Here is a 57671-nt window from a genome sequence, read left to right on the forward strand (position 1 = left end):
GAATGGTTTGTTTTTACAAGCGCTAACTGAAACGATTCCTGCTTTTAAACAGGAAATTATCCCTGAATTCAAAGGGATAATCCGTACATTACTAAAGAAATATAAAACTAAAAAATCAATCGGTGTGATTGAAGGCGGTATTGGAAAGTACTGTGCGTCTTCTCACGCTCTGGGACAGTTGGCTAAAGCACTAAAATAAAGAGAGTTTAAGGCTGTTTACTGAGGGAGAAAGGCTCAAAGAGCCCATATCCCTCAGTAAACAGCGAAAAACAATAACAGGAAAAAGTGATTCTAGAGATTTCCTACAACAACTTGACACACACTTGCTCTATTTTGGTCTTTTTTTTTATACGAATGAAGTATATCATATTACTTTGGAAAAGGGGCAACTATTTTATTGAATTAGTCTATGTTTAGTTAATTATATTTGAAAATGTAGGTGTTTTTAAACGGAAATTAGCTCCGTATATTTATTTTCAACAGAATGGTATTATGAAATCTATAATAGAATCAACTAAACGATGACAGTTGACTTATTTTAGAAGGAGGAGATAACTATGTTTATTAAGAAAAATAGGAACAAAGATGAGAAATTTCGTAAAATTGAGTTAAGTGATGAAGAAATAGATGAGTTATATAGTGGGAAAGGGTTCTCATGTACAGGTGGGTTTGCTCTTTTATTTCTAATTATTATAGTAATTATCTTTTTATTTTTTGGTTTAAATTATTATTCAATGAGATTCGATATGGATCTATTAGATTTTTTTAGATAATCCAAAAGTAACATAAACTAAATCTTTTACTAATAGGAGATGTGTAGTACTCTGGTTTATAACATAATAGAAATTATAAAAGTGAATGAAAGCTGTTGGAAAGCATGGAGATGAGCATTAGGAACAGTATAAATTGAAAAATCGATAAAGACTTATGATGTTGTTAACTGTCTTTTAATCAATAGTAATGTAGCCTTTCTATCAATTCAAGCTGTACAAGAATCCTTTGGTGTTTTACAGTTTTTTTCTATTTTTATTAATAATTGAGTAATATAGACATTTTTAGTCATCAAAAGAGTAGTCTGCAGATGTTTGTCGAGGATGACTTTTTTATTTGTATATAGATGGTACATAGCTAGTAAGTATAGATACCAAAATTTTAACGAGAGTCTCTATAGGTAAGTTCTATAGTAGACTCTTTTTATTTGTCTATCTATGCAACTCAAATACATATTAATGCAGGTCAGCCAAATTCGATTGAAATGAACTCACCAGCTAGGTAAACTTGATTTATAGCAAAGGAAGGAGGATTTCATGAAGCTTAAACTAGTTGAAGACAAACAATTGGAGGAATCATTAATTGATATTACCTATAATCGTTTCGAACGTAGAATCCAAAGAATTGTAGATATGGTGGAAACCAATAAGGTGCAGTTAGAAGGAAAGATGGATAGTAGTGAATATAAGGTTGAAAGTTTTGATATTTATTACATAGAAAGTGTAGACAACACTTCTTTTCTTTATGCCGAATCAGAAGTATTTGAAAGTAAAGAGAAGTTGTATGCTTTGGAAAACAGATTAAACAATACATCTTTTGTAAGAATTAGTAAAAGTACGCTTCTAAATATGGATTACTTAAAAAGTGTGCAACCAATCAAACATTATCGCTTAGAAGCAAATCTTAAAAATAAGGAAAAATTGATTATTAACCGACACTATGTGAAAGAAGTAAAACAATATTTGAATATATAAAAAGGAGAATGTAGTTATGATTAAACAATTTTTTTCTAATAATATAAATACCATGACGTTTGTTTTCTCGATAGTCATTTTAATTAATGCGCTTTTTGCAGTTTTTAATGCTTCTGAGCTAGGCGGAGCGCAATACACGATTATCTTAATCGCTTTTTTGATTCTGGCTCTTGGTCTGATAACGCATCTCCTTACGTATCTAAACTTCCCATCGGAAATGCTTTTCCATGTGGTGAATTTTATAAGCCAATTTACTTTTATTATATTTATGGGAAGTTTGTTTGGGATGATGGATTTAAGTTTAAAAGGAATGCTGATTAACTTATTTATAGCTTTAGGAATTTATACCTTAAGTGCGAAAAAAAGAAAATATGAATTTGAACAATTGGCAATTGCGATAAATGAAAGGTTATCTGAATAGAAGGTATGACTAACTTGAAATAATAGTTAATAGGTTGAGATAATAGATATATTAGTGAGCAGAATGAATAGGCAGAGAAAAGTCAACTTTATTGCAAAAAATCAATCTAACTTATTTAGCGAAAATGGACTATACTATTTAAAATAGAAGGTGAACATTACGAAAGAGAAGCTATTAAATCTATTGGGTATATTTTTAGTGATAGGGATAATGATACTGTTTTTATTCGTAATACCAGCTTGCCTATATGGATGGAGTATTAGCTTTTTAGGTATAGAGGTTAGGAATATTTGGCAACTGATAATTTTTGTCACTACAATTTTGATCGGCGAGTTCATACTAGACTATTCTATCAACCAAATTCCGCAGATATTGTATGAGTTGGATAAGATAAACAAAATACACCAAGATATTTTAACAGTTGCTGTGAATTATACTACGATTTTCCTGGTAGTTAGTCTATTAGATAGGCTAATGGATGGCGTTTTTGTTCCTTTATCAACGAGAATATTTTTCCCGGTTATTCCTCTTGTCTTTAAAATGCTTTTTCCAGATGAGAAAGGTGGGGATACTTCTTTAGAAGATTTAGACAAAGAACTGATAAGAAAAATAAATAGATTACTTTCAAATTCTTCTGTATTTGAAACCGTAAGAGTAGTTAAACAGGAGTATCCTGAGATGTCACTTTCTAAGATAAAAAGTATCGTTGAGAAAATACATCATGAAGATGAATGCTAAATTTTGATGAAAATATGAAACACAAGATGACTTAATTTGTTATAATCAAACTAGAGTATTATTAATAAATTAGGAGTGGTTGATTATTGATAGAAAGACAATAAAGATAAAGGCTAACGAAGTAGTAAAAAATAATTCTATTACATATGGCTTAATTGTATTTCAGTGGATTATGACCTATGTGTTTTCCCTTATCGTTATAGCACTATTTCCCCAAACAGATTTTATGCAAAGTATAGTTATAATCATTAATGGTTTGATTAGTTCAATGATTGCTTTTTTCATTGCAATAGGCGGGTTAAAAGTGATTAGAGATGAAGACTGGATATCTAAAGAAGAGAAATGGTCACCTTATCACGTCCTAAGATATTTCCCCGCAGCACTGCTTAGTCAGTTATACATTTTTCTATGGACATTATTATTAATTGTTCCAGGCATTATTAAGGCGCTCTCTTACTCTATGCTCCCTTATATACTAAAAGATGATCATTCAGTAAACGCTAAAGAAGCGATTACCCGAAGCCGTGAAATGATGAATGGAAATAAATTGGAGTTATTTATTCTATATATCACCTACTATATCGTTCCTTTTTTACTAGGAGTAGCCGGAGCAATATCTTTAGGGGCATTTCTTTTTCGATTCATATCCCTACTAGGCGGATATGGAGCAGAAACTTCTGCTGGTTCTTCCTTTTTTGGATTCTTTCTTTTGGGAATTGTTCTTTTGATTGCTTCTTTTGTATTCTATCTCCGAAATATAACACGATGTAATATCGCTGTAGCTATTTTTTATGAAACCTTAAAGGAAAAAAGAGACGGAGAATTGAATTTTCCGCATTTTTAAATTTTTAGAAAAATATCCAGCTTTATAAGGCACCTCCTCAAAACACCAGCTAGTCTGCTGAATGAAATGAGGGGGTGTTTTTTCTTATTGATCATTTATATGATATGGATTGTCCATTGAGTAGGCAATTTGTATAATGAGTGAGAGTGACGCATAAACTATATATATAAAACTTACAGACTAAGAGGTGACTTATGCAAATATTAATCGTTGAAGATGATACTACGATCGCTACAGGTTTGGAATATTCTCTTCAGGGAGAAGGATTTAGCACCGTACTCTGTCAAAATGTTGCTTCTGGAAGAAGAGCAATTGAAACAACTGACTTTGATTTGTGTTTGTTGGATATTACCTTACCGGATGGTACAGGATATGAACTATGCAGACAGATTAGAGAAAAAGGCAACTGTCCTGTTATTTTTTTGACTGCACTGGAAGAAGAGGTGAATGTGGTGATGGGACTGGATATGGGAGCAGATGATTATATCACGAAACCTTTCAGACTAAGGGAACTGATCTCCAGAATCCATTCGGTCTTAAGACGTTATCAGAAACCGCAGGAAGATTTAAAGAGGTATAAGATTGGTCAAATCAGAGTGAACAAGCAAGAAGCAAAAGTTTACAAAAACGATCAAGAAGTTGCACTGACGGCACTAGAATACAGACTATTATTAACGTTTATCCAAAATGAAGGCCAAGTTTTGTCTCGTGCACAGTTGCTGGAAGGCATCTGGGACGTTGCCGGAGATTTTGTAAACGATAATACGCTAACGGTCTATATTAAAAGACTTCGGGATAAATTGGAAGAAGAACCTCAAAAACCACAGATCATCAAAACGATCAGAGGACTCGGCTATAAGTTAGGAGACTGATATGTTCAGAAATAAAGGAGTTAAGCGGATGCTACTTATTATGGTGGGCGCTGGTTTGATTGGCATCTTAGTGATTACTTGGATCAACCTGCTTGCAGGTGTTATAGCGCTATTTAGTATGAGCAGTTTGATCGGAATCAGTCTCTATTTTGATCGTCAGCGTTACAAGGAAATCGAATCCTTGTCAGGCTACTTGAGAACGATCAGTAATGGTCAATATTCTCTCGATATAAGAGATAATCAGGAAGGTGAACTGAGTATCTTGAAAAATGAGATCTACAAAGTAACTTTGATGCTGTCCAAACAAAGCGACTATTTAAGTAAAGACAAAAAGCGTTTGGCAGATGCCTTGTCAGATATTTCGCATCAACTGAAAACACCCTTGACCTCGATGCTCGTTATGATCGATCTCTTGAGTCAGCAGAATCTCACTGAAGAAAAACGGATAGAGTTTACTAGTAATATCGAAAAACAGCTAGAAAGAATGGACTGGCTATTAATGTCTTTGCTAAAGTTATCCAAGATTGATGCAGGGACTGCCATTTTTAAAAAAGAAACTGTAGTCGTAGAGGACTTGGTCATCCAGTCGCTCGAACCGCTGCGTATTCCCATCGAATTGAACAATCAGAACCTCCTAATCACAGGTGAAAATACTGTAACTTTCAAGGGAGACCAGCAGTGGACCAGTGAAGCGCTAATCAATATCATAAAGAACTGTATCGAACATACTCCAGCAGAAGGTCGCATCAGTATCTACTACCAAGAGAATCCCCTTTACACAGAAATTATAATTGAAGATACGGGGGAAGGCATTTCAAGAGAAGAACTTCCAAATGTGTTCAAGCGGTTCTATAGAGGTAAGAATGCATCAGAAAATAGTATAGGAATCGGACTAGCAATGGCGCATACAATAATCGAAAACCAGCAAGGATCACTGGATGTGAAGAGTGAGCTTGGCGAAGGAACGCAATTCATTATAAGATTTTATAAAAGCTAAAGTGACTAAACTGTCATAATCGAGTCACTGACGAGTCATGTTAGGTGGGTAAACTAAGGTCATAGAACAAGAGGAGGGCAAAGATATGGAAATCGTAAAGGTTGAACATCTGTCAAAGGAATATGGAAGTGGTGAAACAACTGTAAAAGCACTGGATGACGTATCGTTCGCGATAGATAAAGGAGAATTTGTGGCGATTGTTGGAGCGTCAGGTTCGGGTAAGTCTACTTTGATGCATATGCTTGGTGGAGTAGACCAGCCGACTAGTGGGAAAGTCTGGGTAGAAGATACGGATATCTATGAATTGGATGAAACGCAGTTGGCCATCTTCAGAAGAAGACAGATTGGACTGATTTATCAGTTTTATAATCTGATTCCTGTTTTAAACGTAGAAGAAAATATCTCCCTCCCTTTGTTGCTGGATGGTCATAAGATTGATCAGGAACAGTTTGAGCGAATTATAAAGGCGCTTAAGTTGGAAAAAAGGCGCACCCATCTACCTAATCAATTATCTGGTGGTCAGCAACAGCGCGTCTCTATTGGCCGTGCGCTTGTCAGTAATCCAGCCATTATGTTGGCGGATGAGCCTACGGGAAATCTGGATAGCAAAAATAGTGAAGAAATTATTTCTTTACTCAAACATTTCAATAAGACATTCAGTCAAACACTAGTAATGATCACACATGACGAAGAGATTGCTTTAATGGCGGACCGGATTATAGCGATAGAAGATGGACGTATTATCAGAGATGAGAGGATACGCTCATGACAATCGTTCAAAAATTAGCATTCAAGCAGCTATGGTTGAACAAGAAACGCTCCTTGATCACGGTAATCGGAGTTGTCATCTCTGTTGCCATGATCACAGGTGTAATTACATTGGGTTTGTCTTTTGTAAATCTTTTACAACGTCAAGTCATCGCTAATGAAGGAGAATGGCATTTTTCTTATTCAAACGTCAATGCTGCACAACTGGAGGCAATCGAACAAGATCAGAACCAAAAAGAAATTTTGATTAGTCAGGACGAAGGATACGCGGTGTTTGAAGGAAGTACAAATCCTGACCGTCCTTATTTTCTGGTGAGAAATTATAATAAAGCAGCTTTTGAGACTTTTCCGATTCATTTAAAAGAAGGAAGATTACCTGAACAGTCGAATGAATTACTGATGTCTGATTCTATCAGCAATCAAGATGCTTTCTCGTATAAAATCGGAGATACAATTGAACTCGAATTGGGTCAGAGAGTACCATCAGATGATTCTTCTAGAACACTGACGCAAGAGGATGCATATGTAAACTATGAAGGTGTTACGGAAGAGTTGAAGATTGAGAAATCAGTCGCTTATACAATTGTAGGAACAATGGAGACCCCCTTTTTTGAGAATAGCTGGAATCCAGGTTATGTATTCTTATCCTACAAAGATGAAAGTATGATAACGGGTAATCAAGAAACAGATGCTTACATTGTCATGGATCATCTGGATCAGTCATCTCCAGACTATATTGAAGGTTTTGCAGAAACCCATGGTATCGGGGCAGTTGGTTCGCATGGTAATTTATTGAGATATTATGGTATTCTCTCTCAGGACCGAACACGAAACATGCTGATCACTTTATCAGCCATCGTCATTGTTATTATTGTGATTGGATCCGTCTCGTTGATTTATAACGCCTTTGCCATCTCTGTTTCAGAGCGGTCCAGACAGCTAGGAATGTTATCTAGTATCGGCGCAACGAAACGTCAAAAACGAAACGTAGTCTTTATCGAAGGCGTTTTGATAGGTGCTGTTAGTATCCCCGTTGGAATAGCAGTCGGTTATGCAGGAATTGCATTGACATTTTTGATATTCAATTCATTGATTAAACAGGCGATTGACACCACCGAAAGTTTACATGTGGTCTTTTCTCCATGGACGATCTTGATTGCTTTATTGATTTCTATCGGTACACTGTTTCTTTCGACTTATATACCGGCAAAAAAAGCATCTGAAACGACGGCCATTGAAGCGATTCGTCAGACGCGGATGATTAAACTATCAAATAAAGCGGTTCGTACACCAAAACTAATACGCAAAATAGCTGGCATAGAAGGGGAGCTTGCTTCAAAGAATATTAGAAGAAATCGATCTGGTTACCGGGCAATTATTTTTTCTTTAAGTATCAGTGTCATATTATTTTTAACCATCTCTTATTTTGCAACGAGCCTGACAAAGTCCAACGAATTATTGGAACAAGGTGTTAACTACGACATTGTGGCTACTTTAGAGCAGAGAGGAAAGGATCCAATAAGTCCAGAACTGTATTCTAAACTGACAGGATTGGATGAGATTGATCAAGTAGCAGCAGTCAGCTGGATTTCGGGTACTTCATGGATTGAGGAGGACAAAATCGCTGAAGAACTCGTTGGCTATGGACAGCTGGAAGATGGAAAATATCCATACGGCCTAACGATTTATGGACTGGATAACAAAACGATGAAAAGCTACGCAGCGGCTAACGATGTGGCATACGAGTCGATGACGAATACAGAAGACACGTTGATGATTGTTCAGCAAACCATACAATATTTAACAGAAGATGGAGAAGAAAATATAGTTGAAACAAAAGCACTGAACGCAGAAGTAAACGATGAAATAGTACCTGAATTTTACGACCTTGATACGGATAGCAACTTCAACCTACCTGCTTTAAAAATTGCTGCTTTGGCGGATACCTCACCAATAGGTATTTCAAACACTGTCTCGTTGGGAATGTTGAACGTATTCGTTTCAGAAGACGTCTTCAACGCTTTAATAGACAATGAACAAGTGGAAGGTGATTTAGTCGAACGAGCTGTTTATTATCAAAGTGATCAGGCGCAATTACTCGAAAATAAATTAGAAGATATCCAAAAAGATTCAGGAGACACGAGTTTTTCTATATACAATAGACAAAGAGCAAAACAAAGAGGAGAACAAATTATTCTCTTAGGTTATGTTTTCTCAAATGCCTTTGTGATTCTGATTACGCTGATCTGTATCGCTACGATCTTTAACACGATCTCTACGAGTATCTCGCTCAGAAAAAGAGAATTTGCAATGTTAAGATCAATGGGGATGACGCCGAAAAGTTTTACAAAGATGATTCAACTGGAAAGTATATTCTATGGATTAAAAGCACTTGCGTATGGATTGCCGCTCAGCTTCTTGATGATTTATATTATTTACCGGGTATGGAGAACTAGATTCCAATTTGCATTTGAAATTCCATGGGTCGCTATGGTCATAGCAATAATCAGTGTATTTGTAATCGTTGGACTCTCCATGATCTATTCAAGCCATAAAATTAAAAAAGACACTATCATAGATGGGTTGAAAGAAGAGAATATTTAATCGAGTAATAGAAAATAGATAATCAAAGGACGACCATTTCATCTTTACGAAACCTGAAGACTTTACGTGACATGTGTCATGTGAAATCTTCAGGTTCTTTGTACTTGTAAAATTAAATAATAACTGTCTTATTGAATTCAACACTCGCTTATTCTCCGATGGTTAATTCCGGTGATATAAATAGTTCATTTTGTCTATTCAGGAATTCCCCGTTTACCTATATTGATACATAAACCTTTCCATATAATAAATAAAAGTTTGACTATAGAATCCCGGAAAGTACAAATCACTAGCATGTTCCCCGTAAGGCATACGGATGATCGCAATTTCTGAGTTGTCATTCTCTGTATAAGCGTCTTTAAAGTTCTCCGCTACTAGTGGATCAACGATTGTGTCATGTTGACCTTGATAGACTAAAGCAGGTGGACTATCTTTCTCTACAAGTAAGGCAGGATCAACTAATTCTTCTTCTCCGGTAATGTCCTGATATCCAGCTAGACCGTTTGCGGGATAAATCGGAATGATCCCATTCACAGTCAGCCTCTCGTCTAATAGTTTAGTATACTCGCCACTAGACAACCCTAGGGCCACTGCATTCGCCAGATGTCCTCCCGCCGAACCGCCTGAAATGAATACTGAGTCTATATTCGCAGCATATTCTTCATGATGATCTGCCAGATACGTTGTGAAAATCCCTAAATGACGTACCATATCATCGATTGAAAAATTACCAGAAACTTCATCAGGAACAGTAGAGAATTTAACAAATTGATCTTGGTCGTTCAAACCGTATTGTAGATCAAAAACGATGTATCCCTGCGCAGCAAAATACTTATTTATCTGTGCAAAGTTTTCAGCGCCTTTATCACCTGTATTCCATCCGCCCCCATGAATTCTAATTAAGGTAGATCCTTTTCCTGGTAGCTGTTTTGCGTCTGTCGGAGGCGTATAGGCATCGAATCTTAGTTCCAATCCTGCATCGACCCCCTCTGTTCCTTCGTAAAATAAGACATCTTCAGTGACGTTATAATCTGTTGAGGGAATACCAAAGAAATAAGCCGGAATTGAAACTGGACTACTCATAAATTGAGGATTGTTTTCTCCAATCGTATGCCATTCTTGACCGAATGCTTTAGTATAGTCAGTTTCTGATTCATTGAATAGTGATGGAAGCGTCACTAAAGGTAAACTGAAAACAGCAAATAGAGATAAGCCGCAAAATAAAACCAGAAGTCCGTATATGGATCGCAATTTGAGCCTAGAAATTTTCAATAAAATGCCTGCAACACTTAGAAAAATAAATCCATAAAATAAGCTATACTGAGAAATAAGAACTTGTAATAAGCCTATATCTATACCTGTAACCATGGAGAAGGCTAAAAAAGCGCCGCCTAGTAAAAATAATCCTAGTATAATTGTCAGAACAAGTTTAGCAACTTCTTTTGCTTTATTTTGAGATTGATAGCGTGAAAAAGAGAGTCTATCAGCGGATCTAGTGGTATGTTGAAACGGCGCACGAGTGATTACAGCGCCTAAAATCATCATCAGAAAAAGAATAACAATTGAGAACAAACTTCTGGATGATTCATTTGTAGGAGATAGAGAAGCAATGGTGTTCGATAACATCACAGCTACCATTCCCAAGCTGGACAATATAAGATAAGTCATATCTAACTTTTTAAAACGGCTTCCGATTATGCTGGCAAGAATATTACCAGTCAACGTAATAATCAACAAGAATCCATAACTATTCAAAAAGATAGGATTAAAGGGAAAGAGCAGATAAGCAATACTAAGTAAAAATAAAATGATATTCAAAACAAATAGGGACTTAAAAAAAAGTTTCATAATTTCACTCCACGGTCTGATGATTAAGCTGAAATCATCTAAAAGATTTATTACTTAGTCTATTGTATTCAATAAAATAATAAGTTGCAATGTTGACGTAATTCGCTTTTTTCTTTTTGAATTATAAAAGAGGGTAAAAAATCTTGAAATAAGTCATATCTTGTAACAACCCATTACTAAGAGTGGAAAAGTTTAACCTAGTGATTATTCAACATGGTCGATTTGATTAATCATTTTTCTCTGTTAATATAAGCTTTAATACTATCTTAAAAAGATATCTAGTCATTTTTAGAACGAAAGATTTTTTAATTAGTCTTGGAAGTATTGGTGGACAACTAATCCATTAAACCATTTAAATAAAGAGAATGTCATAATTTTTGCAAAACTGGGAGGAAGCTTAAATGTCATTGATTGTCAGAACGGGACCGCAGGAATATGAATGTCAAATTGGTGTATTATCGACGTTAAATGAAAGGCTGATATCGCATGGATATAAAAAGGTGTTATTGATCCATGGAGAAGCTTCGTGGCGAGTCGCACAACCTTATCTTTCAAATTTTTTGGAAAATGGAACCCCTTCTTCAACTTTAAGTTTATTTAACGGGGAATGTACATATGCTGAAGTCGATCGGATTGCTTTGTTGGCTCAAGAGATAGGTGCGGATGTCATTATGGGGGTTGGCGGTGGGAAACTTTGTGACACAGTCAAATATGCAGCAGTAAAAGTAACAGGCATTCAATCTGTTTTGATACCAACATTAGCCAGTAACTGCGCCCCATGGACACCACTTAGTGTAATGTACAACGAAGAAGACGTTTGTCTGGGGTTCGATATCCATAATGAACAAGTGAGTATACTTTTGATTGATCCAGAGCTAATTATGGGTTCCCCTGTTAAGTATTTTACTGCAGGAATTGCAGATACGTTAGCAAAATGGTACGAGTCAGATATGATTTTATCTCAGCCAGAACACCAAGCTAATGCATTTTTGTTGATGGCTCGAGCAGCGGCGCTGAATTGTAGGGATAGTATTGTTCAATCTGGGGTTCAGGCAGTTTCAGATTTGAGGTCACAATTACTGACACCAGCATTTATACAAATAGTTGAGACCATTATTGCGATAAGCGGACTAGTTGGTGGGTTAGGAGATCAATTTGCTCGAACGACAATTGGCCATGCGGTCCATGATAAAATCACGATTTTTCCAGAATCGCACGATTATCTGCATGGGGAAAAGGTTGCTTATGGGGTTATGGTTCAGCTCGCTTTTGAAGGTAAATGGAGTGAAATTGATCAGCTGATGATGTTTTACGATGAACTGGTTTTACCAAAATCACTGGTAGATTTAAAACTGGGTCATTTAACTGAACAGCAAGTTGCAGATTTTGCAAATGAAATTGTTCACGATAATGCGCTCGTTAGTTCTGGCTATGTTGTAACACAAGAAGGTCTCTGTCAGGCTATGAATACGTTGGAGACATATATAAAAGTGAAATCGGCAGGATAAGTCAGTGGTTAGTTTAAAGAAGGATAAAAATATACTGGAAGCAGTATTGCTGTCAGTGCTGTCTATCAGCTGAGCAAGGGCAAGATTACACAAAAGTAAAGAGGCCCAAACTATGAGAATTGTAAGCATAGTTTGGGGCTCTTTTAATTCCTTAGGCTAACTAGAGAAAGATAGAAACAAGTAATTATTAACGTAGCGCGGAACCTGTTTTTTGATGGATTTACTTAAAAGAATGTTAAGAACGTCAAGGGGAAAAAGAGTATCAGCATAAATTTAAGATATAAATGACTTTATATCCTCTATGACCTGAGCACAATTCAGCGAACTCTGCAAAGGCATCTTATGACTTTCAATGCGATTGTTTTCTAAACAGAACATTGCCTCTTTTATTTCACTTGAAAAGTCATCTCCTTCAAAGGGGGATTCATAACGATGAGGGGACTGACCATCCAGCTGAACAGTATAGCTTGTAGGTCTATGAAAATTCTCAACAGTGATTGTTCCTAATTCGCCAATAATCGTTGCTAGAGCAGGCTTATTTCTATCAAAAGCAGTCTCTATCTGAACAGTTAGATTGTTTGTTTTTAGAGTAGCATTAACATAAGTTTCGATAGCATAAGACCCTTTCTCATAATCAACCTGTTCTACCGTTAAAGGTTCATGAATAAGCCCATCTAAGAATCCAATATTATATATCCCTAAGTCTAGCAAACAGCCGCCTTGTTCTGGCAAATAATGGTAAGTAGTATGCTCTATAGGAATCTCTTTACACAGCGAGGATGATAAAGATGTTAATTCACCAATTGTTCCTTGTTGAATGACTTCTTTAATATGATCATATACTGGAACATATCTATTCTTCATTGCCTCCATGAAAAGAACCCCTTGTTGCTGAGCGATCGTTTTGATTTCTTGCATTTGTTGGGCATTCATTGTCGCGGGTTTCTCGCAAAGAACGCTTTTGTGATTTAATAAGGCTGCTTTAACCCACTCATAGTGATATTTATGGGGTAATGACAAATAAATAATTTGAACATTTTCGTCTTTGATGAGCTGATTGTAGTTATCATATATTTTTTCACAGCTAAATTTCTCCTGAAAAGCCTCTGCTTTTTCTAAAGTTCGGTTTGCAATAGCGTATAGACTTCCAGATTCAGTTTTACTCAAACTTTCAGCGAACCTATGGGCGATATTTCCGGCGCCCATTATACCCCATTTGATCATATAAATTCCTCCTACTCTCTTTTAACGCTTTCAATACCTAAAAGTATACCACGGATAGTTTTTGCGCAATTTAAATTTTTTATTTTACAATTTTACGATGGTATATAAAGGATTTAAGAAGATATGCTGCATTAGATCTCGCCGCAATTATGGTAAAAAAGAATTCAAGTAGGGAATTAGAGTAATAGCTAAAAAAAAATTGATTTTAAATCACCTATATAAATGATTATCAAGACAAAATGTAAGCGCTGTTGATTTTGGTTAGATGCCTATGTTACACTTAGGTTACATAGAAATGGAATGCTACCCGTACGGGGCATAACCTAGATTTATCTCGAGGCTTACTCGGGATGAGTTTAGGTTTTTTATTTAAAGGAGGAGAAAATAGATGTACAAAAGAACAATGAAGATGGGCTTAAGCTTCGCATTGGCAGGATTTGTGCTGAGTGCGGGGAACACTTCTGGAGAAAATCATTGGAAGACACCAAAAGATTCAGAACCTTGGTTAGACAATGGACAGAGTGGACAGAAGAAAATAAAGAAACGTTATTTTTGAATGCCGACCAGTCGAGTGCAAAAGCAAAACTAGGACAAATCGATTATACTTATACAGATATCTTGAGTGCTATTGAAGCAGATACCACGATCAGTGAGGAAGAAAAAGAAGCACTAATTTCTGAAGTATTGAACAACCGCTGGTTCAGTGATAAGTTAGATGAAAAACAGGATAACCTTTCTGATTTCGATAAATAAATATTAGCGAGAATAGGGAGACGACTTTGATGATTATCAGAGTCGTCTTTTATAAGGATAGATCAAATAATTAGAAACAAAGATTGATTATTTAATTTTATTGGTTAAATACAATACGATAGAAAGAGAAAGGCAATAAGCCATAAAACCGATAATCATATTAGGCCACAAATCACTAAGATCATGACCAAAGAACATTAGAAGAATAGCTGCGATTCCCCATCCTAATATACTGGCAAATATAATACTATAAAGGTTGAATTTCTATTTATTCAACAATTCCCCTCCTATATAAATAATGCTGTTTACAAATCTTATTATAAATATTAGTATTTCGATTTTAAAGGAATGTTTATAAGGTCGAATAGAGGGAACGGATTAGTTTCTCTTTTTGAACAAAGTAAGCCGACAAGAGTGAACTGGATTAATTTTTACCTATAAATATTATTGTTATACTGAAAAACGTCAGAAATCAGTGATTATGCTGACTTCTGACGTTTTTACCATTTAATGATCTTCTTTTTCTTTCTTGCTAACAGTACTGGATGAATCTTTTGATCTTGATCTTTCTTCTTCAACCAGTTTTTCGGCAACGGCTTCTACCAGGGCCTCATCCTGCACTCTAGTTTGAATCACTTCACTGATGATGTGGTGATCAGTGACTTTTTGTAGCTTTTGTTTAACTGCACGTTCAATTAGAAATTCCTGTCTCAAACCTAAATACAGAGAATAAATCATTGCCAAAAGAATGAGTGTGAAAGGCAACCCGGTAATAACTGAAGCTGTCTGTAAAGCAGACAGACCTCCGCCAACTAGTAAAGTTGCTGCTACGACACCTTCCATGACCGCCCAAAAAATTCGCTGTGGCACCGGGGAATCAAGTTTTCCTCCAGAAGTTAAATGATCAACGACTAAAGAACCTGAATCTGAAGAAGTAACGAAAAATACGGTAACCAGTATAATCCCTACAAAAGATAAAATTCCCGTTAAGGGCAGATTTTCCAGAAGAGAGAATAAGGCGAGTGATTCATCTATATTGACGACGCTCATCAGATCACCAATACCATTCATCTCTTGAAAGATAGCTGTTCCACCGAATACGCTCATCCAGAGAAATGAGACAGTAGTTGGAATAATAATAACTCCTACGATGAACTCTTTTATCGTACGTCCCTTTGAAACACGTGCGATAAACATACCAACAAATGGTGACCAGGAAATCCACCAAGCCCAGTAGAAGACTGTCCAGGTACCTTGCCAATTACTATTTTGGAAGGTCTCAGTCCAAAGACTCATTTCAACGAAATTAGCCATGTAATATCCTAGATTTTGAGTGAAACCACTTAAAATATAAACCGTTGGCCCAGCTACCAGTACGAAAACTAGGAAAACACCAGCCAATATCATATTGATTTCACTTAATCGTTTGACTCCACCATCTAGACCCAAAACTACTGAAATAGTAGCAAAGCCAGTTATAACGGCGATCAAGATAACTTGTGTGGTTGGATTAATACCGATACCAAATAAATAATTTAAACCAGCATTGACTTGTGCGACTCCTAATCCGAGTGAAGTTGCCAGTCCCATAAGTGTAGCTAGGACAGATAGGATATCTATAAGATTTCCCCAAAAACCGTAGATTTTATTTCCAATCAGCGGATAAAATAGAGATCGTATGGTTAAAGGTAATCCTTTATTATAAGAAAAGAATGCCAGCCCAAGTCCTACGATGGCATAGATTGCCCATGGATGAATGCCCCAGTGGAAGAAAGTTGAAGCCATAGCAGCTTGAGCAGCACTAGCTGAATTAGGTTCCACCGCATTAAACATAGGAGAGGGAGTGCCTAAATGAGTAATAGGTTCCGCTACACTCCAGAATAATAGACCAATACCCATTCCGGCACTCAATAACATGGCATACCAGGAAAAACGAGAGAATTCTGGTTTAGCTTTTTTACCACCTATGACGATGGAGCCATACCGACTGAAAGCAAAGTAAAGCGCGGCAATAATAAAAACATTTGCAGAAAGAATCATAAACCAACCAGTCGTGTTAGAAATAATATCAAGGGTATTATTAAAAAATCCTTGTGCTTGTTGAGGGAACAAAAGTGTTATCGAAATAAAAATAGCTAGTATAATTGAAGAAGGAATGGTCACTTCAGGATGGATGTCAAATCCATAGCCTTTCCAGTTTCGTTCTCCGACTTCTTCGCGGCCTTCTTCATCAAAAAGTGATACAGTCGGTCTAATTTGAAGTCCTTTAAAACGTTCTCTCTGTTTGATTGCTTCTTTCCGAGCTTCTACTTCTTCTTTTCGGAGTTTTTTAGCTAATAGTCTTTCCGACTCAAGTTTTCTATCGAACTCCGTTTCTTCACGAGGCGATCTCTTCTTTCTGTCAGGCTTTTTCTTTTTGTCCAATTCATATCATTCCTTTCTTGATTTGCAGTGGGAGAGGAGGAATCTTTATTAAATAGTTATGCTTAAGGGGGACTTCTCTTACTCCTCACATATAAGTAAAGCCATTAGGTGCCCATCTTTTCTATATTACCATGTTGACAACTTACTTTCATTTAACATAGAAGAATAGTTTTATTTTCTAAATAAATCATTTCCTCGCAGATAAGATAGATGATAGTTGAGTCGCTAAAAATTTAGCTATTAGGTTTCTAGATATTTTATTATATTGTATGAAAGACTTGTGTGAACGGGAATAATATTACAAAAATAAGAAAAATAATATGAATTCATCTTGTTTCTTACAAGGGGTATAATAAAAAGTCTTCACGATTCTCTGTAAAAAATCGTGAAGACTTTTTATCTGTAGTAAATTAAACGACAGTTGCTCCAAGTGAATTCTTAAAATGTTCCAGAGCCCATTCGTGTCCGACTTGATTAAAACTTGCGACAGCCTTTTGATGAACGATGATTGTGAACCCTTTGTTGTAAGCATCCACTGCTGTGTGCAATACACATATATCTGTACAGACACCTACTAGATGAATCTCAGTAATTGCTCGCTCCCTCAATTTCATTTCTAAATCTGTTCCATTGAATGCACTGTATCGTCTTTTGTCAGCATAGTAAACCGTATCTGCATTTTTAATTTCTTGATAATAAGATTCTAGTTCGCCATACAGTAAACGACCATCTGTTCCTTCTATATTATGAGGAGGGAACAGTTCGGTTTCTGGATGGTAAGGATCGTTTTTAGTGTGCTTATCAATTGTAAAAGCCACAAATTCGCCAGCTTCATAGAATTCTTTTGTTAAGGATAAAATCTTATCGTGAATATCCTGCCCAGGTTTCCCACATGTCAGTGTACCGTCTTCAGCAACAAAATCATTTGTATAATCAATGTTAATCAATGCTTTCATATTCTATCAGTATCCTTTCTGGTAACCACTCATATAATAGTTTATTTATAGTTAGAGTATCAAAAGTTGAAGATAAAGCAAGTCTTTCCTACATTATAGTGAGTCATCGGGCTATCTCTCATCAATAATAAAGAACTTTCTGATCATACATACTAGAGATTTTTTGGTTATTCTGTTCAATATATAAGTAGTGTCAGCATTTTATAGAATTCAATATTTTAAAGCACTTTTTAAAGTCTTTTAAAAATGATATAATAGAATTAAAATTAAAAAAAAGGAGATATGATGGCTATTGAAATGATTAGGAATATACCAAAGGGCTCTATTTCAGATGTGAAAAAAAGTCCTATGGATATTTTTAAGAAATCCGAAGAATTAAAACAAGGTGTATATATTTTGAATCGGGATAATGTTGCGGGCGTTATGATTTCGAAACAACAGTATGAAGGGCTATTAGATTTGATTGAAGAGTTAGAAGAAAAGGTATTGGAAACTAAAGTTGCTGAGCGGTTAGCTCGATACGATACACAAGAAAGTCCTGAAACCTATACAGTCGAAGAAGTATTTGGGAAAACATTAATGGAAATGCAGTTTGATCCTGATGAAGAAGATGAGTGGAAATAAATGGTATATAAAGTTGAGTTTATTGAAGAGGCTATTCAGGATTTTAAAAAGTTAGACAGATCGCAACAGATTTTAATAAGAAAATCGATTTTGAAAATTGAAAAATATGGTATGCAGGTTGGTGAAGCTCTAAGAGGAGAGCTTGCAGGTTGTAGAAAGCTAAAACATAAAAAAGCAGGTTTAAGAGTTGTTTTCAGAGAGACGAAAAAGGTTTGGAGATTATTCAAATTCTAGCAATCGGTAAGAGAAGTGATAAAGAAGTGTATAAATCCGCGACTAAAAGATTATAGTTAGAATGCTTCAGTATTTTAAAGGACCAAAATTTTTAGAATCTTTGTTTAATTTGTTCTATAAGATGTTAAATATATAAGTTTTTAAAAGAATAAGGAGCAGTTATCTGTCAGATAGCTGCTCCTTATTCTTTTAATTGATAAAGTCTTTTCTATAATCAATATCCTCTAGCTTATGGATAGCATTCTCAATCTCAGGCAAAATCTTTTCATACCAGCCGAGTCGATTGGCGCGCATCAGAACCCCTACTGCATGCGGATACGGGTCGACTTGCTCCCAGTGTGCCTGCTGCTTTAATAACAGCTGCTGCAGCTCCTCGAAATAGTGCTTTATTTCAGTATTTGCTACTTCCATTACTTAACCTCTCCTTTTATTTTCTGCAATAAAAAAAACGTCACTTAGTAATTAAGAAGTGTGCGCCTGAATGATGGTCTTATTTTCCAAGTTTACACTTGTTGGATTTAGCACCGTGCCAAAAGGTTGGTTGCTGAAGCCTCATCGGGCCAATTCCCTCCGCTTGCTCTTAATAAGCTTTTCTATTTTTTTAGTATTATATTAACATATCTTAGCTTTATTATCTATCATTCTGTAACCTTCTAAGAAAAAGGGATTTGTTAATGATTTACTAAAAAGTGGCTTCTAATGGGGGCAGGTTTTGCTAAGATAGAAGTAATTAATAGGAATACAAATGAATGATACAGCAATTGAAGTTTGAGAAAAAGTTCAATACATAGGCAACCTGAATCAAAAAAGGAGACAGTATGAATGGAAAAATTTAGAGATTGGATCGATATCGGATTGCGTGCCACCATCGGATATTTGATACCTATATTTTTTATCTTATATGTTATTTTGGAAGTTACGTTCAATATAGAGTTGTATAATCTGTTTGAAAAATCTTTTATTCTATTCTTAATTGCTCTGTCGAGTTATTTAGTTCCTGTGATAAAAAGATACCAGTATCATAAAGTAGGAATTTATCTGCCGGCTTTTAAAGGTGTCAAAAAAACTTTAGATGAAAACCGATGGGAAGTTCTAGTTTTACATAATAATGAAATAATTGTTAGACCAAGGTTTGATTTTCCAAATCGTATCGTACTTAACAGTAAAATATCGGCAGAGTATAAACAAGATAGGCTTGAATTCGCAGGTCCATTTTACTATGTTGATCAATTGATCACTGATCTTGGTGGGCGTACAGGTGAGGAGGACAAGAAAAAAGAAAAAGGCTGGTATAAAAGCACCTATGGAGCTGTAGCTTTTACAATTCTCTTCCCATCCATACTTAATGGCGGCATGTTGTGGGAGATAAAGCGTTTATACCACAACATTTTTGTGGAGGCAGAGACCATAGTTGAAATGCCGGATGATCAGACGATAGGAAACTCAGTTGAAAATATTAATAATGACAGCTTCGCAGCATCGGACGATAGATATATTTTTTATGTTGAAGATGGTTATCAAATCAAGAAGGCAAAAAAAGAACTTAGAGATAGTCAGACTCTTGTAACAGCCGAAAAAAATAGGGAGATAGAAGAACTGAATCTGGTTGGAGACTGGCTTTATTACACAGAGCAGGATTTTATAGAAGATAAGGCTGCACTTAAAAGACTGAATATAGAGAATGAACAAAGTGAGACACTTTATATGATGGGTGGTGCAACCCAACTTCATATCTATGATAACTGGATCTATTTTATTAATGCTGAGGATGAATTTAGCTTATACAAAATGGATCTTAATGGAAATGATGTTCAAAGTGTACATGCGGAATTCACTACAGATCTGGCTGTATATAATAACCAGTTGATCATTAGTAGTTCTGAAGAGGAGGGAGATTTGAAAACCATTATCCGAGATACTCCTGGAAATTATCATAGCACGATTATGAATGAAGAAATGCACGATCTAGTGAAGTGGGAGAATTATTATTACTATATTGGGGAAAACGAAGGACTGTACCGTGTGAAAACGACTTTAGAATCTGAACCAGAAGTACTTGTCGAACACAACATCTCCAACTTTACCATAACGGAACAAGGGATTTTCTATTCCTTATATAGAAGAAGTTCTATGTATCTAGAAGAAGACAATGGTGTTTATCAGATGGATCTTGAAGGGAAAGAAAGAAAGCTTGTATACAAAGTTAATGATACAGTAGAAATCGCAAAAGTGAATGGAGACTTGTTATTCAGAGCCACCGGAGAATACGGATATGAGGATATAAAATGGTATGAATTAGGAACAGACCAATAATTATAATAGGATGTTTATTTTTGATCTATTGAAATAAGCTAGATGGCAGGGGATTTATTTTTTGTTGAGCTAAACCTCTTTTGAAGTATGTAAAAAAGGTATGAACGAATCTCTTCATTCATACCCTAAATTATAAAGTCTGTTTGATTTCTCTTTAGTAATTTTTTTTTCGAAATGCTCATTCTGCATAAAAAGAATTGTTTCAAATGGGAAACAATGGATAAGAAGCTGTTAAATAAGGTTTGCTTCTTTTAGAATCTCTTCTATATACGTATGCTGAGTTTTTTTAATAGCAGCATCTACCAATTTTCTTTTTACAAAAGGAAGATCAGCTTCTGTGAGCTTCTGTTTATCTGACAAGTAGTAGATCGCATCAGCAAGTGTGCGAATATCATAAGCAGAAGCAAAAACTTCAGGAACACCACGTTCGACATTTAGTAACTGGTAAACAGCTTCCATAGCTGTTCTGACAGAATATTCAGTAGTAAATACAGTATCGCGTTCTGTTTCTGAAAAATTCCCGATAAAAGCCAAGTTTTTTGATCCGTTTGGAACCACTAAAGGTCGGTCTCCTGGTTCTCTCAGCATAAAATACGAAGTAATAAAAGGCATATAAACAGGAATCACTTTACAAGATTTTTCAGATAGCGTTTGAATGTCTTCTTCTACTATACCCAAATGATACATTAATTCTTGCACAATCTCCTGACCGGAACATTGCTCGATTGGTTTTTTTATATAATTTCCTGGTTTATTTGATAAAAGGCCGTACACCCACATAATTGTTTGCTGTTCATTTTGTCCCTTGAAATGTGGTTGACGATGCACTGCAAAGCTCATTAACCAATTAGAATCTTTAATGGTAATAATCCCGCCGGTAACAATATTACCTGTTCTCAATTTCCGTCGTGTTAAACGAGAAATATAGGGCTCAATATCAAAATTTTCCCAAGTAACGGTTGCTGAAACAAACCAGCTTTCATCTGGAAGATTTTCATAAAAGACTTCTGGGTGTCCGAATTCTGGGGATTGTTTGGCTAAGTTATTCCAAAGTTTCCAGCTTCCGCCTAATTCATGTGTTATAGGTGCCGGTGTATAATGGTCTCCTTGGGTAGAACTTTCCGTTATAGATCCATTTGTAACAAAAACTAAATCATTTTCAGTCAAAGGGATTTCTTGTGTTTCTTCATCTTTGGTCAGCAAAATATTGCGTGCAACTTTGGTTTCAGTATCAATGTCGACTTGGATATTATTGATTTGTGTTTCATATTGGAAATCGACACCTTTATCTTTTAAGAATGTTAGTAAAGGTTTAACTAAAGATTCATATTGATTAAAACGAGTAAATTTTAAAGCAGTAAAATCAGGTAACCCTTTAATATGGTGAATAAAGCGCATTACGTAGCGTCTCATTTCAATTGCGGAATGCCATTTTTCAAATGCAAACATTGAACACCAATATAACCAGAAATTTGATTCGAAAAATTCATCATTAAAGACATCTTCAATTTTTTTACCAATTAATTGATCTTCAGAAGTCATGAATAATTCAACTAATTCTTTTTGTGCTTTTTCCGATAATGTAAACTGTCCATCATCAGGGACACGCTCTCCCCGGTTATGGAGAATACGACAATTAGAAGAGTTTGGATCATCGTGATCTAACCAGTAAAACTCATCTAAGACAGAAGCATCTTCTACTTCAAGAGAAGGAATAGAGCGAAATAGATCCCATAAACACTCAAAATGACTTTCCATTTCACGACCACCACGGGTAACAAACCCATCATGAGGGATAAATGTTCCATCCAAAGAACCGCCTGAAAGAGACAACTCCTCGAAAATGTGAATATTTTCACCTCGCATATGTCCATCTCGTATCAAAAAAACTGCAGCTGATAATCCGGCTAATCCAGCACCCACAATATAAGCGCTCTTTTCATCAACGCCTTCAGGCTTCCGACTTCTTGCGAATGCTTCATAGTTTCCACTTGTGTATCTCATTATATGATCCTCCTATATGATTTGATGTACTAATTCTATTCCTATTGTGAACTTTGTTCAAACGAAATGAATAATTAGATTTATGTAGATTTTGCGTGGGAAATTCTTTTAAAAATTAGATTAATTAGGTATATTAATTGAGTGAGGATAGATGTTTGTAGTGTAAATTATTAGATAGAAATAGATTCTGTTTAAATAATTTTATTCTGGAATGGAAGTTGAATGAAGAGTTGTCTTTGGACTGAAAGTACGGAAAGATCGATATACTTAAAACGCATAATAGTTTACAAACTAGTGCTAGTTGAATAATAACTAAGTATTTCTGAATATCAAATAAATAAGAAAAATTTTGATACTCTCTTATTAAAATGTAAAATAAGGAAACAATATAGAACTTATTTTTGTAAGTGTTAAAATTTATAATGAAATAATAGTAAAATACCTATTTAGATTAAAGGAAACTTGAAAGGAGTTTAAGGAATAATGGATGACAATATTGAAATCAGATTGATGAATCAAAGAGAAGCCGTTGAGATTGCGGACGAGTGGAAGTATGAACCACCTTATGATTTCTATGATATGACAGCGGATGTGGAAGACTATGAAGAGATTCTGGATATGAAATCTCGAGGGAATCATTATTACTCGGTCTTGGAAAATCAAAAATTGATTGGTTTCTTTTGTGTTTTCCCAGTAGAATCAAAAACTATCGAAATAGAATTAGGTCTTGGATTAAAACCGGAACTAACGGGGAAAGGATTAGGGAGAAAGTTTATGACACTGATTTTAGTGTACATAGAACAAGCATTAGGTTGTCATAAGGTATGGTTATCGGTAGCCGACTTTAATCAGAGAGCTGTAAAGTTATATCAACAGGTTGGATTTGAATATGTAAACGAAAAAACACAAGATTCAAACGGTGGAAAATATAACTTCATAGTGATGAATAATTTTAGTAAGAAGAAAACAAAAATGTGAACAAATGTGATAAAAATACTCTTAGAATGAAAACTATATTGATTCCTAAAATGAGATTAAGATAAGGCTTCCCTGATAAAATCATTGGGAAGTCTTTTAATATGGAAATTAATGATAAAAATTTCCTGTTTTAAAGAATAACACTATTAATTTATAGAGTACATATCCGATAATAGTAAGGCTGTCCTAACGGAAGATAGTCATTTTTTATGATAAATAGTATGCAGGAGGAAAAAAATGAAAATTACTACAAAGTTAATTATTTCTTATTTAACGGTAGCACTAATTGTTGTTGTGTTAGGCGTTGTATCATATGTTGGTTTAAACACTCTTAATGGTGAACTTAAAGATCTGTATAACGATCGCCTTAACCCAACTATTACATTAACAGAAATGGCTCAGCAAATGGAAAATACGCGTGTTCAAATGATATCAGGGGTAGCTTATGAAGAACCTGCGAATGGCCAGGTAGCACAAATGAACTTAGATAGTATAGATGAACTACTTCTAAAATACGAAGATAGAAATATGAATGATACTGAAGAAGAAGTCTTTCTGCAATTGAAAGAAAACTGGGCAACTTATTCAGAAACTGTAAGAGAAAATATTGAATTACTCTCTGATCAACAATATGAAGAAACTTTGGAGAATGTACGCGGAGCTAGTGCGTCATTTAACGAAGTAAGCGGAAATTTATCCCAACTAGTTGAGGCAGTAGATAATGCAGCTGTAACTGACTACAAAAACAGCCAAAGTGTGTTTGAAACAACGAACTGGGCAATCCTTGTGGTAGCCTTAATTGCTACATTAATAGCTATTGCGATAGGATTCTTAATGGGTAGAGTAATTGGATCTCCACTCAAAAAGATTTCGATTAAATTGGATAAAATTGCCCATGGAGATCTAACTGAAGAAGTTGAAGAAACGAAACGAAAAGATGAGATTGGTGTATTAGTCAATACCACCAAAAAGATGCAGCACGAATTAAAAACTTTAATCGAGGCTGTATCAAATGCAACGATGCATGTATTAAGTTCAAGTGAGGAGCTCACTCAATCTACAAACGAAGTTGTAACTGGAGCGGAACAAATTGCTGTAACGATGCAAGAGCTGGCAACTGGATCAGAAAACCAGGCGGGTTATTCAAGTGACTTAGCGGATACTATGAATCATTTCACTAGTACTATTGAAGACTCTTCAAAACAAAGTGATCATGTTTTGAAAACATCAAATCAGGTTCATGATCTTACGGAAGACGGAAAAGAAAAAATGGATAGTTCAGTACGTCAGATGCAGACTATTGATCAGATCGTTAAAAAAACAGTTATTGGTGTTAAAGAATTAGATGATAAATCTACCAAAATTTCAAAATTAGTTAGTGTAATTGAAAATATTGCTGAACAAACAAATCTTTTAGCTCTTAATGCTGCTATTGAAGCTGCCAGAGTTGGAGAACAAGGAAAAGGATTTGCGGTAGTAGCGGATGAAATTAGACAATTAGCAGAGCAAGTGTCAGTATCAGTAGTCGATATCACAGGTATCGTAAATGATATTCAAACGGAAACTTCCAAAGTAGTTTTGGATCTGGAAGATGGATATGATGAAGTAGAAAAAGGAACAACTAAAGTTCAAGAAACTGGTGAAACTTTCACTAAAATTTCTTCTGCCATTAATTCAATGGGACAAGCAATAAAAGAAATCTCTGAGAAACTAACAGATAATAAAGCTATGACTTTTAAAATGAATTCAAGCTTAGAGGATATCGCCAGTCTTTCTCAAGAGTCAGCAGCTGGTATAGAACAAACGTCAGCATCTGCACAACAAACAACAAGCACAATGCAGGAAGTATCAGCTAGTTCTGAAGCCCTAGCTAAACTTGCGGAAGACTTGAATCATATCGTAGAACGATTTACAGTCTAATTCTAAAAGTGAACGATCTTATTATGTAAAACATTCATCAAAAAAATTGTTGCTTAAAAAATTAAGCAGCAATTTTTTTATTTAAGAAAATGGATTAGGTCGGGTTAAGAGTTAAATAGTGAAGCAAGCGATTAATAAATAGTACTACTATACAAATTATAAATATCTAATAATAGAATTTTGTAATGTAAGGGTTATATCAGTTTGTTTCGTGAAATTACTAAACAACACTACTCTTTAATGTGGTATTATTATTAATTATAATATCAAAAATAAGTTGAAGGGGTTTAACAAATGGAAGGTTTTATGGAAGGGACCATGAAAGTCAATGAGTTTGTCAACGACTTGGTGTGGGGATGGCCATTATTATTATTGATTTTCGGAACAGGTATTTTTTTAACGATATACACACGTTTTTTTACTTTTAGGAAATTTGGTTACATAATTAAAGAAACATTTTTTAAGATGTTTAAAAAAGATCAAGTAGGAGAAGGAGAAGTCACAGCATTTCAAGCAGTCTCTACAGCCTTAGCGGCAACAGTTGGGACTGGAAATATAGCTGGAGTAGGAACGGCCATAGCGATTGGTGGCCCCGGTGCAGTTTTCTGGATGTGGGTTGCTGCAATGTTTGGTATGGCGACAAAATATGGTGAAGTTGTTCTATCTATTAAATACAGAGAGAAGACAGAAGATGGACGTTTTGTTGGGGGGCCGATGTACTATTTAAGCAAAGGCGCCAACATGAAATGGCTGGCAGTTATTTTTGCAGTTTTTGGAACACTGGCGACTTTTGGAATTGGGAATATGGTTCAATCCAATTCAGTAGCGGATTCTTTGAATGCTACTTTTGGAATTGAGCCGTTCATAACAGGCGTTGTACTGGCGCTCTTGGTCGCTTTAGTGATTCTTGGTGGAATCAAATCAATCGGAAAAGTTACAGAAATTATTGTTCCATTTATGGCTGCTGTCTATATTATCGGTGGCGTAAGTATTATCTTGTTGAATATTGGTTTGATACCAGAAGCTTTTAGGATTATTTTTCATGATGCCTTTACAGGATCAGCAGCGGCTGGTGGATTTGCTGGGTCATCTATTATGTTGTCTATAAGATATGGTGTAGCTAGAGGTATATTTACGAATGAAGCAGGTCTAGGTAGTGCACCGATTGCACATGCGGCTGCGACAACAGATCATCCAGTAAGACAAGGCTTATGGGGAGTCTTTGAAGTGTTTGCTGATACAATCGTTTTGTGTACGATAACGGCTTTAGTGATCGTTATGACAGGAGCATGGGATACTGCCCTTGATGGTGCACCGCTGACAACAGCAGCGTTTGAAGAAGGATTACCGTACGGAGGATATGTCGTAACATTTGGATTGATTTTCTTCGCATTTTCAACATTATTAGGTTGGTCTTACTATGGAGAACGCTGTATGGAATATTTATTCGGACCAAAATCCATCATTGTATACAGACTTGTTTACTTGCCGTTGATTGTGGTCGGATCAGTTGGAGGCTTGCGAGTAGTCTGGGCACTAGCCGATACGCTTAATGGATTGATGGCTTTGCCTAACCTTATAGGATTACTGATTCTGAGTCCTGTCATTGTTAAATCTACAAAAGATTTCTTTGGCAAAAATGGTATTTATGAGAGAGAACAGAAGCAAAAATAAGAGTAAAATGTAAATAGACTTTTTAAAAAGATGATCCCTCATGAATCAATATGGAGGATCATCTTTTTTATTTTCGTTTATGTTTATTATGTTCCTTCATTTCAGAAATGAAGTGTTCATGATTTTTCTCCAATAGAAAAGTATCATTAGTTCAGTTTCTAATGCCTCAGCCAATCGACAAGCAAGAGACCTGGATTATAAAACTCCTTTTTCAATTGAAATAATTGTACATTTTGATACATAGACTTGATCTGCCAATTGAGAATTAAGTTAAATTCTATTTCTTTCGATATTCTTTCAATTTGTTTCCCATTTGACCCTCCCAAAAAAGTGGAATATACTTCACTTTTAGAGAAGGAGTAATAAAAAATTCAATTAATTGTGAAAAGATTTATAAAAACTTATAATGGGGTAAAAAGTAATGAAAACTTTTATTTGGGATTTAGATGGTACACTTATTAACTCATATCCTATACTTTTGAAATCTCTAGAAGAAACTTTCGAACACTTTGAAGTTCCTTATGAAATTAATGAAGTAAGAAAAGTAGTTTTGAATCAATCAGTAGTCAACTTATTAAAGCAAACCTCAGCCGATTATAACGTAAAATATGAAGAGGTGAAAATATTATTTTCTGATAAATTACGTTCTAAAAATAAAGAAATTAAATTAATGGATGGCGCCTTAGAGGTCCTTAATTGGACTATGGAAAAGGGAATTGAGAACTATATATATACTCATAAAAGTAAAAACGCTATTGAAATTCTTTCTAGGTTAAGAATAGAGAAATATTTTTCTGAAGTAGTTACAAGTTCAAATGGGTTTCAAAGAAAACCTCATTCCGAAGGGATAGAGTACTTGATGAATAAGTATCAGTTGGAAAAAGATCATACCTACTATATTGGGGATAGGAATCTTGATGTTGAGGTAGCGATTAACGCTAATATAAAAAGTATTAATTTAACTCAACCATCCTCTGAAATTAATGTTAACATCTCCAAATTAACTGATATATATGCACTGTTTTAATAGGGATTCAGAATAAACAAATCAGATTTGAATCGTAATGATTTGCTATAAAAAATAGGGTTCAAAAAATTGTAATATAAAAACCAAGTTATTTGATCAAGATAGACTTTAGAAAAGGAGTGCAAACTATTAAACTCAAAATACTTACTGGACTAAGTGTGCTTTCTGGATTGATTTATTTAGGTCTATATCAATCTGTATCTAGTACAACAAATCGCCTATTATTCTTTATCACACTAGGGATTATATTCATATCTCTTTTGCAAGATAGAGTAGAACTGAATACCCATAAATACCTACTCTATCTTTTGTATTTAAACAGTATGATAGTCATTTTGATACCCATTCAATTTTATGGTCAAGAACTGAGCAAGATGTATAAATTATTTCTAAGTATCTTAGTAATTGGAGGAATTGTAGTCGATATAATTTGGAGAAATAAGAAGAAAGAGTAAATAACTATAGATAGGCACAGACAGATTTCTACTGCTTGCGCCTATTTCTTATTATTCGTTTTAAATAATTAAAAAGCTTTATGAGAATGAAGTCTCATTAACTTTAAAGCATAGTGATAACTCTTCTATCAAAGTAATCTAATTTAGATATACCTTTGTACTCTTTTAGTACGTCTTCATCGATGCCTAATAAGGATTCTAAGAAAGTAGAGTCAATTGAATAAGTATCTAAAAATTGATCTAAACTTAATAAATTATTCTCAAGTATAAGAGAAAGTAAGGCACGAACTTTTCCAGGTCTTACAATAGGTATATCTTCATCTAAAGGTTCTATTACTTTATACTTCATACGATTTAATGCTGAATAAAAATAGCGATTTTCTTCAAAAGAAAGTAAATTCAATTTATAAGCACGGTATTCTAAAGCCTGAATTGAAACATGATACTTCATTTTAAGTTCAATATAAGAATCAGGGTTAGACTTTTTAGAGAGTTCCTGAAAGTTTTTTATGAACTCATCTTTCGGTAGTAAAAAGTAAGAAGCAAAATCATTTGCTTCATGTTCAACGCGTCTCAGTTCTTTTTTATCAAGACTATCCATATCGATATGCTTATGCATGAGCAGATGTCCCAACTCATGAGCAAGGTCAAAATTACGACGCACAGAAGATTTTTTTTCAGTACCAAGTATAATAAAAGGAATATCTTTATTGGTCCAGGTACTATAAGCATCTATGCTTAATCCCATACTTTTCTCTAATATATATATTCCAGACAACTCTAATCTATATAACAACTCTTTATTTTCTGATACTCCAAGTTTCTTTCTTGCAATAGAAGCTGCTCTTTCAATGTCCTTTTTACTAATAGCAAAAGAACGATCATACAAACACTTTTCAATGTCTTTTCTTAAAGAATGTATATTTTGAGAGGGTAAAGTTAATGGTGTTTCGAATTTAGAGATAAAATGGCTTATAAAATTGATATAAGTGATTTCCATCTTAGCTTTTTTTCTAGAATCACGATCTTCCGCTCTATAGGCAATTCGCTCGATGTCAGTGACATTCTCTACAAAAGAATCGGTGTAAAAGAACTGGGACTTAACTGAGAAGTACTTTTTAAGTTCATTTACAATTTCAAATTTAGGTGCTGTATATTGGTTTTCAAACTGCCATACAGCTTGCTCGGTCACATTAATTTTTCCAGCAAGCTCTTTTCTGGAGAGACCATTCAATTCACGTAAGGCTTTTAATTTCTCTCCGTAAAACATGTTCAACACTTCCTTAATTGTATAGTTACTTATCCTTCAGATTCACTTTCTTGTTCAGTTGGAACAGCATAACCAAATGCATTTAGATCACCTGAAAATATAGTGTTATCACTACTGATTTCTTGCATGATTGGAGCTGCGTCTTCAGGGGTAATATCTACTGCACTACTTTGGATATACGGAGTTAAATCTTCCACTACATTTAAAGCCATTGTTTCACTGTTAGGCATTGTCAATTTAATTGAATCAATCATTTTAGTAATATCATTGATTTCATAAGTGACAATATAAAAACGAGAATAAGTTTCTTTTACAGATAACTGTTTTTGATTCATAACAGCATGGATTTCAGCTGGACTTGATAATTCTAACTCAATTTGTTCATTTTGTTGAGAAAAGATTTTTCCAGCAGATTTTAATTCAGCAATATTAATATCTGAAAGGGAATGTAAGTAGTTTCTTTCAGGATTATTTTTGCGTTTGCCGTTAAAGTGTTTTTGAGTTCGCTTTGAATTCTTAATAATAATCAAATGCTTTTCAGCTTGTTCACTTAGAGTAAATTGTAAATATTCCCAAGCATAACCAGCTTTATCCATCTGATACTGAAGTCCTAAAGATTCAACAGCTCTTGCTACCTGATCATCGATATGATTTCCTTTTGTCCAAGCGTATGCTCCACTAACCCGCATTTCTTCTTGCTTTCTTTTTCTTTCCTCTAAGTATTCTAAGTATCCATATTGTGTACCATCTACGATTGCTTGATTAATTACCTCATTCAACTTGAATTGATTCATAATAACCTCCTATATACATTTTTAATCATTATACCATTATTTAAAAAGTAAAAACATTAAATAACTGTTTTTTTTAAAGTGATAATTTAATATTATTCCGATTTAGTAAACAAATCTGTAATAAATAGCTGTTTAACTTCGAATGATAAGACGTAGAAACTAATAAAAACCTGAAGAGATCTTTATAATTCTTTGACCATCAGTACAAGCAGTCTTAAATACGGATAACCAAAGAGTCTTCCAATAATTTAGTAATCGTTTTATTAGTGGAATCTCAAGTTCTCTCGCTCTTAAATCCATATGCTTACTCTTTAAATCAGTCTCTGCTGAGACTGAGACCGCTACGGTTTTGCCAAGGATTCTACGATATTCTGAGAGAGTTGTCATAGCTCTTAAACAGTAGTGGAGTATTAATAGGCGAAGCCGAGAAGATAAGTTTACTTTCTTTAATTCATATTTATCTCTATGATAAATATGAATTTTTATTATAGAATAAGCAAATTCAAATTATAAACAGCGGTCAATAAAGATTGCACCTTATGTGGAGTGATTTTTAGATAAACCATTTGTAAAATTTAATTACGTAATATATAATTTACGTATAAGTAATATATAAATTACTTCCGAAATGGAGAAATGCTCATGTTCAATAGGGTGAAAGAATACAGAATTGAAAAACGGTTATCACAAAAAGAAGTAGCGGATTATGCTGAAATCACACGACAGACGTTGAGTTTGATAGAAAAATTCGAATATAATCCATCACTAAAACTTTGTTTAAAAATTTGTTATGCACTGAATCAGACATTAGATGACGTATTTTGGATAGAAAAAGGAGAGATATAATTGTGAAAAAAATAAAAGATGAAAGATTGATCATGAGAAACTTAAAGAATATCCGAATTGCCTTTATTGTAGAGAATGTAGCTATTATTTTTACTATGATTTATCAGGTACTCAGTGGGCAAGCTTTTTATGAGGTGTTTAGCCGTGATAATCTTTTATTCATAGTTCTGATGATTGGATGTTTTACACTGACGTTTTTATCTATGAACATTAGTATTCAGATGGAAGGTAAAGAAAAAAGATCTAAAAAAGCAATCTATTTTTTTAGTTCAGCAGTTTTTGGGGTGGTAACACTAATCAACTATCTTCTACCAGGGGGTACAAATTTACCTGTTGCATTATTAAGTGGGATCATCATGGGTGGAATTACATTTGGTATCCTGAAATATATCAATAAGTATCGGGTCTAATGAATGGATTTAAACGTTGATTTATTAATTAAAAATGCTGCAAAGTTAGGTATACTATTTGACTACACCTGCTATATTCTTTACGCTTAATTTAGTGGGAAGTGGGTGAAAATAATGATGAATGATACGTGGGGGATGGATCCGACTGGAGCGTTTCAATGGTTGGAAGCAACATTGTTATCAAGCTTTATTTTGCAGATTCTAATGATTATACTCGCTGTTGTTGCTATAGTAGCCATTATTTATGGTATGTTAGTGTTACGTCAGTTCTTGAATATATATAAAGCAAACAGTGAAAAGGTTTATAAAAATGACGATGAATATATGGACTGATTTTAAAATATGATGAGCGAATTCAATTGTTACAGCAAAAGCGTTGTTTCCGCTTATGAAAAGAATCTAATAGATGAAGTGGAGGCTGTTTTGCTCACTTCATCTATATTTTTATAAAAGTTCATTCTATTTTTCAATTTATTGATAAAGGTATGGCAAAAATAAATAATGTAAAACTATATCTAATATTTATTTTTCAGAAGATTTTAGTAGAATATCAGTCAGGAATTACAGCATCGCTTTTATTGCCTGAAAGTTTTTGGAAATCCTTCAATGAATTGACTTCTTGATTATTCCATAACCATCTAGATAGTATCTGATTCTTTAAATAATATTTATTATTTTCAAAAATAGTGTTTGTATTTCCTTCATATTCATGACTGATAAATAAACCAGAAGAGGACGCGGTCATTTCATTAGATTCAATTTTATTTGAATGTGTATAGTACTGAAATAAAAGTTGCCCACCTTCTAAGCCAATTGTATCGTTATCAGTCAATATATTTTTGGAAATTAAAGAATGAGTAGTACCGCCTCTATCTGCATCATACCCACCAATAGAAATTCCTGTATAAGCATTCTCGTATACTGTGTTGTTTAAGATTTTTATATGCTCAGCTGATCGATCTTTATGTTCTGAAGTTGCTTCAATGCCAATGTCATTTTGATAAACTTGATTATTTTTTATAGTAATATGTTTTCCGCCATCTACATAGATGCCGCCAGCACTATAATCTTTCGCATAACTCGGATTATGATAACTTGAGTTATTGTGAATGGTATTGCCGATTACTTCGCCATCACGAGCGTAATCTTGTGAAGTGTCATTTGCAGTATCTTCGTATCCAATTATGTCGATTGCGATATTATCTGTTTCATAAATATGATTTTCTTTAATAGAAAAGTTACTTACGTTTCCATTTATAACAAGTGCCTCACTAAGTCCGAGTTTGAGATTGGTCAAAGTGTTATGCTGAATATCTATCGTATCGATTTTTTCATTTCCATACACAGCTATTCCGTGTGCATTTCCTCCAATTACAGTTGTAGAGATGTCCTGGACGGTATTATTGGAAAGTGTGATATTGTGACTGTTTCCAGTTATTAGTATGCCTATATTTGTTTTGTAGTCATGCTTAGTGGTTAAGTTTTCAATTGTTAGCCCATGTACCGTAATATAACTGTGACCATCTATTTCAACAAGTGCGATATCTTCAGGATCATCTTCAAGTTTACGGCCGCTTATTGTGACCTTTTCATCTTGATAACTTTGGAAAAAAATGGGTGCGTTTCTTGTTCCGTCATGCTGAATGATAAGCGGTTCATCATAGATTCCTCCTCGGATATTCACAGTTGTTCCAGAGGTTGCTTTATCAGCAGTGGCTTTAAGGCTAAGAAGTGGCTGGTCAATGGTTCCTGGATTCTGATCATCCCCCTCAGTTGAAACATAAATAACAGATTTTACTACATTGTGATTTTGATAAATCATCCCAATACTAATACCACTAACTAGAAATACCAATCCCAGAAATACCAGTAACTTTCTCAATATATTTTTGTCCTCTCTGTTTTTCGTTATATAGGAAGAATGTTTACTTAGTATAATCTATTTATGTATAAAGAGAAATAAAAATTCTAAATTATAGCTACTACTTTTTAATAGAAAATTTTTACTTATAAGTTAAGCTTCTTTTTTATTGCTCATATTTACTATCTTATCTTCCCCCAAACAATCTTTTGTTTTATAGTTATATAAAGAATCATTTCAAAAAAGAAGGGTAGAGAGTAAATGGATGAGTTTGTCAGAAATACAAATAAATTTATTTTAAATATTCGTGATTATAACTAATGGATTTGTCGATTAAAAGAATTTCGAGTTATGAAAACTATATCCATTATTCTATGTGTATGCTTGGCGGGTTCTTCGGTAGCTACGCTTTGTTGTTAAGAGGAAACTTTGGATCTGCTCAGACAGCTAATCTAATTCAGCTTTTTATTAATGTCAGTGCATTTAATCTATTTGACATTCTATTTAGAACTTTGGCATTATTTTTGTTTGTTTTATTCTTAATGCTATCATTTTATATTAAAGATAAATATACGTTGCAATCTGTTAAGATTTGTTTACTAGTTGAGATTATAAGTGTTCTGGCAATTGGATTGATACCAAGTGGAGCCAATGATTTAATGGCGTTGCTCCCTTTGTTTGCGCTGACTGCTTTTCAATGGGGCATGTTCAATGGAACGAAAGAATATACGAGCCCAACTTTATTTTCAACGGGTAATATCAGACAGTGTATCAGTGGATGGATTGACTATAAGGTATCAGCTAAAGCTAAAAGCAAAATGAAAGCTTTATTTTATAGCTATACTTTGATTTACTACCATCTGGGTGTTTTAGCTGGCATTGCTTTGACCTATACGTTTGGAGCAAAAGGTATTTTTATCTGTTTAGTTCCACTGTTTATTAACCTTATGATTGAAATGAAACATATAAATTGAGAAGACAAAAAAATACAGAGCATTTGAAAACGGGTATACTTGGTTAACTGTATCGGAAAGGGGAGTAAGCTCTATGAGTCCAGATATACTTCAAATGAAAAGGAGAAAAGCCACACTGATAACTTTTGTGATTGCTTTTCTTGCCCTCTTTTTTTCTTCGGGAGAAACGTATACGGAAATCTTATTTATAGGAGTATATGGTGGAGCGATTGTAGCAGGGTTAGTTTATCTGTTGTTTAGCATTTTTATCTATTTCTATTTTTTGATTAGACGATAGATCAATCGGCTGAAAGTGAGTTTTTACAAGAGCAGAGTCTTTTTTATATTTAGAAAGTAAATTTTAGTTTAATACATGAGAGTATAAGGACTGTAGAACTAAACTAAGTTACCCGTAAAATAGCTGTAGACATAAAATGTTAGGAGTAGATTAGGTGCAACAATCTGTTAAATTGATAAAAGAAGTGGTAGCCGCAATCGTAAATCATGAGATGGATGATCTCATACAAGAAGAGCAAAATAGTGAATACGAAGGGGTACGGTTCAATTTGTTGAATCAAACCTATAGAAGTCGCCTTGCAAAAAGCACCCCAAAGAAGCAAGGCTATTTTGTTGTGTTCTGGGAGAAAGATAATATGGATAAAAACCAGCCTTTTACTTACCTATCAAGTCCAGATCGAGTCATTGTAACAGTAATGGATAATGAAAAGATTGGTCAGTTTATATTTCCTAAAACTGTTTTACATAAACAAGGTATTTTAAGCAGTGAGATTTCGAAAGGTAAAATGGCCATAAGAGTTTACCCGAGCTGGATAAGTAATTTGAACCCGTCCGCAGCCAAAACACAGAAATGGCAAGTAGAGTACTTTGTTGATTTATCCCATAAAATGGATCTTGATAAACTTACTTATTTATATAATTTTTAATAGGCTATCATTAGTTCATTATTGATATCAAAATTTTTGATTTTCACTTTGTATAGGATTTTCTCTTGCGCACTATATAAATTACATCTCCTATACTTTGCTTGAATTTAAACCGGACCCTACTACAACTGTGCAGAGGAGGGAATCTATCTATAGTAAGGTTGTGTCTTGTATAGGATAATGTTATTAAAAGATCATTAAGGTTTCTTAAAATGACTAAAGCTGAGTCGGAATCCATTATTATGGTCACCGAATTTCTCTCCTTCTAAAACGATTATCTTTTTTTGCAGCATTTCTATCAGAATGGTCTCAACTTCTGCTTTTGTTTTTTTAGGAAAGCGACAATAAAGATGGAATCCACCTTTTGCAGGTTGGAATTCTATTTCCTCTCCAAATTCTGAGCGCAACCACTCTTCTAAATTATGTGCTCTTTCTATTAATTTCTCACGAATATATTTCTGGTGCCTATCCATACCGGTTCGTAAGAAGTAATCAGCCATAAATTGAGGAAGAAAACTTAGCTCGGAGTCAATTTGAACTCGAATATCTGCCAGGTCATTCAAAACAGTTTGAGGACCAACCATCCAGCCCACACGTAAATGATGTCCAGCCAATTTTGATAAAGTACCTAAATAGATAACCTGTTGCTGTTGATCCATCTTTTTCAGAGGTGTATTATCCACAGACTTTTTAAAAGATAATCCACTATAAGCATCATCTTCTACAATTGGAATGCGTTTCATCAAACAATAATCTAGAATTTCTTTTTTTCTTTTAGCACTCATGACTAAGCCTGTGGGATTCTGAAAGATAGGATTTAGAAAAACCATCTTTAAAGGATGATTTAACGAAGCTTCTTGTAATCCTTTAACGGACATTCCTTCTTTATCCATTGGTATGGGTACAATGCGAAGACCAGCTGCTTGAAATAAACGAAGGGAATAAAAATAGGACGGGGCTTCAATTCCAACCGCATCTCCAGGTTTCAATAATCCCTGTGTAATCAGAAATAAGGAATTTTGCGTACCGGAAGTTATTAGGATTTCTTCTAACGGTATAATCATTTGATAAGTGTTTCGAAGATGTAGCTGAACACTTTCTCGTAAAGGATACATACCATTATTGATAAGAGTCTGTTCTTTTTCCTGCTGAACTAGTTCTTTCCAGGATAGATTGGGGGAATGAAGTTCAGGTAATAAATCAGATGAAAGAGATCCATTAGATAAATCCATGATCTTTTCGGGATGGTTTGCTTTCAACTGATCAGCGGTTAGTTGGTAAGTACTTTTCCTCTTTAAATTATCTGTTGTCAAAGAAGTTCCCCAGTTAATGATCGGTTTTGTCTGCAGCCCCCACTTATCAGGATTCACATAGGTTCCGCTCCCTTTTTTCCTAGTTAGGACACCTTGAGCAGCCAATTCCTCCATCGCACGAATTACTGTAGAGCGATTTACATCTAATTTTTCAGCCAACTTTCTCTCAGCGGGCAAGCGAGTGCCAGGCAAAAGTTCTCCGAATTTGATTTTCTCTTCTATCAGTAACATGATCTCTTGATAAAGCGGCAAATGACTGTCTTTACTAATTATCCATTTGTTCATAAGATAAACTCCTTTCAAGTACAGGATAATTTTACCACAAATTGGATGGTTAAATTATAGTCCAATTGGATGTAGCTCGTTCTTTTTCTTTTGCGTATACTATCAATCAATACACATAGTGATCTAGGAGGAAAAAGAATGAGTGAAAAAATAATTGGAAGTTCAAGAGTGAAACGTGGAATGGCACAAATGCAAAAAGGTGGTGTCATTATGGACGTTGTCAATGCAGAACAAGCTAGAATAGCAGAAGCTGCTGGAGCGGTTGCGGTTATGGCGCTGGAACGTGTACCATCTGATATACGAAAAGCGGGTGGTGTAGCACGTATGGCCAACCCTACAATTGTTGAAGAGGTGATGAATGCAGTCAGCATTCCTGTTATGGCAAAAGCGCGTATTGGGCACATCTCTGAAGCAAGAATTCTAGAAGCAATGGGCGTTGATTATATTGATGAAAGTGAAGTTCTGACTCCGGCAGACGAAGAATATCATTTACTGAAATCAGAATATGTAGTACCTTTTGTCTGTGGCTGTCGAGATCTAGGGGAAGCTTTAAGACGAATTGGTGAAGGGGCTTCAATGCTTAGAACAAAAGGTGAACCAGGGACTGGAAATATAGTGGAAGCTGTTCGCCATATGAGAAAAGTAAACAGTCAGATAAATGTACTCACCACTAAATCAAATGATGAATTAATGACATTTGCCAGAGACATTGGAGCACCCTATGAATTAGTGAAAGAAGTAAAAGAATTGGGGGCATTGCCGGTGGTTAACTTTGCTGCTGGGGGTGTAGCTACTCCAGCTGATGCTGCCTTGATGATGAGTCTTGGAGCAGACGGTGTCTTTGTCGGTTCAGGTATCTTTAAATCTGAGTCACCAGAAAAGTTTGCTCGTGCTATTGTTCAAGCAACAACTAATTTTGAAAATTACGAATTATTGGCTAAATTATCTAAAGATTTGGGGGAACCAATGAAAGGAATTGAAATTAGTCACTTACAATCACAAGAGCGAATGCAGGATAGAGGGTTATAAAAATGACTAAATTTGTAGGCGTATTGGATCTGCAGGGAGCAGTTGCAGAGCACCTTATTGCTTTAAGGAATTTAGGCGTAAAGGCAGTATCTGTAAAAACAGCGGAAGATTTTGATGGTCTAGACGGTCTGATTATTCCAGGTGGAGAGTCCACAGCTATTGGTCGGTTGATTCGTGAACAAGGACTGGAAGAAGTACTGAGAATATTTTATCAAGAAGGAAAAGCTATCTTTGGAACGTGTGCTGGACTGATTTTATGCAGTTCAGATAAAAGTCATACTACAGAAGATCTGCGCCTAGGGTTTATTGAGATGGAAGTAGAACGAAACGGATTTGGAAGACAAGTTGCCAGTTTTGAAACTTATCTTGATTTTTTAGGAATCGACCGCCAAGTTGAAGCAGTATTTATTCGTGCACCTTATATTGAATCTGTCGGACCAAATGTTAAGGTATTGGCTACAGTAGACCAAAAAATTGTAGCTGCCGAACAAGAGAACGTATTAGTGACGGCTCACCATCCTGAACTAACAGAAGATTACGCTGTTTTAACTTACTTTTTAGAAAAAATAGTTTAAAGACTCTTTTAGAAATTCAAGTCCACCGTAGAGGCAAACAAAGTGATTTGTTTTTTTGGTTTCGAGATTTATACTAGGTATAGAAATCAATTCTTTGAATTTAATATTCGAATCGAAAGGAGTCGCTTATGGGAATATTGGTAAAAGGAAAGTGGCATGACAAGTGGGATTATAATAATGATGAAGGGGAATTTATTCGTCAAGATTCACAGTTTAGAAATTGGATCACAAAAGATGGAAATGCCGGACCAACGGGTGAAGCGGGCTTTAAGGCGGAACCAAATCGTTATCACTTGTATGTCTCCTTAGCGTGTCCTTGGGCAAGCCGAGCATTGATTATGCGCAGCTTAAAAGGATTAGAAGATCTGATCTCTCTATCCGTGGTGAATACCTTGATGGGGGAACATGGATGGACATTCGATCCAGAAGAAGGTGTTATTCCTGATCCTGTTATGGATGCGGACTATTTGTATGAAATCTATAAAAAAGTTGAACCGGAATATAGCGGACATGTCACGGTACCAGTGCTATATGACTTGAAAAAAGACAAAATCGTTAATAATGAATCAGCTGATATTATTCGTATGTTGAATTCCGCTTTTGATGAAGCAGGTGCTAACGATAGAAACTACCTTCCGAAAGAATTGATACCAGAAATTGATATGATCAATGATAAAGTGTATGGAGCTATTAACAATGGTGTGTACAAAGCGGGATTTGCAACCAGCCAGGAAGTTTACGAAAAAGAAGTGACCAAGTTATTTGATGCTTTAGATGAGATTGAAGAACGTTTAGAAGACAGCCGATTTTTAGTAGGAGATCAAATTACTGAAGCTGATTGGCGCTTATTTACCACATTGATTCGCTTTGATAGTGCTTATCACGGACATTTCAAGTGTAATATTAGAAGAATCGTCGACTATAAAAATCTTTGGCGTTATACAAGGGAACTCTACAACGAACCAGGTGTTAAAAAAACAGTCGACTTTAATCACATCAAGAAACATTATTATCGTAGTCACAAACAAATCAACCCAAACGGCATCGTACCAAAAGGACCAAAACTGGATTTTAGTTTGGATAATTAAATATAAGCTTAATATTGAGACGTCTTTCTGTTCTTTTATATTATTTTTTATAGTTCCTTTCTTTAATAGATCCTCCACTTCAAGAAGAAAAGTGGAGGATCTGTTTTTTTGCAATAGACAGAAACTTTTTAGTCTCAACATTTAAATTTTTAGGTAGAGCAATAGTAAATAATTTTCCTTATTCCTTAATAGAATCGAATAAAATAAGCAAACTGGTATAGTTTAGTAAAAAGCTAAAGTTATTCTAGAGATTTGCATTTAATCATTGCAAGAGCTTATAGTAACAATTTCCATCTTTATAAATACCGAATGGATCTTGTGAGTAAGCTGGAATCTCTCCATATAAGATAAAACCTTCTGATTGATAAAGTTTATTTGCAGGTCCATCTTTTTCAGTATCTAGTAACAGTAAGGTACGTCCTTCTTGTTTAGCTACTTTCAAGACATGCTGTAGTAATAATTTTGCCACACCTTTTCGGCGAGCTTTTGGATGTGTCATTAGTTTAGCAATTTCTGCTCGATGCTGTCCATTTTCTTTATCGCTAAGATGCAATTGCACAGTACCAACGACTTCTTTGTCTACTATAGCGATAAATAAACGAACATGTTTAGATAGAACATTATTCCAGTAATGGAGAGCAGTTTCGTAACGCATGGGATATAAAAAGTTCATGGAAGCTCCGTTAGCTACGACTTCTTGAAAAAGAGTGACTAATCCTTCTTGATGAACTTTTATATCTTTTATATTATTGATTTCTTTGAGTTGTATCATAGTATCTCACCTTTCATCTTTTAATGAGTATAAAGGAAATGAATAGAGAAAAAGTAGTGAAATAATAAAATAAGTATCAATAGTAGAAAGTTTTAAGACTTAAAAGAAGTCATTGACTTAATATTTAGTGTCTTAGTCCGAAATTCGGTGGGTAAATGTTAGATTTTTTTATAACAAATGTTTTAATTTGATTAAACGACTGAAAATTTCGATATAACTGATTATCCTTAAATTGTTCACAAAATGTAGTGATTTTAATGTTAATAACAAGTATTTTGTTTCGATAATAACATAGTCTTTATTAGAAGAAGAGGGGACATTAGGTATACAAAATATAGAAACGGAGGAAAAAGAATTGAAAATTACTACAAAATTAATTATTTCATATTTATCTTTGGCTGTTATCGTTATCATATTAGGAGCTTTGTCCTTTTTAGGGCTCGATAGGATTTATTCAAACGCAAATGAATTATATAATCAGAGGTTACAACCATCTATTACGTTGACAGAAATGGCCAAAACTATGGAAAATACTCGAGTACAAATGTTATCAGGAGTAGCAAATGAAGATTCAGCAAGAGGCGAAAAAGCGATTACCAATATTGAACGCATTGATGAACTCATTACTGACTATGAAAATAGAAACATGGAAAAAAGAGAGAGTGAAAAGTTTTCTGAATTAAAACAAAACTGGCAAGATTTCACAGAAATTGTTCGACAAAATGTTGAGACTTTATCAGCAGGAATGTACATAGAAACATTAGAAGGTTTGGGTAGAGGAGCAGATCCTTATACCGCAGCGAGTACAAATGTATCAGAACTGATCGAAATAGTGGATGACCTGGCTACCAAAACATATGAAAATGATAAAGAAGTATATGATGCTGATCGCTTTCTTATCATTTTAGCAAGTATTTTAGCGACTATTTTAGCAATTGTTATTGGTGTCTTTATGGGACGTATTATTGGAGTTCCATTGAAAAAAGTCTCTCAAAAACTTGACCATATATCAAAAGGAGATTTAACTGAACCAGTTGAGGTAACGAAACGAAAAGATGAAATAGGAATTTTAATTAATGCGACTAGCAAGATGCAGGAGGAATTGAAAAATTTAATCAATTCAGTAGCAGATGCAACAGTGCAGGTATTAAGTTCCAGCGAAGAATTAACACAATCAACCAATGAAGTAGTTGTTGGGGCCGAGCAAGTTGCGACTACAATGCAAGAACTTGCAACAGGGGCAGAAGCACAAGCTAATTCCACTAGTGAATTTTCTGAGCATATGCAGAAATTTTCTGAAACAATTGAAGACTCCTCAAAAGAAAGTGAAAAAATCTATCAAACCTCAACAAATGTTTATTCATTAACAAAAGATGGAAGAGAAATGATGGCAAACTCCGTGTCTCAAATGCAATCAATTGATAATATTGTAAAAAACTCCGTTGATGGCGTTAAAGAATTAGACGTTAAATCTGGCGAAATATCAAAATTAGTTGGGGTAATAGAAAGTATTGCAGAACAAACAAATTTATTAGCCCTCAATGCAGCTATAGAAGCAGCTAGAGTCGGGGATCAAGGGAAAGGGTTCGCTGTAGTGGCGGATGAGATACGACAATTAGCGGAACAGGTTTCTGTTTCTGTGGTTGACATTACGGATATAGTAAATAATATACAGAGTGAATCTGCTAAATTAGTGGTTGGACTTGAAACAGGTTATGAACAAGTAGAAAAAGGGACTAGCCAAATTCAACAAACTGGAGAGACTTTTAATAAGATATCATCCTCAGTTGAATCAATGGGCAATGCAATTAAAGAGATTTCTAATAAACTAGCTGGCAATAGATCAACCACTAAAAATATGAGCACGAATATTGAAGAAATTGCAGGCCTTTCTGAACAGTCCGCCGCAGGTATCGAACAAACTTCAGCGACTGCACAACAAACAACCAGCACTATGCAGGAAGTATCTTCTAGCTCAGAAGAATTAGCTAACTTAGCAGAAAAACTAAGCAATCTTGTTGAGCGATTTAAAATATAATATATTTTTGGATAAAAAATGTAAAAGATATAAATTTTAAAGGACCTCTAAATGCTATAATGACTATAGTATTTAGAGGTCTTTATGTAGGGTTTACTTTCTTAAATAATCAGCTAATTATAAAGATGGGTTTATTATTTAATCTTAAAATCTGATTCTACAATATTCAGATGTTTTTCATTCAATGTAAGGAAATGATTGAAGAGATGAACCTCGTACCAGTAACTATACTAAATAATTGTATATTTCTTAGGCTGTATGAAAAAGCTGAACTCAGATTTGAAATATAAGGATAATACAAGTATGTAAAACGTAAAGAATATAGCGAATTACTATATAAATTTTACAGTAAAAAAAAAGTTATGATAAACTATACCTATCATAAAATGTTAGCCTAATTAAGGAGAACATATAATAGAAACGAATGATAACGTCTTGAATAAAGCTTTCAGGACAAGGTTGTATTGGATATGGAAAAAGAATATGAGGAGAAATATATATGAGTAAATGGAAGCTCTTGATTATAAGCCTAGTTCTATCTATACTAACGATTTTTATTCCCATGAGAGGAATTGGAATTCCTATGAGATCCAGTTCATCTATTCTTAGAGGGTATCCTTTTATGTTTTTAGAATTATCAAATCCCGAGAATTTTAAAAACATAGACTCTTTTTTTCGATTTGAAAATTTATTATCTATTAACATAATTGGTGTTAATTTTTTATTGAATACATTCGTGATATTCCTAGTTCTGCTAGCTTTAATGACACTTTTTTCTTCTCCTAAAATAAAAATTGGTAAAAAATAGTATTTAATAATAAGATAAAGCTAATTATTATAGGAAGATATCTATATCAAGTAGAGTATTCCTAATTTTTAGACAATAAAAAAGTGAATCTAAACAATCGGAATTCTATTATACACCTATTTTATGGGATGTAGTTTAGTCTTGCTCAGAAGGCTTATCGATATTACAATTCACCACACCCACTCATCATAACCATAAGTATTGTAAGGATAGAATAAATAAAAAGTATGGGTACCATCCAATTCCGTATTTTAGAAGAAGTAGAATGAATCGGATAATAAGCAAGGAATCCAACTGCACAAAGTCCCCACCAAACAGAATCGAATAAAAGGTAAGGTGGATCTAACAATGAAAAAGAGTTTGTAAAGAATAAAAATAATAGAATGACTTGCATACTCATAATGATCTTGAAAAAGGCTAAATTGCACATATGTTTCTGAATGATTCGGGCTCCAAAGATGATTACAAGAATGAATATAAACCGTAACAACCAAGGTATGTAAAGCAAAAAAGCACCTCCTTAAATTTATTTTTTAATATAACAACTAGTTAAATTAAGAATAAAGAGAAAGGATTAAGAATCATTTACGAAACACTTAGGAAATATTAAAGAGAAGAATATAGGCCGACAATTAAAACTATAATTTGTTAAACTAATAAATAAAAGGAGAAATAGAGTGGGTAAATTAAAGATAGTTGTAGGCGCTGGGCAATATCAGAATAATCCTGGTTGGATTCACCTACAGCAAGCTGAACTTGATATTGTAAAAAAAGAAAATTGGGAAGCTTACTTAGGATCAGATTTAATTGACTATATTCTAGCAGAGCATGTCTTTGAACATCTTACTTATGAAGAAGGTCTAGTAGCTGCGGAATTGTGTTACCAGTACTTAAAATCTGGTGGTAGTATCCGATGTGCGGTCCCGGATGGTTATTTCCAAAATGAAGCGTATCAGAATTTAATTAAAGTCGGAGGACCAGGACCTGCTGACCATCCGGCTGCAAGCCATAAAATGGTCTATAATTATAAAACATTATCCCAAGTTTTTGAATTTGCCGGTTTTGATGTCCAGCTGCTTGAATATGTCGATGAAACAGGGCGTCACCATGCGGTGGACTGGGATGAAGATAAAGGGATCATTTTCCGATCAAAGAAATATGATCCTAGAAATCAATCAGGCACTATGGTCTTTCCCTCACTGATTATAGATGGTATTAAAAGAGAATAAAATCTAACCAATAAGATATGACATTAAACAGAATACGATCATCGGTTAATGAGAAAGTACAAATGGAAAAATGTTATCCGAAAAGTAGAGAATAGTATGATAAATTTTTAAAGTAAGCAAATCATTAAATGCAAAAAAAGAAGCCTTCTACTGAAAAAGGCTTCTTCATAATATAAAGATTAATTAAAAATCGCTTTGATTTCAAAGTAGTCTTCTACTCCGTATAAGCCGTTTTCTCTTCCGAAACCAGACTGCTTATATCCTCCGAATGGGGCTTTAGGAGAACGGGCAGCATCGTTTATTGTAATGTTTCCTGTACGGATCTGACGCGCTACTTTAACGGCTTCTTCTTCAGGCCCAACGACTCCGCCTGATAAGCCGTAGATTGAATCATTTGCCAATTCAATTGCTTCATCAACATTATCATACGTGATAACGACAAGAACAGGTCCAAAAATTTCTTCTTGCGCAATGGTCATATCGTTTTTCACATTAACAAATACTGTAGGTTCAACATAATAACCTTTCCGGTCCATTTTATTGCCACCAATCAGCACTTCTGCGCCTTCTTCTTTTCCTTTTTCAATATAGCCCAATACAGTTTCCATTTGATCTTTCGAGACTAGCGGGCCTACAATAGTATCCTCTTCTGCTGGATCACCGACTTTTATATCTTTGTAGTAGTTTTTCAAGACTTCTTTTGTTCGTTCAAGTTCATCTTTGGGTACGAACAGACGAGTCAAGGCAGAACAAGTCTGTCCTTGGTTATGCAGAACAGTATTGGCTGCATTTTTCACAGCTAGTTCTAGATCTCCCCCTTTTAAATAAACCATTGGAGATTTCCCGCCTAATTCTAGTACAAGTTTCTTGATAGTCGTTTTTGCTTTTTCATATAAGCTTGACCCAACTTTTGTAGATCCCGTAAATGAAATTACAGAGACATCGGGATGGCTTGTTAAATAGTCTCCAGTCTCACTACCTGGCCCTGTAACAATGTTGAACACTCCTTTTGGCAAGCCAGCCTCATCTGCAATTTCTGCTAAGAGCAAGGCAGTAAGCGGGGTCATATTTGCTGGTTTTACCACTACTGTATTTCCTGCCAGTAGCGCAGGCGTAATTTTTCTTTGAATTTGATTGAGTGGATAATTCCAAGGTGTAATACAGGCAACTACCCCGAATCCTTCTTTAATGATTGTTGCATTATCGACAGTTTCTTCAAAATTATATTTTCGAATTTCTTCAATAGTTGCTGACATTTCTTTTACAGCAAGACCAACTTGAGTCTGATCAGCGAAGATAGATGATGTTCCTAATTCTTTAATCATTATATCCATTAAATCTTGTTTTCTATCTTTAATGCCATTTAAAAACTTTTCCATATAATCTGCTCTAGTTTCAGGGTTAGTCTGATTCCATTCAGAAAAGGCTGTTTTGGCTGAGGTTACAGCTAAATCCACGTCTTGTTGATTAGCATTGACAACTTTTCCAATTGTTTCTTCTGTAGTTGGGTTAATGACATCTGTATAGTCTGTTGATTGAGCTTTCTGCCATTCTCCATTGTAATATAATGTTTCTTCTCTCACTTAAATCCTCTCCTTAATTCTATTATGTAAAAAATATTTAAGAAAACCAACTCAAAGACCTTGTGAAATACTTATTTTTTATAAGTGAGAAAATTCTAAGGATTTTTATCTGTTCTGCCGTTAATATTTGAGGTAATCTTATCGTTGAGGTGGATAATAAATGAAATTAACGATAAGAAAAAGAACATTGGGTACCATACCTTTACTTGAAGTGGTACAAGAAGAGAAGAAAAGTGTCATACAGCCTTTGATTATCTATTATCACGGTTGGCAGTCTTCTAAAGAACTGGTTCTCACTCAAGGGCGTAAATTAGCTGAAGCTGGCTTTCGTGTATTACTTCCTGATGCAGCGAATCATGGAGAACGAAAACAGCCGATAACTAAGATTCCTTCTTTAACGTTCTGGCAAAGTATTCAGACCAATCTGTTTGAGTTTGGATATATTATAAATTACTTTAAAGAACGAGGATTAGCTGATGAGCGAATTGCAGTCGGTGGCGTTTCAATGGGTGGAATTACAACTTGTGCTTTATTAACGAACCATCCAGAGATCAAAGTCGCGGCTTGTATAATGGGGTCACCCAAACCAGTTGTTTATCGTGAAAGAATCTTTAGACATGCAGAACAACTGGATCGTTTTTACCCACATGATTATGAGAATCTTTTGGCCTGGGTTCCACGTTATGATTTATCACTACAGCCAGAAAAATTAGCTGGTAGACCGGTATTATTCTGGCATGGTAATCAAGATGAAATTGTTCCGTTTGAAGATACTGCAGAATTTGTAGCAGAGAATCCGGATCTGAATCTTACATTCGTAGAAGAAGATGAAGTTCATCTAGTAAAAGTTCCCACAATGGAAATGATTGCAGAGTTTTTTGTGAAAGAAATGTAGTAAAAGATATCATTTGATAGTGGTTAAATAAACAACCTAGATAATTCATTATGAATAATAGGTCTTACAATGATATACTAAAAGTAAGTAAAAGGGAAGGTTGTTATATATAATGAGATTAAGTGTATTAGATCAAGCACCGATTACGATAGGAAACTCTCCCCAAGGGGCTCTGGAAAAAGCGGTAGAATTAGCACAAGTAACTGAAGAATTAGGATATTATCGTATGTGGATGGCCGAGCATCATGGTAGTGATGCTTTTGCAAGTTCCGCTCCAGAAATTATTACCGCATATATTGCTGCAAAAACAAAAACCATTCGTCTAGGAACAGGCGGAACAATGATGATGCATTATTCTCCGTTGAAGATGGCAGAAGTATTCAAAACCTTGAGTGCACTAGCACCTGGTCGTATCGATTATGGTGTTGGACGTGCACCTGGTGGAGATCAGCGATCTATATATGCATTGTCGCAAGGGAATAATCCTGACTTTGATCATTTATATGAAAAACTTGATGTGGCTTTAAAGCTAATAAAAGACGAAGTACCTGAAGAAACATTATATAAACATACAATTGCGACTCCAAGAAAAGTAACTTTACCGGAAGCTTGGCTACTAGGATCAAGTGGAAATAGTGCAATCGAAGCTGGGCAAAGAGGGATAGGCTATTCATTTGCACAATTCTTCATGTTAAACGCTATGCGAAAAGAAATATTTGAATTATATCGGTACCACTTTAAACCTTCTGAATTTTTAGAAAAGCCAGAAATTAATGTAGCATATTTAGTGACTGTTGCAGAAACTAAAGAAGAAGCTGAATTTCAAGCTAAACCTCAAGATATCGCGCGTATTCATCTTGCTCAAGGAAGGATGAGTCAGTTGAGAACACCAGAGCAGGCGAGAGACTACAAGTTATCTGAAGAAGAAATAATAGGAATTCAAAGAAATCGTCAGATTCATTTGGTAGGAACGGCTAAAGAAGTCGCCGACAAGTTAAGAGAAGATGCTGAAGTATATGGTTTTCAAGAAGCTATGATCTGTAGTATTGCGCATTCTCAAGAGCAGCGCTTAAATACGTACCGCTTGCTAGCAAAAGAGATGTTATAAAAGTCGATGAAATAGAACTGAGGATCAATTATTTTGCAGATAAACCAAGAAAAACTGAATAGAGAAAAAATTCATGTCTTGAATAAACTGGTTTCACATTATGGCATTCAAAATTGGTGGTCCGACGAGAATCGGATAAAAGACTGGGTCTCTATGATTTTGATTCAACAGACGACTCAACAGAATGTTTATAAAGCACTATTCAATTTGGAGCCCTATCTGACTGTTAGACAGTTACATGAAATGGATGAAGAGACACTACAAGCGTTGATTCGACCTGCAGGATTTTATAAACAGAAAAGCCAGTATATAAAAGCCCTGATGAAGTGGTTTATCGATCATGGTGAATCCTTTGATAAATTTGATGAATATACAGACAAGGAATTGAGAATTGAATTGTTGTCAATCAAAGGTGTGGGGCCGGAAACGGCAGATGCTATGATGTTGTATCTCTTTGAGCGGAAGGTCTTTATAGGTGATCAATATGCAATTCGATTATTTAAACGATTAGGCTTTGGAGAATATAAAAATTTAGAGCATATGCGCGGGGAATTCAATCATTTAGCAGACAGGGTTCCACTTGAACTATGTAAAGAATGGCATGCAGCAGTTGATGTACATGGGAAAGCTTATCGATTGAACAAAAATATGGATGAGACGTGGCTGTTTTTATCAAATATTTGAGGTTGAAATAAAGAAGGTGCGTAGAATTTAATAGGGAATTTTGCTACCATCTTTTTAATTATGTAGGATTAAATTAAGTTAATTGTTAAATTTATATAGTTAATATATAAAAAAGCTGAAGCAGAGTGAAAACTGCTTCAGCTTTTTTATTGAAATTAAGTGTTTAATGTTTGTCAGTATTTTTTGAATTGTGAGCCGGATCAGTTGGATCTATTCCAGGATGGTCTGTAGAATCTGGTTCAACAGAATTATCCGCTTTAGAATCTATTACTGTATCTGATCCAGGATTAATAGGATCGACAACTGGCTGATTAACCGTGTTAGGTGTAATTGGGTCTCCAGCAGGTGGAGTAACAGGGTCATTTGTACTTGTAACGTTATTATTTGTTTTTACGTTAGAGTGATCATTTACAAGAACAATAACGTGACCGTTTTGAATGTCGTCTTTATAATCATTTAATAGAGTATTATCAGAATTAGAGTCTGAATGATTAGAATCACCCGTGAAAACGTCTTTGATTTTATCTATCATTGATTCGTCTTCTTCATGGCTAGAATCATTTCCGTAGACTTTAGTATGAACATTGGTTGACAATTTATCATGCACAGACTGATTACTTACCATAGTGACGTCATTTTTATTGTATCCTTGAGAAAGTAAAGTTTCTACTGTGCGATTTGCATCTTCTACTGTTAAATAGCTTCCTTCAACATATTTACTCATAACGAATTTCCTCCTAGTAACGATTTGTACTTATTTAGTACGCTATTAGTATATTTAGTATATTAAATTTATACAAATTATATGCTTATGGTCTATTAATACATCTATCTAGAAGCCAACTATTAAACTATATTGAATAGAAAAAATAGTAGATCACTCTTTATTTTGTGTAGATAATTATTTAAGTCTATTAAAAAAGAATCTCCTAAGTATATTTGACTGTTTGAAGATTAGTTTAAAAATTTAAAAAGTAGAACACTAAGGGAAAAACTATTGATTTTAAGTCGTGGAAAGACAAAAGTTAGATGTATAGAATCCTACGGGGCAAGTAAACGTTAGAATATGTCTAATGGCTTATTCCATTTCTTCAAAAAAGCCGCAGCAACTGTATAATTGCTACGGGATTCTTATTATAATTGTTTGCCTGTTAGATCATTGTGATCATCTACAGGAATTCCACCAGGAGTATCGTCATCATCACCTACTGGGACGTTTCCAGGAGTGCTATTATCACTAAGTAGATTGTCTGTGGTAGCATTTGCGTCTAGTTTAGGGTTAGGTGCCGGATCTTCTGCCGGACTATCTGCCTCATAATTTGCCGAACCGGTTTTCTGTTCATCATTGATACTCGAATCTTCTTCTACTAAAGCAATAATATTGCCTTTTTCAATATCACTTTGATAGCTTTTTAAAGCTTCATGAGAGCTATCGGTTGTAACAGCTATACTGACATCGGTAATTTCTTTCTTTTTATTTTGATTTGCTACTAAAGTGATCTCTTCTTTCGAATATCCTCTAGTTACTAAAGCATTGATCGCTTGAATAGCGTCTTGAACAGATGGATAGCTTCCTTCTACAAATTTTCCCATTAACTTTCCTCCTATTTAATTTGAAAATTATTAGCTCAGACGAGTTATTAAGTGATTATTGGTCGTGGAATAAACTTACTATTTGGAAATTTTTAAATTATCTATAGCGATCCTCTTTCGAAGAAAAGCTGTTTATAACCCATAGTATATAAATCAGTAGTCTGATTTACAATTAATATGATTTTAACTAAAAAAGTAGATGTAAGAAACGGTGAGAATAAATAAAAAACGATGCCAGCAATTAGCCAGTATCGTTTTTTCTCATTAATTTTCTTGATTACGGATTTTACCTTTTAACTCTTCAGAAGAGGCAGGAGGATTGTCGATCAAGTTACGCACTTGATCAAGATCTGGTTCAATTTTCCAGGTTAAAATCCCGACCGGCTTATCGTCTTTTAGATAATAAACGACTTTTCCACTGTCTACTTCATCAATTAGTAAGTCCAAAGAGGGGTCAAGTGTACCAATAGCTTTCCACGATATGTCAAAAATCATAGAGTAGAAGTAAGGAGTATAATCATAAGGCTCTTTAAGCCCGGCCATAACTTTACCTACGGCTGTACCAGAATTTCTGGCATGATCCACGTGTTCAATACGTTGCCTTCCTAGAACCGGATCAGGATAAGAAGCAATGTCTCCTGCGGCATAGATATCTGGATCTGATGTACGTAGATATTCATTTACCACTACGCCGTCATCAACTTCAAGCCCAGCATCTTTTGCTAAATCTAAAACAGGAGATACACCTAATCCAAGTATGATAGAGTCAGCTTCTACAGTTGTACCATCATTTAAATACAAAAGGAATTTATCTGATTCTTTAGTATATCGTTCAGCACGAGTTGCATTTATCATTTCAATACCATTATCTTTATAAGTTTGCTCATATTCTCTAGCAATTTCTTCAGGGAAACGATTGTCACCTAATATATTCTGAGGATAAATAAGAGTAACTTTTGTGTTGTTCAATGCTAAATTAGCCGCTAATTCAGTACCAATATAACTTCCACCGACAATGACGATGTGTTGATTTTCTCCAGATAAGTTACGTAGCTTAAGGTAATCTTGATAAGATCTGAACGCATAAACTTTATCGTCTTTTGGTCCTTCGAGCGTTTTCGGTTCGCCACCTGTAACGAGTAGTAATTTTTTGTATTTAACTGTCTCGCCTTTGTTGGTCGTAACAGTATGAGCTTCACGATCAATTGAAATGACTTCTGTTTCTAACATCAGTGCTGCCTGATGTTCTTCACTTACATCATAAAATATTTGGTCTTCTGTAAAAGAATCATCAGTCCATAACTTCTTGGATAAGGCGGGTCTTTCATAAGGTTTGTCTACATCAGCAGAGATGATACCAATGGTACCAGCTTTATCTTCTTTACGGATTCCTGCTACGGCATTACCAGCAGCAATTCCACCTCCGACAATTAAATAATCAAGATACATTTGTTCGTTATTCATATAGAAAATCTCCTTAATTTATTTTATTAGACTGAGTTATTGAATAGTTGCAACAGAACCGCCATCAACTCTGTAGTTAGCCCCATTAACAAATGAAGCTTTATCGGAACATAAGAATGAAATGACTGCGGCCACTTCATCAACTTGTCCACGGCGTTTTAATTCTATGTGTGGTCTTTTCTCATCTAAGAATGTTTCAACAGCTCTATCGAAAGAAATATTCATTTTTTCAGAACGTTTCTTCATCATTTCATCAGTCATGGGTGTTTCGATAAAGGCGGGAGAGACCGTATTAACTAGTAACCCTTCTTTGGCATATGCACGAGAAAGTCCTTTTGAGAAAGAAAGGACTCCTGCTTTTGCTGCATCGTAAGGTAATTCATCAGCATAAGGTTGTACTGCATTTTCTGAAGAGATATAAACAATACGGCCCCAACCTCCATTTCTTAAATCTGACAAGAACTCTTTCGTGACGCGTACAGGGCCAAGTAAATCAACTTCAAGTGTTTCTACCCAACCTTCATCGTCGATTTCATGAAATTCTCCTTGAGCACCTGAAGTGCCAGCATTTTGTACGAGAATATCGATTTCACCAATATTGCTTTTAATTTGTTGATGCAGTTTTTTTAAGCTATCAAGACTTCTTATATCAGCAGGATAGGAATAAACTTTACCTTCTTGTTGTAAACTTTCTGTGGTTTCTGTTAACTTTTCTTCATCTATATCTGTAAGAATGACCGTAGCGCCTTCTGCAAGTAACTGCTGAGCAGTGGCTTTTCCAATCCCTGAGTCAGACCCAGTGATTAATGCGACTTTTCCTGTGATGCCTAAATCCATTTCTTACGCCTCCAGTTTTATAATGAGTATTTTTAATAAAACATACCTTGTTACTTTAAAGAGTACTATTTCATTATCAAAAGTTCAATTAATCAGCTCATCAAGCAATTTTTGGTAGTGAAAAAGCCAACTTACTCTTAATTGAAGATAAGCTGGCTATAAAATGAGTTTTAAAAAATTTAGGTGAACTGTACATATAGATCTAGTCCATATGGATCAAACCCTTCAATTACCTTTTGAGTCTCTGATGAATATTCTTTATAATACCCTCCAGTTGCATAAGCATAAGCAGTCAGTAAATAGGTTTCATAATAATGGGTAAATTCTTTACTGATAGATTGAGGAACACTACCAAGTTCTATTCCTTCTACAGTAATATTATAATGGTTTTTAGAATCGACAAGTAAATTGACGTTGACTGTAGTAATGGCGTCGTATTTGTAGACACGTTTTGACAGTGGACTGAAATCGGCATCTACTTTTCCAGTGTAAAAATTTTTAAAAGGATCCTCTTTAACCATTTTGTCTACAATAGATTTAATAAGTACCTTATCTTGAGTTAAGTTGGTAGCTGTAAATTTAGTTTCAAATTGGATTTTCTGCGATTTTGTTTCAGTACATTTCTTCAATAGGGTTGTGTCAGGCTGTTTTTTTGATTTAAAAAGATTAAAAAAATTCAATAAGATCACCTTCCTGTCATGTACACCTTTTCATAAAACGATATCGAATGTTTCGTGTTTATATTGTTATAATTTCCTTATTTATAGAATACGAAATATAAAGTTGAATGTCAATTTTAAAGCAACAAGTTTATATAAAAATAATAAATCATTATTTTTGAAATCAAGAATAAAGAGTGAGAGAATAAGTCAAAGAAAATAGAAAGGAGTTTAATCGATGATCGAGCAAATATTATTAAAAGCAGATCAACCTTATCCGAATAGTATGTTGCCGGTCTTGTTTTATCCAGGAGCATTCAGAGAAATAGTAGAGACGGATGACCCCGCTCAAAATGGGATCGATTTATTTAAAGAGAATGGATATACCAACGCATGGGTCAATGGAATCTTTCCATACCATCATTTTCATTCTAATACCCACGAAGTACTTGCTTGTGTTTCAGGAGAAGCTTCAGTTCAGTTAGGTGGATCCAATGGTAAAATTATAAAATTTTCAAGAGGAGATGTACTTTTACTGCCAGCAGGAACAGCTCATAAAAGAATAAAAGCTTCTAAAGATTTTAAAATTGTTGGAGCTTATCCTAATGGGATAGAGTACAACACCTATAAACCTGAAGATGTTAGTTCGGATGATGAATATAAACGTATAAAACAAGAAATAAAAAAAGTTTCCGTTCCAGCTTTAGATCCTGTTCAAAGTAAAGGTGGGGCTGTTAAAAAGTACTGGAAGACTGATTAAACTATATTTAAAACACTGAGATCTTTAAATTTAAAGGGCTCAGTGTTTTTTTGTAGTCATTAGTTGAACTAAGAAAGAAAGCCGTATCTTTTTAAAAGTTTAGTTTTCATTAGCATTGCCTTATCTAATTTATCTAGCCCATCTATTTGAACTTTTAAATATTTTCTACCACTATGTGCAACAAAGTGGTGAAGGCAAGAGAAATAATTTATTTAGAAACAAAAATCAGTACCTCTCTAGGATTGATTAACAACTCGTGACCAACTTGTACACCTAAGGAATCTAGTCCAGCAGTATGGCGGTTGGCGATGATTGTCCATTCTTCTGGTAATGGTAAATCTGAATGTAATTCAATCATCTCAGGAGTCCAGCTTGTATTCATGATTACAGCCATTTGTTTCCACTTCGGATTTTTTTCAATGATATTCGGTATTGTATAAGCTAGAATATTTTCTCTTAATTCTGTGAAATGGATTTTTTCTGCGGTTTGGTTAGTCTGATCTCTTAGAGGAGGATAAGCTTTTCTAATTTCGATCATTCCTTTATAATAATCCACCAGGTCCTTGTTTTCTTGTACCTTGTACCAGTCTAATCTATTCACTTCAATAGAGGATTGATAGCTATTGTCATCTCCAAATTTCGTACGAGCAAATTCTTCGCCTGCCTGCATAAAGATGCCACCTTGAGCTGTCATTAATAAAGCAGCATTTAATTTATTAATTTGGATGAGTTCTTCGTCTCGTTCATAAGTATCATCTTTTCTCAGTGATTTGACTAATTTATCGTATAAAGGTAGATTGTCATGAGCCGAGGCATAATTAATAATTTGAGAAGGGTTTTTTGACCAGTTCTTGTCCTCAGGAAGCCTAAAATCACCGACTTCTATTTGTGTATTTGCTAGAAGACTGCCGATAATATCTCCGTTCATAAAAGCACTATCTTCAAAACCATTTGCACCTTGCAGAAATCCACCTTTTTGGGCATCAAAAACAGGTCCTTTAATAGAATCACGAAATTCATCATTGAAAATGGCGATTCCCTCCGCCAGCTCTCCTAAATGATATTTATCAGCTGGAACATTCGGTTCATAAATTTCTACGCTGCCAGCATTCCAAGGTTCGCCATATAAAATAATATCTTCCATGCCGGCATCATTGAATGCCTGACGAATGTGGTTCATTGTATCCACATCATGTAAACCCATCAAGTCAAAGCGGAATCCATCAATATGATATTCTTTAGCCCAATAAATTAAAGAATCTATCATATACTTGCGCATCATTTTTCTTTCGCTGGCTGTTTCGTTTCCACATCCAGATCCATTTGTCAGCTCTCCTTGCTCATTATGACGATAATAGTAATCTGGAACAGTTCTAGTAAAGCAAGAATAATCATAAGTAAATGTATGGTTATAAACAACATCCAAAACGACACCTATATTGTGTTTGTGTAAGCTCTGGATCATTTGTTTGAATTCTTTAATTCGAACAGTCGGGTCGTTAGGATCAGTAGCGTACTTGCCTTCAGGAACCATATAATTTTTAGGATCATATCCCCAATTGTACTGCGTATTTTGTTCATCATTTTCAAAGTCGAATGCCGGAAGTAGATGGAGATAATTGATTCCAAGATCCTTTAAGTAACTGGTGCCAGTGGAGATTTCTGAAGTAGCATCGCCATATAAATACGTATTTTCTTCTGTGAAGGCCAGATATTTCCCTCTATATTCCTGAGAAAACCCGCCATTTTCATGACTTGAAAAGTCTTCGATATGTGTTTCCCAGATAATAGCATCAGTAATTGAAGTTTGTCTAACCGGTTTATCATTATTCCAATTTATTGGATTAGTATTTTCTAGATGAACAATTGCAGAACGATTACCATTTAGTCCAACTGCTTTACTATAGATATCAGGAGTTTCAGTTTCCTTTCCATCAAAGTGCAGAATTTTATAAGCATAAAAGAGGCCGTTTAAATTACGATCAACCGAAACTTCCCAAACGTTATTTTCTTGAGTCATTTCGATTTGTTCGATTAAAGAGTTGTTTTTTTCATTTCCAGTTTCATACAAATTTAAAGTCACTTGTTTAGCAAGCGGGGACCAGACTTTGAATAAGGAAGATTTTTCTGAATAGGTTACGCCCAATGTTTCATTTTCACAAGCGTGCTCTTCTAAGTAATGGATTTTTTCTTGTATTGAATCAAATGTCTTTTCCAACTGTTTTCCTCCGTTAATTTTAAATAGAGTTTATTCTTTATGGTAAATAAAAGTAAGGTGTTCTTTAGGCTGGTTAAAGCCTAATCGAAAATACGTATACTACTACTATAGCAATCTTGAAAAAGAAAAGCTTGTATAAAGAATTAAAAGAAATCCTTACGAAACAAAATTTTTTATAGATAAAAGAATCAAAAAATACATAAAAGTTTCCTCCACTATCTGGAAAGGAAGTATTTTTAATAAAAATGGGAAGGTTTTGTATTGCGTTCAGAAGAGAAGATAGAGAAAGGAATGTAAGAAATACGTTTTATACATCGAGTATGAAAAAAGATCAAGTAAGCAAAAAGTAGTTGTAACAGATGCTCTATCAAATTTGCTTTTTAAAATGCAAAAACACCGTCAAATTAAGGATTAGAGTTCCTGTGTTTGACGGTAGTTATCTTTTGGTCTAGTTTCACTTCAGACACTTTAGAAATTGAAATAGCTTATTATAAAACTTCTGTGACTAAAATTTTGAAGGCCGCTTTATGACTGATAATCGTTTCGTTTCCTTCAGGAGTTTCTAACGTTAGTGGACCTTCATAGGCTTCAACATTTTTTAGAGTGTACTGTTTTCCTAGCTGAACATCTTTATGAAGGAGATATTCAAGGAATTCTTGTTGGTCATCAACTTCCTTAATAATAAGGGGGGTTCCGACTTCAATATCGACTAGTGGAATGTGAT

The 57671-nt window shown here is 34.7% G+C and carries 55 protein-coding genes and 1 riboswitch (1 of these 56 running past the window's edge); of the genes, 35 read left to right on the forward strand and 20 right to left on the reverse strand.

The genetic code is table 11. The annotated features are described in order from the left end of the window. The 10 genes from BLT22_RS12270 to BLT22_RS01140 form a co-directional block, all read left to right on the forward strand. On the forward strand, nt 1-199 hold a 199-nt coding region (locus BLT22_RS12270; protein WP_218127221.1), incomplete at its 5' end, for a hypothetical protein. A gap of 358 nt (nt 200-557) precedes the next feature. Next, nucleotides 558-773 carry a hypothetical protein gene (locus tag BLT22_RS01100; protein WP_091759702.1) on the forward strand — a complete coding sequence of 72 codons (216 nt, stop codon included), beginning with the start codon at nt 558-560 and terminating at the stop codon, nt 771-773. A gap of 534 nt (nt 774-1307) precedes the next feature. Next, the gene (locus tag BLT22_RS01105) at nt 1308-1745 is read left to right on the forward strand and encodes a LytTR family DNA-binding domain-containing protein (protein WP_091759709.1); all 438 of its coding nucleotides are present in this window, start codon (nt 1308-1310) and stop codon (nt 1743-1745) included. Nucleotides 1746-1761: 16 nt separating this feature from the next. Continuing rightward, nucleotides 1762-2166: a hypothetical protein gene (locus BLT22_RS01110; RefSeq protein ID WP_091759714.1), complete on the forward strand. Its 405-nt coding sequence runs from the start codon at nt 1762-1764 to the stop codon at nt 2164-2166. A 198-nt stretch (nt 2167-2364) separates the two neighbouring features. Next, nucleotides 2365-2904 (forward strand): YrvL family regulatory protein, encoded by a 540-nt coding sequence (locus BLT22_RS01115; protein ID WP_220727608.1) that lies wholly within the window; start codon nt 2365-2367, stop codon nt 2902-2904. Between the two features lie 79 nt (nt 2905-2983). Continuing rightward, nucleotides 2984-3748, forward strand: a complete 765-nt coding sequence (locus BLT22_RS01120) for a DUF975 family protein (protein ID WP_091759722.1) — start codon at nt 2984-2986, stop codon at nt 3746-3748. A gap of 194 nt (nt 3749-3942) precedes the next feature. After that, the gene (locus BLT22_RS01125) at nt 3943-4620 is read left to right on the forward strand and encodes a response regulator transcription factor (RefSeq protein ID WP_091759725.1); all 678 of its coding nucleotides are present in this window, start codon (nt 3943-3945) and stop codon (nt 4618-4620) included. Nucleotide 4621: 1 nt separating this feature from the next. Continuing rightward, a complete protein-coding gene (locus BLT22_RS01130; protein ID WP_091759728.1) occupies nt 4622-5617 on the forward strand; it encodes a sensor histidine kinase in 996 nt (331 codons plus the stop codon). Between the two features lie 85 nt (nt 5618-5702). Continuing rightward, the gene (locus BLT22_RS01135; protein ID WP_091759730.1) at nt 5703-6386 is read left to right on the forward strand and encodes an ABC transporter ATP-binding protein; all 684 of its coding nucleotides are present in this window, start codon (nt 5703-5705) and stop codon (nt 6384-6386) included. Further along, on the forward strand, nt 6383-8989 hold the full coding sequence (locus tag BLT22_RS01140) for an ABC transporter permease (protein ID WP_091759733.1): 2607 nt from the start codon (nt 6383-6385) through the stop codon (nt 8987-8989). Before BLT22_RS01135 ends, BLT22_RS01140 begins: the two co-directional genes overlap by 4 nt. 213 nt (nt 8990-9202) lie before the next feature. Here BLT22_RS01140 and BLT22_RS01145 read toward each other — a convergent pair whose 3' ends face one another. After that, nucleotides 9203-10837, reverse strand: a complete 1635-nt coding sequence (locus BLT22_RS01145) for an alpha/beta hydrolase (RefSeq protein WP_091759736.1) — start codon at nt 10835-10837, stop codon at nt 9203-9205. A gap of 401 nt (nt 10838-11238) precedes the next feature. Here BLT22_RS01145 and BLT22_RS01150 point away from each other — a divergent pair, with 401 nt between their 5' ends. After that, the gene (locus BLT22_RS01150; protein ID WP_091759739.1) at nt 11239-12345 is read left to right on the forward strand and encodes an iron-containing alcohol dehydrogenase family protein; all 1107 of its coding nucleotides are present in this window, start codon (nt 11239-11241) and stop codon (nt 12343-12345) included. A gap of 273 nt (nt 12346-12618) precedes the next feature. Here the strand turns inward: BLT22_RS01150 and BLT22_RS01155 are convergent, their stop codons facing one another. Next, nucleotides 12619-13569 (reverse strand): Gfo/Idh/MocA family protein, encoded by a 951-nt coding sequence (locus tag BLT22_RS01155; RefSeq protein ID WP_091759742.1) that lies wholly within the window; start codon nt 13567-13569, stop codon nt 12619-12621. Between the two features lie 388 nt (nt 13570-13957). Between BLT22_RS01155 and BLT22_RS12275 the strand changes: the two genes are divergently transcribed. Beyond that, nucleotides 13958-14125, forward strand: coding sequence for a hypothetical protein (locus tag BLT22_RS12275; RefSeq protein WP_176935261.1), 168 nt, complete (start codon nt 13958-13960; stop codon nt 14123-14125). Beyond that, entirely contained in the window at nt 14071-14322 is a 252-nt protein-coding gene (locus tag BLT22_RS01160) for a hypothetical protein (protein ID WP_143020610.1), read from the forward strand. The genes BLT22_RS12275 and BLT22_RS01160 overlap by 55 nt, the downstream gene beginning before the upstream one ends. Before the next feature lie 507 nt (nt 14323-14829). Here BLT22_RS01160 and BLT22_RS01165 read toward each other — a convergent pair. After that, nucleotides 14830-16746 carry a BCCT family transporter gene (locus tag BLT22_RS01165; RefSeq protein WP_091759747.1) on the reverse strand — a complete coding sequence of 639 codons (1917 nt, stop codon included), beginning with the start codon at nt 16744-16746 and terminating at the stop codon, nt 14830-14832. A 410-nt stretch (nt 16747-17156) separates the two neighbouring features. Further along, nucleotides 17157-17702, reverse strand: a complete 546-nt coding sequence (locus tag BLT22_RS01170; protein WP_091759750.1) for a cysteine hydrolase family protein — start codon at nt 17700-17702, stop codon at nt 17157-17159. A gap of 285 nt (nt 17703-17987) precedes the next feature. Here BLT22_RS01170 and BLT22_RS01175 point away from each other — a divergent pair, with 285 nt between their 5' ends. Both BLT22_RS01175 and BLT22_RS01180 read left to right on the forward strand, forming a co-directional pair. Next, entirely contained in the window at nt 17988-18326 is a 339-nt protein-coding gene (locus BLT22_RS01175) for a hypothetical protein (RefSeq protein ID WP_218127222.1), read from the forward strand. Beyond that, nucleotides 18327-18560, forward strand: coding sequence for a type II toxin-antitoxin system RelE family toxin (locus tag BLT22_RS01180; protein ID WP_307723861.1), 234 nt, complete (start codon nt 18327-18329; stop codon nt 18558-18560). It abuts the gene before it with no gap. A gap of 189 nt (nt 18561-18749) precedes the next feature. Here BLT22_RS01180 and BLT22_RS01185 read toward each other — a convergent pair whose 3' ends face one another. Beyond that, a complete protein-coding gene (locus BLT22_RS01185) occupies nt 18750-18971 on the reverse strand; it encodes a hypothetical protein (protein ID WP_087057400.1) in 222 nt (73 codons plus the stop codon). A 76-nt stretch (nt 18972-19047) separates the two neighbouring features. Beyond that, nucleotides 19048-19150: riboswitch (SAM riboswitch) on the reverse strand. 232 nt (nt 19151-19382) lie between these two features. Here BLT22_RS01185 and BLT22_RS01190 point away from each other — a divergent pair. Continuing rightward, nucleotides 19383-20873 (forward strand): DUF5050 domain-containing protein, encoded by a 1491-nt coding sequence (locus BLT22_RS01190; RefSeq protein ID WP_091759753.1) that lies wholly within the window; start codon nt 19383-19385, stop codon nt 20871-20873. A 231-nt stretch (nt 20874-21104) separates the two neighbouring features. On the opposite strand, the gene BLT22_RS01195 is transcribed toward BLT22_RS01190, so the two are convergent. After that, a complete protein-coding gene (locus BLT22_RS01195; protein ID WP_091759756.1) occupies nt 21105-22877 on the reverse strand; it encodes an oleate hydratase in 1773 nt (590 codons plus the stop codon). Nucleotides 22878-23360: 483 nt separating this feature from the next. On the opposite strand from BLT22_RS01195, the gene BLT22_RS01200 reads away from it, so the two are divergent. The 4 genes from BLT22_RS01200 (at nt 23361) to BLT22_RS01215 (ending at nt 28476) form a co-directional block, all read left to right on the forward strand. Further along, nucleotides 23361-23855, forward strand: a complete 495-nt coding sequence (locus BLT22_RS01200) for a GNAT family N-acetyltransferase (RefSeq protein WP_091759761.1) — start codon at nt 23361-23363, stop codon at nt 23853-23855. Between the two features lie 237 nt (nt 23856-24092). Then, nucleotides 24093-25775, forward strand: coding sequence for a methyl-accepting chemotaxis protein (locus BLT22_RS01205; protein WP_091759763.1), 1683 nt, complete (start codon nt 24093-24095; stop codon nt 25773-25775). Nucleotides 25776-26069: 294 nt separating this feature from the next. Then, nucleotides 26070-27449, forward strand: coding sequence for an alanine/glycine:cation symporter family protein (locus BLT22_RS01210; RefSeq protein ID WP_218127223.1), 1380 nt, complete (start codon nt 26070-26072; stop codon nt 27447-27449). A gap of 421 nt (nt 27450-27870) precedes the next feature. After that, nucleotides 27871-28476 carry an HAD-IA family hydrolase gene (locus BLT22_RS01215; RefSeq protein WP_091759766.1) on the forward strand — a complete coding sequence of 202 codons (606 nt, stop codon included), beginning with the start codon at nt 27871-27873 and terminating at the stop codon, nt 28474-28476. Between the two features lie 558 nt (nt 28477-29034). Here BLT22_RS01215 and BLT22_RS01220 read toward each other — a convergent pair. Beyond that, on the reverse strand, nt 29035-30201 hold the full coding sequence (locus tag BLT22_RS01220) for a spr1629 family repressor/antitoxin (RefSeq protein ID WP_091759767.1): 1167 nt from the start codon (nt 30199-30201) through the stop codon (nt 29035-29037). 29 nt (nt 30202-30230) lie between these two features. Continuing rightward, nucleotides 30231-30995 (reverse strand): spr1630 family ClpXP-sensitive toxin, encoded by a 765-nt coding sequence (locus BLT22_RS01225; protein WP_091759768.1) that lies wholly within the window; start codon nt 30993-30995, stop codon nt 30231-30233. Nucleotides 30996-31637: 642 nt separating this feature from the next. Between BLT22_RS01225 and BLT22_RS01230 the strand changes: the two genes are divergently transcribed. The 3 genes from BLT22_RS01230 (at nt 31638) to BLT22_RS01240 (ending at nt 32584) form a co-directional block, all read left to right on the forward strand. After that, nucleotides 31638-31841 (forward strand): helix-turn-helix transcriptional regulator, encoded by a 204-nt coding sequence (locus BLT22_RS01230; RefSeq protein ID WP_371861786.1) that lies wholly within the window; start codon nt 31638-31640, stop codon nt 31839-31841. Nucleotides 31842-31843: 2 nt separating this feature from the next. Continuing rightward, on the forward strand, nt 31844-32251 hold the full coding sequence (locus BLT22_RS01235) for a hypothetical protein (RefSeq protein ID WP_091759772.1): 408 nt from the start codon (nt 31844-31846) through the stop codon (nt 32249-32251). A 117-nt stretch (nt 32252-32368) separates the two neighbouring features. Continuing rightward, nucleotides 32369-32584 (forward strand): hypothetical protein, encoded by a 216-nt coding sequence (locus BLT22_RS01240; RefSeq protein WP_138471328.1) that lies wholly within the window; start codon nt 32369-32371, stop codon nt 32582-32584. Nucleotides 32585-32801: 217 nt separating this feature from the next. On the opposite strand, the gene BLT22_RS01245 is transcribed toward BLT22_RS01240, so the two are convergent. Then, the gene (locus BLT22_RS01245; protein WP_091759775.1) at nt 32802-34133 is read right to left on the reverse strand and encodes a right-handed parallel beta-helix repeat-containing protein; all 1332 of its coding nucleotides are present in this window, start codon (nt 34131-34133) and stop codon (nt 32802-32804) included. A 299-nt stretch (nt 34134-34432) separates the two neighbouring features. On the opposite strand from BLT22_RS01245, the gene BLT22_RS01250 reads away from it, so the two are divergent. The 3 genes from BLT22_RS01250 (at nt 34433) to BLT22_RS01260 (ending at nt 36009) form a co-directional block, all read left to right on the forward strand. Continuing rightward, entirely contained in the window at nt 34433-35086 is a 654-nt protein-coding gene (locus BLT22_RS01250) for a YoaK family protein (RefSeq protein WP_087057413.1), read from the forward strand. Between the two features lie 73 nt (nt 35087-35159). Beyond that, nucleotides 35160-35363 (forward strand): hypothetical protein, encoded by a 204-nt coding sequence (locus tag BLT22_RS01255; RefSeq protein WP_087057414.1) that lies wholly within the window; start codon nt 35160-35162, stop codon nt 35361-35363. A 154-nt stretch (nt 35364-35517) separates the two neighbouring features. Continuing rightward, on the forward strand, nt 35518-36009 hold the full coding sequence (locus BLT22_RS01260) for a MepB family protein (RefSeq protein WP_091759778.1): 492 nt from the start codon (nt 35518-35520) through the stop codon (nt 36007-36009). Nucleotides 36010-36206: 197 nt separating this feature from the next. Here the strand turns inward: BLT22_RS01260 and BLT22_RS01265 are convergent, their stop codons facing one another. Further along, entirely contained in the window at nt 36207-37607 is a 1401-nt protein-coding gene (locus tag BLT22_RS01265; protein WP_091759780.1) for an aminotransferase-like domain-containing protein, read from the reverse strand. A gap of 138 nt (nt 37608-37745) precedes the next feature. On the opposite strand from BLT22_RS01265, the gene pdxS reads away from it, so the two are divergent. The 3 genes from pdxS (at nt 37746) to BLT22_RS01280 (ending at nt 40299) form a co-directional block, all read left to right on the forward strand. Then, the gene (gene pdxS / locus BLT22_RS01270) at nt 37746-38636 is read left to right on the forward strand and encodes a pyridoxal 5'-phosphate synthase lyase subunit PdxS (RefSeq protein WP_091759783.1); all 891 of its coding nucleotides are present in this window, start codon (nt 37746-37748) and stop codon (nt 38634-38636) included. 2 nt (nt 38637-38638) lie between these two features. Continuing rightward, complete coding sequence (gene pdxT / locus BLT22_RS01275) at nt 38639-39211, forward strand: pyridoxal 5'-phosphate synthase glutaminase subunit PdxT (protein WP_091759787.1); 573 nt, start codon at nt 38639-38641, stop codon at nt 39209-39211. A gap of 128 nt (nt 39212-39339) precedes the next feature. Next, the gene (locus BLT22_RS01280; RefSeq protein WP_091759790.1) at nt 39340-40299 is read left to right on the forward strand and encodes a glutathione S-transferase family protein; all 960 of its coding nucleotides are present in this window, start codon (nt 39340-39342) and stop codon (nt 40297-40299) included. Nucleotides 40300-40561: 262 nt separating this feature from the next. On the opposite strand, the gene BLT22_RS01285 is transcribed toward BLT22_RS01280, so the two are convergent. After that, nucleotides 40562-41071, reverse strand: coding sequence for a GNAT family N-acetyltransferase (locus BLT22_RS01285; RefSeq protein WP_091759793.1), 510 nt, complete (start codon nt 41069-41071; stop codon nt 40562-40564). A gap of 355 nt (nt 41072-41426) precedes the next feature. On the opposite strand from BLT22_RS01285, the gene BLT22_RS01290 reads away from it, so the two are divergent. Continuing rightward, entirely contained in the window at nt 41427-43109 is a 1683-nt protein-coding gene (locus BLT22_RS01290; protein ID WP_091759795.1) for a methyl-accepting chemotaxis protein, read from the forward strand. Between the two features lie 971 nt (nt 43110-44080). Here BLT22_RS01290 and BLT22_RS01300 read toward each other — a convergent pair. Continuing rightward, on the reverse strand, nt 44081-44425 hold the full coding sequence (locus BLT22_RS01300; protein ID WP_091759800.1) for a hypothetical protein: 345 nt from the start codon (nt 44423-44425) through the stop codon (nt 44081-44083). A 169-nt stretch (nt 44426-44594) separates the two neighbouring features. On the opposite strand from BLT22_RS01300, the gene BLT22_RS01305 reads away from it, so the two are divergent. Next, entirely contained in the window at nt 44595-45146 is a 552-nt protein-coding gene (locus BLT22_RS01305) for a class I SAM-dependent methyltransferase (protein WP_087056858.1), read from the forward strand. A 179-nt stretch (nt 45147-45325) separates the two neighbouring features. Here BLT22_RS01305 and BLT22_RS01310 read toward each other — a convergent pair whose 3' ends face one another. Next, on the reverse strand, nt 45326-46729 hold the full coding sequence (locus BLT22_RS01310) for an aldehyde dehydrogenase family protein (protein WP_091759803.1): 1404 nt from the start codon (nt 46727-46729) through the stop codon (nt 45326-45328). A 160-nt stretch (nt 46730-46889) separates the two neighbouring features. Here BLT22_RS01310 and BLT22_RS01315 point away from each other — a divergent pair, with 160 nt between their 5' ends. The 3 genes from BLT22_RS01315 (at nt 46890) to BLT22_RS01325 (ending at nt 49416) form a co-directional block, all read left to right on the forward strand. Further along, nucleotides 46890-47624 (forward strand): alpha/beta fold hydrolase, encoded by a 735-nt coding sequence (locus tag BLT22_RS01315; protein WP_091759806.1) that lies wholly within the window; start codon nt 46890-46892, stop codon nt 47622-47624. Between the two features lie 112 nt (nt 47625-47736). After that, on the forward strand, nt 47737-48732 hold the full coding sequence (locus BLT22_RS01320; protein ID WP_091759808.1) for an LLM class flavin-dependent oxidoreductase: 996 nt from the start codon (nt 47737-47739) through the stop codon (nt 48730-48732). Between the two features lie 33 nt (nt 48733-48765). Continuing rightward, on the forward strand, nt 48766-49416 hold the full coding sequence (locus BLT22_RS01325; RefSeq protein WP_236048759.1) for an endonuclease III domain-containing protein: 651 nt from the start codon (nt 48766-48768) through the stop codon (nt 49414-49416). A gap of 163 nt (nt 49417-49579) precedes the next feature. On the opposite strand, the gene BLT22_RS01330 is transcribed toward BLT22_RS01325, so the two are convergent. From BLT22_RS01330 to BLT22_RS01350, 5 genes are all read right to left on the reverse strand, one after another. Continuing rightward, nucleotides 49580-50140, reverse strand: coding sequence for a general stress protein (locus BLT22_RS01330; RefSeq protein WP_091759811.1), 561 nt, complete (start codon nt 50138-50140; stop codon nt 49580-49582). Nucleotides 50141-50550: 410 nt separating this feature from the next. Then, nucleotides 50551-51009: a hypothetical protein gene (locus BLT22_RS01335; protein ID WP_091759816.1), complete on the reverse strand. Its 459-nt coding sequence runs from the start codon at nt 51007-51009 to the stop codon at nt 50551-50553. Between the two features lie 264 nt (nt 51010-51273). Then, the gene (locus tag BLT22_RS01340; protein WP_091759819.1) at nt 51274-52473 is read right to left on the reverse strand and encodes an NAD(P)/FAD-dependent oxidoreductase; all 1200 of its coding nucleotides are present in this window, start codon (nt 52471-52473) and stop codon (nt 51274-51276) included. Nucleotides 52474-52509: 36 nt separating this feature from the next. Next, nucleotides 52510-53310 (reverse strand): SDR family NAD(P)-dependent oxidoreductase, encoded by an 801-nt coding sequence (locus BLT22_RS01345; RefSeq protein WP_091759822.1) that lies wholly within the window; start codon nt 53308-53310, stop codon nt 52510-52512. 179 nt (nt 53311-53489) lie between these two features. Further along, on the reverse strand, nt 53490-53990 hold the full coding sequence (locus BLT22_RS01350) for a hypothetical protein (RefSeq protein ID WP_091759825.1): 501 nt from the start codon (nt 53988-53990) through the stop codon (nt 53490-53492). Between the two features lie 217 nt (nt 53991-54207). On the opposite strand from BLT22_RS01350, the gene BLT22_RS01355 reads away from it, so the two are divergent. Beyond that, complete coding sequence (locus BLT22_RS01355; protein WP_091759828.1) at nt 54208-54729, forward strand: cupin domain-containing protein; 522 nt, start codon at nt 54208-54210, stop codon at nt 54727-54729. A 208-nt stretch (nt 54730-54937) separates the two neighbouring features. Here the strand turns inward: BLT22_RS01355 and pulA are convergent, their stop codons facing one another. Further along, nucleotides 54938-56947, reverse strand: a complete 2010-nt coding sequence (gene pulA / locus BLT22_RS01360) for a type I pullulanase (protein WP_236048757.1) — start codon at nt 56945-56947, stop codon at nt 54938-54940. A 488-nt stretch (nt 56948-57435) separates the two neighbouring features. Continuing rightward, nucleotides 57436-57671, reverse strand: partial view of a metal-dependent transcriptional regulator gene (locus tag BLT22_RS01365; protein WP_087059443.1) — the 3' portion only. 418 nt of this gene lie beyond the right edge of the window; only the last 236 of its 654 coding nucleotides appear in the window; its start codon lies beyond the right edge, outside the window; the stop codon is at nt 57436-57438.

Origin of the sequence: Marinilactibacillus psychrotolerans (assembly GCF_900101525.1) — a bacterium.
Taxonomy (GTDB): domain Bacteria; phylum Bacillota; class Bacilli; order Lactobacillales; family Carnobacteriaceae_A; genus Marinilactibacillus; species Marinilactibacillus psychrotolerans.

Bases quoted from the DNA above. Each gene is read 5' to 3' on its own strand.
- BLT22_RS01100 (WP_091759702.1), top strand. From the start codon at position 558: ATGTTTATTAAGAAAAATAGGAACAAAGATGAGAAATTTCGTAAAATT.
- BLT22_RS01105 (WP_091759709.1), top strand. From the start codon at position 1,308: ATGAAGCTTAAACTAGTTGAAGACAAACAATTGGAGGAATCATTAATT.
- BLT22_RS01110 (WP_091759714.1), top strand. From the start codon at position 1,762: ATGATTAAACAATTTTTTTCTAATAATATAAATACCATGACGTTTGTT.
- BLT22_RS01125 (WP_091759725.1), top strand. From the start codon at position 3,943: ATGCAAATATTAATCGTTGAAGATGATACTACGATCGCTACAGGTTTG.
- BLT22_RS01130 (WP_091759728.1), top strand. From the start codon at position 4,622: ATGTTCAGAAATAAAGGAGTTAAGCGGATGCTACTTATTATGGTGGGC.
- BLT22_RS01135 (WP_091759730.1), top strand. From the start codon at position 5,703: ATGGAAATCGTAAAGGTTGAACATCTGTCAAAGGAATATGGAAGTGGT.
- BLT22_RS01140 (WP_091759733.1), top strand. From the start codon at position 6,383: ATGACAATCGTTCAAAAATTAGCATTCAAGCAGCTATGGTTGAACAAG.
- BLT22_RS01145 (WP_091759736.1), bottom strand. From the start codon at position 10,837: ATGAAACTTTTTTTTAAGTCCCTATTTGTTTTGAATATCATTTTATTT.
- BLT22_RS01150 (WP_091759739.1), top strand. From the start codon at position 11,239: ATGTCATTGATTGTCAGAACGGGACCGCAGGAATATGAATGTCAAATT.
- BLT22_RS01155 (WP_091759742.1), bottom strand. From the start codon at position 13,569: ATGATCAAATGGGGTATAATGGGCGCCGGAAATATCGCCCATAGGTTC.
- BLT22_RS12275 (WP_176935261.1), top strand. From the start codon at position 13,958: ATGTACAAAAGAACAATGAAGATGGGCTTAAGCTTCGCATTGGCAGGA.
- BLT22_RS01170 (WP_091759750.1), bottom strand. From the start codon at position 17,702: ATGAAAGCATTGATTAACATTGATTATACAAATGATTTTGTTGCTGAA.
- BLT22_RS01175 (WP_218127222.1), top strand. From the start codon at position 17,988: ATGGCTATTGAAATGATTAGGAATATACCAAAGGGCTCTATTTCAGAT.
- BLT22_RS01180 (WP_307723861.1), top strand. From the start codon at position 18,327: ATGGTATATAAAGTTGAGTTTATTGAAGAGGCTATTCAGGATTTTAAA.
- BLT22_RS01185 (WP_087057400.1), bottom strand. From the start codon at position 18,971: ATGGAAGTAGCAAATACTGAAATAAAGCACTATTTCGAGGAGCTGCAG.
- BLT22_RS01190 (WP_091759753.1), top strand. From the start codon at position 19,383: ATGGAAAAATTTAGAGATTGGATCGATATCGGATTGCGTGCCACCATC.
- BLT22_RS01195 (WP_091759756.1), bottom strand. From the start codon at position 22,877: ATGAGATACACAAGTGGAAACTATGAAGCATTCGCAAGAAGTCGGAAG.
- BLT22_RS01200 (WP_091759761.1), top strand. From the start codon at position 23,361: ATGGATGACAATATTGAAATCAGATTGATGAATCAAAGAGAAGCCGTT.
- BLT22_RS01205 (WP_091759763.1), top strand. From the start codon at position 24,093: ATGAAAATTACTACAAAGTTAATTATTTCTTATTTAACGGTAGCACTA.
- BLT22_RS01210 (WP_218127223.1), top strand. From the start codon at position 26,070: ATGGAAGGTTTTATGGAAGGGACCATGAAAGTCAATGAGTTTGTCAAC.
- BLT22_RS01215 (WP_091759766.1), top strand. From the start codon at position 27,871: ATGAAAACTTTTATTTGGGATTTAGATGGTACACTTATTAACTCATAT.
- BLT22_RS01220 (WP_091759767.1), bottom strand. From the start codon at position 30,201: ATGTTTTACGGAGAGAAATTAAAAGCCTTACGTGAATTGAATGGTCTC.
- BLT22_RS01225 (WP_091759768.1), bottom strand. From the start codon at position 30,995: ATGAATCAATTCAAGTTGAATGAGGTAATTAATCAAGCAATCGTAGAT.
- BLT22_RS01230 (WP_371861786.1), top strand. From the start codon at position 31,638: ATGTTCAATAGGGTGAAAGAATACAGAATTGAAAAACGGTTATCACAA.
- BLT22_RS01240 (WP_138471328.1), top strand. From the start codon at position 32,369: ATGAATGATACGTGGGGGATGGATCCGACTGGAGCGTTTCAATGGTTG.
- BLT22_RS01250 (WP_087057413.1), top strand. From the start codon at position 34,433: ATGGATTTGTCGATTAAAAGAATTTCGAGTTATGAAAACTATATCCAT.
- BLT22_RS01255 (WP_087057414.1), top strand. From the start codon at position 35,160: ATGAGTCCAGATATACTTCAAATGAAAAGGAGAAAAGCCACACTGATA.
- BLT22_RS01265 (WP_091759780.1), bottom strand. From the start codon at position 37,607: ATGAACAAATGGATAATTAGTAAAGACAGTCATTTGCCGCTTTATCAA.
- pdxS (WP_091759783.1), top strand. From the start codon at position 37,746: ATGAGTGAAAAAATAATTGGAAGTTCAAGAGTGAAACGTGGAATGGCA.
- pdxT (WP_091759787.1), top strand. From the start codon at position 38,639: ATGACTAAATTTGTAGGCGTATTGGATCTGCAGGGAGCAGTTGCAGAG.
- BLT22_RS01280 (WP_091759790.1), top strand. From the start codon at position 39,340: ATGGGAATATTGGTAAAAGGAAAGTGGCATGACAAGTGGGATTATAAT.
- BLT22_RS01285 (WP_091759793.1), bottom strand. From the start codon at position 41,071: ATGATACAACTCAAAGAAATCAATAATATAAAAGATATAAAAGTTCAT.
- BLT22_RS01315 (WP_091759806.1), top strand. From the start codon at position 46,890: ATGAAATTAACGATAAGAAAAAGAACATTGGGTACCATACCTTTACTT.
- BLT22_RS01320 (WP_091759808.1), top strand. From the start codon at position 47,737: ATGAGATTAAGTGTATTAGATCAAGCACCGATTACGATAGGAAACTCT.
- BLT22_RS01330 (WP_091759811.1), bottom strand. From the start codon at position 50,140: ATGAGTAAATATGTTGAAGGAAGCTATTTAACAGTAGAAGATGCAAAT.
- BLT22_RS01335 (WP_091759816.1), bottom strand. From the start codon at position 51,009: ATGGGAAAATTTGTAGAAGGAAGCTATCCATCTGTTCAAGACGCTATT.
- BLT22_RS01340 (WP_091759819.1), bottom strand. From the start codon at position 52,473: ATGAATAACGAACAAATGTATCTTGATTATTTAATTGTCGGAGGTGGA.
- BLT22_RS01345 (WP_091759822.1), bottom strand. From the start codon at position 53,310: ATGGATTTAGGCATCACAGGAAAAGTCGCATTAATCACTGGGTCTGAC.
- BLT22_RS01355 (WP_091759828.1), top strand. From the start codon at position 54,208: ATGATCGAGCAAATATTATTAAAAGCAGATCAACCTTATCCGAATAGT.